At 60.8% G+C, this 54573-nt stretch carries 60 protein-coding genes and 1 pseudogene (1 of these 61 only partly in view); 40 read left to right on the top strand and 21 right to left on the bottom strand.

Going from position 1 to position 54573, the window contains the following annotated elements:
- The 4 genes in view from JJQ76_RS10690 to JJQ76_RS10675 are tightly spaced (at most 36 nt apart) and all read left to right on the top strand, a layout consistent with a single transcriptional unit that may run on beyond the window.
- Nucleotides 1-351, top strand: the final stretch of a protein-coding gene (locus JJQ76_RS10690) for an efflux RND transporter permease subunit (RefSeq protein WP_210396821.1). The gene continues 1962 nt to the left of window position 1, outside the view; 351 of the gene's 2313 nt are visible here — the last part of the coding sequence; the start codon falls outside the window, past its left edge; its stop codon occupies nucleotides 349-351.
- Entirely contained in the window at nucleotides 348-1142 is a 795-nt protein-coding gene (locus tag JJQ76_RS10685) for an outer membrane lipoprotein-sorting protein (RefSeq protein WP_210396820.1), read from the top strand. The genes JJQ76_RS10690 and JJQ76_RS10685 overlap by 4 nt, the downstream gene beginning before the upstream one ends.
- Nucleotide 1143: 1 nt before the next feature.
- Complete coding sequence (locus JJQ76_RS10680) at nucleotides 1144-2337, top strand: hypothetical protein (RefSeq protein ID WP_210396819.1); 1194 nt, start codon at nucleotides 1144-1146, stop codon at nucleotides 2335-2337.
- Nucleotides 2338-2373: 36 nt separating this feature from the next.
- The gene (locus tag JJQ76_RS10675) at nucleotides 2374-3540 is read left to right on the top strand and encodes an HD-GYP domain-containing protein (protein WP_210396818.1); all 1167 of its coding nucleotides are present in this window, start codon (nucleotides 2374-2376) and stop codon (nucleotides 3538-3540) included.
- Nucleotides 3541-3542: 2 nt separating this feature from the next.
- Here JJQ76_RS10675 and JJQ76_RS10670 read toward each other — a convergent pair whose 3' ends face one another.
- Entirely contained in the window at nucleotides 3543-4199 is a 657-nt protein-coding gene (locus JJQ76_RS10670; protein ID WP_210396817.1) for a DUF2959 family protein, read from the bottom strand.
- A gap of 141 nt (nucleotides 4200-4340) precedes the next feature.
- Here JJQ76_RS10670 and JJQ76_RS10665 point away from each other — a divergent pair, with 141 nt between their 5' ends.
- Nucleotides 4341-4571, top strand: a complete 231-nt coding sequence (locus JJQ76_RS10665) for a hypothetical protein (RefSeq protein ID WP_210396816.1) — start codon at nucleotides 4341-4343, stop codon at nucleotides 4569-4571.
- On the opposite strand, the gene JJQ76_RS10660 is transcribed toward JJQ76_RS10665, so the two are convergent.
- Together JJQ76_RS10660 and zapE are read right to left on the bottom strand one after the other, a co-directional pair.
- Nucleotides 4568-4936 carry a hypothetical protein gene (locus JJQ76_RS10660; protein ID WP_210396815.1) on the bottom strand — a complete coding sequence of 123 codons (369 nt, stop codon included), beginning with the start codon at nucleotides 4934-4936 and terminating at the stop codon, nucleotides 4568-4570. The two genes, JJQ76_RS10665 and JJQ76_RS10660, sit on opposite strands and share 4 nt — an antisense overlap.
- 84 nt (nucleotides 4937-5020) lie before the next feature.
- Entirely contained in the window at nucleotides 5021-6175 is a 1155-nt protein-coding gene (gene zapE / locus JJQ76_RS10655; RefSeq protein ID WP_246480593.1) for a cell division protein ZapE, read from the bottom strand.
- 242 nt (nucleotides 6176-6417) lie between these two features.
- Between zapE and JJQ76_RS10650 the strand changes: the two genes are divergently transcribed.
- Genes JJQ76_RS10650 through nhaR form a run of 10 tightly spaced genes read left to right on the top strand, consistent with a single transcriptional unit; the run spans nucleotide 6418 to nucleotide 15253 of the window.
- On the top strand, nucleotides 6418-6930 hold the full coding sequence (locus JJQ76_RS10650; protein ID WP_210396814.1) for a Na+/H+ antiporter subunit E: 513 nt from the start codon (nucleotides 6418-6420) through the stop codon (nucleotides 6928-6930).
- Nucleotides 6927-7196: a monovalent cation/H+ antiporter complex subunit F gene (locus JJQ76_RS10645; protein WP_210396813.1), complete on the top strand. Its 270-nt coding sequence runs from the start codon at nucleotides 6927-6929 to the stop codon at nucleotides 7194-7196. Before JJQ76_RS10650 ends, JJQ76_RS10645 begins: the two co-directional genes overlap by 4 nt.
- Nucleotides 7186-7479, top strand: coding sequence for a cation:proton antiporter (locus JJQ76_RS10640; RefSeq protein ID WP_343232523.1), 294 nt, complete (start codon nucleotides 7186-7188; stop codon nucleotides 7477-7479). Before JJQ76_RS10645 ends, JJQ76_RS10640 begins: the two co-directional genes overlap by 11 nt.
- Complete coding sequence (gene mbhE, locus JJQ76_RS10635; RefSeq protein WP_210396812.1) at nucleotides 7479-8438, top strand: hydrogen gas-evolving membrane-bound hydrogenase subunit E; 960 nt, start codon at nucleotides 7479-7481, stop codon at nucleotides 8436-8438. The genes JJQ76_RS10640 and mbhE overlap by 1 nt, the downstream gene beginning before the upstream one ends.
- A complete protein-coding gene (locus JJQ76_RS10630; RefSeq protein ID WP_210396811.1) occupies nucleotides 8420-8734 on the top strand; it encodes an NADH-quinone oxidoreductase subunit K in 315 nt (104 codons plus the stop codon). The genes mbhE and JJQ76_RS10630 overlap by 19 nt, the downstream gene beginning before the upstream one ends.
- Nucleotides 8731-10188 (top strand): complex I subunit 5 family protein, encoded by a 1458-nt coding sequence (locus JJQ76_RS10625; RefSeq protein WP_210396810.1) that lies wholly within the window; start codon nucleotides 8731-8733, stop codon nucleotides 10186-10188. The genes JJQ76_RS10630 and JJQ76_RS10625 overlap by 4 nt, the downstream gene beginning before the upstream one ends.
- Nucleotides 10185-11684 (top strand): complex I subunit 5 family protein, encoded by a 1500-nt coding sequence (locus JJQ76_RS10620; RefSeq protein WP_210396809.1) that lies wholly within the window; start codon nucleotides 10185-10187, stop codon nucleotides 11682-11684. Before JJQ76_RS10625 ends, JJQ76_RS10620 begins: the two co-directional genes overlap by 4 nt.
- Entirely contained in the window at nucleotides 11681-13306 is a 1626-nt protein-coding gene (locus tag JJQ76_RS10615; protein WP_210396808.1) for a proton-conducting transporter transmembrane domain-containing protein, read from the top strand. The genes JJQ76_RS10620 and JJQ76_RS10615 overlap by 4 nt, the downstream gene beginning before the upstream one ends.
- A gap of 17 nt (nucleotides 13307-13323) precedes the next feature.
- Complete coding sequence (locus JJQ76_RS10610; protein WP_210396807.1) at nucleotides 13324-14247, top strand: universal stress protein; 924 nt, start codon at nucleotides 13324-13326, stop codon at nucleotides 14245-14247.
- A 13-nt stretch (nucleotides 14248-14260) separates the two neighbouring features.
- The gene (gene nhaR, locus JJQ76_RS10605; protein ID WP_343232522.1) at nucleotides 14261-15253 is read left to right on the top strand and encodes a transcriptional activator NhaR; all 993 of its coding nucleotides are present in this window, start codon (nucleotides 14261-14263) and stop codon (nucleotides 15251-15253) included.
- 15 nt (nucleotides 15254-15268) lie between these two features.
- On the opposite strand, the gene JJQ76_RS10600 is transcribed toward nhaR, so the two are convergent.
- On the bottom strand, nucleotides 15269-15913 hold the full coding sequence (locus JJQ76_RS10600) for a CBS domain-containing protein (protein ID WP_210396806.1): 645 nt from the start codon (nucleotides 15911-15913) through the stop codon (nucleotides 15269-15271).
- Between the two features lie 175 nt (nucleotides 15914-16088).
- Between JJQ76_RS10600 and JJQ76_RS10595 the strand changes: the two genes are divergently transcribed.
- Together JJQ76_RS10595 and JJQ76_RS10590 are read left to right on the top strand one after the other, a co-directional pair.
- Nucleotides 16089-16469, top strand: a complete 381-nt coding sequence (locus tag JJQ76_RS10595) for a hypothetical protein (protein WP_210396805.1) — start codon at nucleotides 16089-16091, stop codon at nucleotides 16467-16469.
- Between the two features lie 194 nt (nucleotides 16470-16663).
- Complete coding sequence (locus tag JJQ76_RS10590; protein ID WP_210396804.1) at nucleotides 16664-17101, top strand: YHS domain-containing (seleno)protein; 438 nt, start codon at nucleotides 16664-16666, stop codon at nucleotides 17099-17101.
- A 24-nt stretch (nucleotides 17102-17125) separates the two neighbouring features.
- Here the strand turns inward: JJQ76_RS10590 and nirD are convergent, their stop codons facing one another.
- A complete protein-coding gene (gene nirD, locus JJQ76_RS10585) occupies nucleotides 17126-17455 on the bottom strand; it encodes a nitrite reductase small subunit NirD (RefSeq protein ID WP_210396803.1) in 330 nt (109 codons plus the stop codon).
- Between the two features lie 25 nt (nucleotides 17456-17480).
- Complete coding sequence (nirB, locus tag JJQ76_RS10580; protein WP_210396802.1) at nucleotides 17481-20066, bottom strand: nitrite reductase large subunit NirB; 2586 nt, start codon at nucleotides 20064-20066, stop codon at nucleotides 17481-17483.
- Between the two features lie 417 nt (nucleotides 20067-20483).
- Here nirB and JJQ76_RS10575 point away from each other — a divergent pair, with 417 nt between their 5' ends.
- Entirely contained in the window at nucleotides 20484-20867 is a 384-nt protein-coding gene (locus tag JJQ76_RS10575) for a DUF4870 family protein (RefSeq protein ID WP_246480573.1), read from the top strand.
- Between the two features lie 81 nt (nucleotides 20868-20948).
- On the top strand, nucleotides 20949-21743 hold the full coding sequence (locus JJQ76_RS10570) for an EI24 domain-containing protein (RefSeq protein WP_210396801.1): 795 nt from the start codon (nucleotides 20949-20951) through the stop codon (nucleotides 21741-21743).
- 21 nt (nucleotides 21744-21764) lie between these two features.
- Here the strand turns inward: JJQ76_RS10570 and JJQ76_RS10565 are convergent, their stop codons facing one another.
- A complete protein-coding gene (locus tag JJQ76_RS10565; RefSeq protein WP_210396800.1) occupies nucleotides 21765-22775 on the bottom strand; it encodes an AraC family transcriptional regulator in 1011 nt (336 codons plus the stop codon).
- 139 nt (nucleotides 22776-22914) lie between these two features.
- Between JJQ76_RS10565 and lpxC the strand changes: the two genes are divergently transcribed.
- Nucleotides 22915-23835 (top strand): UDP-3-O-acyl-N-acetylglucosamine deacetylase, encoded by a 921-nt coding sequence (gene lpxC, locus JJQ76_RS10560; protein WP_210396799.1) that lies wholly within the window; start codon nucleotides 22915-22917, stop codon nucleotides 23833-23835.
- Between the two features lie 11 nt (nucleotides 23836-23846).
- On the opposite strand, the gene JJQ76_RS10555 is transcribed toward lpxC, so the two are convergent.
- From JJQ76_RS10555 to JJQ76_RS10540, 4 genes are all read right to left on the bottom strand, one after another.
- On the bottom strand, nucleotides 23847-24275 hold the full coding sequence (locus JJQ76_RS10555) for a bacteriohemerythrin (protein WP_246480624.1): 429 nt from the start codon (nucleotides 24273-24275) through the stop codon (nucleotides 23847-23849).
- A 140-nt stretch (nucleotides 24276-24415) separates the two neighbouring features.
- Nucleotides 24416-24772, bottom strand: coding sequence for an STAS/SEC14 domain-containing protein (locus JJQ76_RS10550; RefSeq protein WP_210396797.1), 357 nt, complete (start codon nucleotides 24770-24772; stop codon nucleotides 24416-24418).
- 71 nt (nucleotides 24773-24843) lie between these two features.
- A complete protein-coding gene (locus JJQ76_RS10545; protein WP_210396796.1) occupies nucleotides 24844-26487 on the bottom strand; it encodes a methyl-accepting chemotaxis protein in 1644 nt (547 codons plus the stop codon).
- A 144-nt stretch (nucleotides 26488-26631) separates the two neighbouring features.
- The gene (locus JJQ76_RS10540) at nucleotides 26632-27927 is read right to left on the bottom strand and encodes a nitrate regulatory protein (RefSeq protein ID WP_210396795.1); all 1296 of its coding nucleotides are present in this window, start codon (nucleotides 27925-27927) and stop codon (nucleotides 26632-26634) included.
- A gap of 235 nt (nucleotides 27928-28162) precedes the next feature.
- Here JJQ76_RS10540 and cobA point away from each other — a divergent pair, with 235 nt between their 5' ends.
- Entirely contained in the window at nucleotides 28163-29029 is an 867-nt protein-coding gene (gene cobA / locus JJQ76_RS10535; RefSeq protein WP_210396794.1) for a uroporphyrinogen-III C-methyltransferase, read from the top strand.
- Nucleotides 29030-29035: 6 nt separating this feature from the next.
- On the opposite strand, the gene JJQ76_RS10530 is transcribed toward cobA, so the two are convergent.
- The 3 genes from JJQ76_RS10530 to JJQ76_RS10520 all read right to left on the bottom strand — a co-directional run bounded on the left by JJQ76_RS10530 (nucleotide 29036) and on the right by JJQ76_RS10520 (nucleotide 30665).
- Nucleotides 29036-29560 carry a GNAT family N-acetyltransferase gene (locus JJQ76_RS10530; protein ID WP_210396793.1) on the bottom strand — a complete coding sequence of 175 codons (525 nt, stop codon included), beginning with the start codon at nucleotides 29558-29560 and terminating at the stop codon, nucleotides 29036-29038.
- A 30-nt stretch (nucleotides 29561-29590) separates the two neighbouring features.
- Nucleotides 29591-29914: a DUF4156 domain-containing protein gene (locus JJQ76_RS10525; RefSeq protein WP_210396792.1), complete on the bottom strand. Its 324-nt coding sequence runs from the start codon at nucleotides 29912-29914 to the stop codon at nucleotides 29591-29593.
- A 226-nt stretch (nucleotides 29915-30140) separates the two neighbouring features.
- The gene (locus JJQ76_RS10520) at nucleotides 30141-30665 is read right to left on the bottom strand and encodes a lactoylglutathione lyase family protein (RefSeq protein WP_210396791.1); all 525 of its coding nucleotides are present in this window, start codon (nucleotides 30663-30665) and stop codon (nucleotides 30141-30143) included.
- 145 nt (nucleotides 30666-30810) lie between these two features.
- Here JJQ76_RS10520 and JJQ76_RS10515 point away from each other — a divergent pair, with 145 nt between their 5' ends.
- The 7 genes from JJQ76_RS10515 (at nucleotide 30811) to JJQ76_RS10485 (ending at nucleotide 39038) form a co-directional block, all read left to right on the top strand.
- Nucleotides 30811-31683 (top strand): LysR family transcriptional regulator, encoded by an 873-nt coding sequence (locus tag JJQ76_RS10515; RefSeq protein WP_210396790.1) that lies wholly within the window; start codon nucleotides 30811-30813, stop codon nucleotides 31681-31683.
- A 408-nt stretch (nucleotides 31684-32091) separates the two neighbouring features.
- Complete coding sequence (locus JJQ76_RS10510) at nucleotides 32092-32940, top strand: formate/nitrite transporter family protein (RefSeq protein ID WP_210396789.1); 849 nt, start codon at nucleotides 32092-32094, stop codon at nucleotides 32938-32940.
- 84 nt (nucleotides 32941-33024) lie between these two features.
- Nucleotides 33025-34848 carry a bifunctional protein-serine/threonine kinase/phosphatase gene (locus JJQ76_RS10505; protein ID WP_210396788.1) on the top strand — a complete coding sequence of 608 codons (1824 nt, stop codon included), beginning with the start codon at nucleotides 33025-33027 and terminating at the stop codon, nucleotides 34846-34848.
- Between the two features lie 42 nt (nucleotides 34849-34890).
- Nucleotides 34891-35340 carry a cyanase gene (gene cynS, locus JJQ76_RS10500; protein ID WP_210396787.1) on the top strand — a complete coding sequence of 150 codons (450 nt, stop codon included), beginning with the start codon at nucleotides 34891-34893 and terminating at the stop codon, nucleotides 35338-35340.
- A 271-nt stretch (nucleotides 35341-35611) separates the two neighbouring features.
- The gene (locus JJQ76_RS10495; RefSeq protein ID WP_210396786.1) at nucleotides 35612-36577 is read left to right on the top strand and encodes an IS5 family transposase; all 966 of its coding nucleotides are present in this window, start codon (nucleotides 35612-35614) and stop codon (nucleotides 36575-36577) included.
- Nucleotides 36578-37154: 577 nt separating this feature from the next.
- Entirely contained in the window at nucleotides 37155-37643 is a 489-nt protein-coding gene (locus JJQ76_RS10490; protein WP_210396785.1) for a GNAT family N-acetyltransferase, read from the top strand.
- Between the two features lie 879 nt (nucleotides 37644-38522).
- Nucleotides 38523-39038, top strand: a complete 516-nt coding sequence (locus JJQ76_RS10485; protein ID WP_210396784.1) for a hypothetical protein — start codon at nucleotides 38523-38525, stop codon at nucleotides 39036-39038.
- Between the two features lie 50 nt (nucleotides 39039-39088).
- On the opposite strand, the gene JJQ76_RS10480 is transcribed toward JJQ76_RS10485, so the two are convergent.
- Nucleotides 39089-39418: a CZB domain-containing protein gene (locus JJQ76_RS10480; protein WP_210396783.1), complete on the bottom strand. Its 330-nt coding sequence runs from the start codon at nucleotides 39416-39418 to the stop codon at nucleotides 39089-39091.
- 107 nt (nucleotides 39419-39525) lie between these two features.
- The gene (locus JJQ76_RS10475) at nucleotides 39526-39891 is read right to left on the bottom strand and encodes a CZB domain-containing protein (protein ID WP_210396782.1); all 366 of its coding nucleotides are present in this window, start codon (nucleotides 39889-39891) and stop codon (nucleotides 39526-39528) included.
- 266 nt (nucleotides 39892-40157) lie between these two features.
- Here JJQ76_RS10475 and JJQ76_RS10470 point away from each other — a divergent pair, with 266 nt between their 5' ends.
- Nucleotides 40158-40370, top strand: a complete 213-nt coding sequence (locus JJQ76_RS10470) for a YgaP family membrane protein (RefSeq protein ID WP_210396781.1) — start codon at nucleotides 40158-40160, stop codon at nucleotides 40368-40370.
- 62 nt (nucleotides 40371-40432) lie between these two features.
- Here JJQ76_RS10470 and JJQ76_RS18255 read toward each other — a convergent pair whose 3' ends face one another.
- Together JJQ76_RS18255 and JJQ76_RS10460 are read right to left on the bottom strand one after the other, a co-directional pair.
- Nucleotides 40433-41911: a GGDEF domain-containing protein gene (locus JJQ76_RS18255; RefSeq protein ID WP_210396780.1), complete on the bottom strand. Its 1479-nt coding sequence runs from the start codon at nucleotides 41909-41911 to the stop codon at nucleotides 40433-40435.
- Nucleotides 41912-42083: 172 nt separating this feature from the next.
- Nucleotides 42084-43013 carry a LysR family transcriptional regulator gene (locus tag JJQ76_RS10460; protein ID WP_210396779.1) on the bottom strand — a complete coding sequence of 310 codons (930 nt, stop codon included), beginning with the start codon at nucleotides 43011-43013 and terminating at the stop codon, nucleotides 42084-42086.
- A 151-nt stretch (nucleotides 43014-43164) separates the two neighbouring features.
- On the opposite strand from JJQ76_RS10460, the gene JJQ76_RS10455 reads away from it, so the two are divergent.
- Genes JJQ76_RS10455 through JJQ76_RS10440 form a run of 4 tightly spaced genes read left to right on the top strand, consistent with a single transcriptional unit; the run spans nucleotide 43165 to nucleotide 45956 of the window.
- Nucleotides 43165-43368, top strand: coding sequence for a hypothetical protein (locus tag JJQ76_RS10455; RefSeq protein WP_210396778.1), 204 nt, complete (start codon nucleotides 43165-43167; stop codon nucleotides 43366-43368).
- Between the two features lie 10 nt (nucleotides 43369-43378).
- A complete protein-coding gene (locus JJQ76_RS10450; RefSeq protein WP_210396777.1) occupies nucleotides 43379-44311 on the top strand; it encodes a sodium-dependent bicarbonate transport family permease in 933 nt (310 codons plus the stop codon).
- A gap of 26 nt (nucleotides 44312-44337) precedes the next feature.
- Nucleotides 44338-44832, top strand: a complete 495-nt coding sequence (gene purE, locus JJQ76_RS10445; protein WP_210396776.1) for a 5-(carboxyamino)imidazole ribonucleotide mutase — start codon at nucleotides 44338-44340, stop codon at nucleotides 44830-44832.
- On the top strand, nucleotides 44829-45956 hold the full coding sequence (locus JJQ76_RS10440) for a 5-(carboxyamino)imidazole ribonucleotide synthase (protein WP_210396775.1): 1128 nt from the start codon (nucleotides 44829-44831) through the stop codon (nucleotides 45954-45956). Before purE ends, JJQ76_RS10440 begins: the two co-directional genes overlap by 4 nt.
- A gap of 11 nt (nucleotides 45957-45967) precedes the next feature.
- On the opposite strand, the gene JJQ76_RS10435 is transcribed toward JJQ76_RS10440, so the two are convergent.
- The gene (locus tag JJQ76_RS10435) at nucleotides 45968-46930 is read right to left on the bottom strand and encodes a DUF3179 domain-containing protein (protein ID WP_210396774.1); all 963 of its coding nucleotides are present in this window, start codon (nucleotides 46928-46930) and stop codon (nucleotides 45968-45970) included.
- 103 nt (nucleotides 46931-47033) lie between these two features.
- On the opposite strand from JJQ76_RS10435, the gene JJQ76_RS10430 reads away from it, so the two are divergent.
- Both JJQ76_RS10430 and JJQ76_RS10425 read left to right on the top strand, forming a co-directional pair.
- Nucleotides 47034-48080, top strand: coding sequence for a DsbA family protein (locus JJQ76_RS10430; protein WP_210396773.1), 1047 nt, complete (start codon nucleotides 47034-47036; stop codon nucleotides 48078-48080).
- 232 nt (nucleotides 48081-48312) lie between these two features.
- On the top strand, nucleotides 48313-49056 hold the full coding sequence (locus tag JJQ76_RS10425) for a PEP-CTERM sorting domain-containing protein (RefSeq protein ID WP_210396772.1): 744 nt from the start codon (nucleotides 48313-48315) through the stop codon (nucleotides 49054-49056).
- A gap of 932 nt (nucleotides 49057-49988) precedes the next feature.
- Here the strand turns inward: JJQ76_RS10425 and JJQ76_RS10420 are convergent.
- Nucleotides 49989-51068 (bottom strand): alkene reductase, encoded by a 1080-nt coding sequence (locus tag JJQ76_RS10420; RefSeq protein WP_210396771.1) that lies wholly within the window; start codon nucleotides 51066-51068, stop codon nucleotides 49989-49991.
- Nucleotides 51069-51284: 216 nt separating this feature from the next.
- On the opposite strand from JJQ76_RS10420, the gene JJQ76_RS10415 reads away from it, so the two are divergent.
- Nucleotides 51285-51557 (top strand): winged helix-turn-helix transcriptional regulator, encoded by a 273-nt coding sequence (locus JJQ76_RS10415; RefSeq protein ID WP_246480571.1) that lies wholly within the window; start codon nucleotides 51285-51287, stop codon nucleotides 51555-51557.
- Between the two features lie 7 nt (nucleotides 51558-51564).
- Here the strand turns inward: JJQ76_RS10415 and JJQ76_RS10410 are convergent, their stop codons facing one another.
- Nucleotides 51565-52056 (bottom strand): winged helix-turn-helix transcriptional regulator, encoded by a 492-nt coding sequence (locus JJQ76_RS10410; RefSeq protein WP_210396769.1) that lies wholly within the window; start codon nucleotides 52054-52056, stop codon nucleotides 51565-51567.
- Between the two features lie 154 nt (nucleotides 52057-52210).
- Between JJQ76_RS10410 and JJQ76_RS10405 the strand changes: the two genes are divergently transcribed.
- From JJQ76_RS10405 to JJQ76_RS17970, 4 genes and pseudogenes are all read left to right on the top strand, one after another.
- Nucleotides 52211-53500, top strand: a complete 1290-nt coding sequence (locus tag JJQ76_RS10405; RefSeq protein ID WP_210396768.1) for a D-amino acid dehydrogenase — start codon at nucleotides 52211-52213, stop codon at nucleotides 53498-53500.
- The gene (locus JJQ76_RS10400; protein ID WP_210396767.1) at nucleotides 53497-53850 is read left to right on the top strand and encodes a RidA family protein; all 354 of its coding nucleotides are present in this window, start codon (nucleotides 53497-53499) and stop codon (nucleotides 53848-53850) included. Before JJQ76_RS10405 ends, JJQ76_RS10400 begins: the two co-directional genes overlap by 4 nt.
- 58 nt (nucleotides 53851-53908) lie before the next feature.
- Nucleotides 53909-54292, top strand: coding sequence for a RidA family protein (locus tag JJQ76_RS10395; protein ID WP_210396766.1), 384 nt, complete (start codon nucleotides 53909-53911; stop codon nucleotides 54290-54292).
- Between the two features lie 146 nt (nucleotides 54293-54438).
- A pseudogene (locus JJQ76_RS17970) lies at nucleotides 54439-54573 on the top strand (sodium:alanine symporter family protein); the annotation flags it as partial.

Here is a 54573-nt window from a genome sequence, read left to right as displayed (position 1 = left end):
GGTCTGTCGGTGGTGTCCGGCATGACCCTCGGTATCGTGGTCGATGATACCGTCCACTTCCTGTCAAAATATCTCGATGCCCGTCGCCAGCAGGGCCTGAACGCCGAGGATGCCATTCGTTATGCGTTCAACACGGTCGGACGGGCACTGTGGATTACCACCCTGGTACTGGGGATCGGCTTTATGGTGCTGGCGCAATCCAGCTTCCGCATCAATTCCGACATGGGGCTGCTCACCGCGGCGACCATCGTCATCGCGCTGGTGATGGATTTCCTAATGCTGCCGGCCCTGCTACTGTTTATGGATCGTCATCGCACAACCGCCGCTGCAAGGAACCCTCAGCCCCTATGAACAGACCGCTGCTGTCGCTCGCCGCCATCCTTTTGCTACTCCCCCTGCCGGCAGCTGCCGCCACGCTCCCGGACGACGGCGGACGTGGGCTGGAGATCGCCCGCGAGGCCGATCGCCGCGATCAGGGCTGGGGCGATTCGGAGTCGGTAATGCGGATGATTCTGCGTAACGCTCACGGTGACAGCAGCGAACGCAAGATCCGCACCCGCGCCCTTGAAGTACAGGGCGATGGCGACAAAAGCCTGACCATCTTCGATGAGCCTCGCGACGTGCAGGGCACCGCCTTTCTGACCTTTTCACATGCACTGGAACCGGATGACCAGTGGATCTTTTTACCTGCACTGAAGCGGGTTAAACGGATCTCGTCGCGCAACAAGTCCGGGCCCTTTATGGGCAGTGAATTTGCGTACGAGGACATGGCCTCCTTTGAAGTGGAGAAGTACAGCTATCGCTACCTGCGCGACGAGCCCTGCGGCGAGCTGACATGCTTTGTGGTCGAGAGCTATCCCCAGGATAAGAATTCCGGCTATACCCGGCTGCTGACCTGGATCGATCAGGCCGAGTACCGCACCCAACGCATCGACTATTTCGACCGCAAGGGCGCGCCGCTGAAAACCCTTACTCTGGCCGACTATCAGCAGTATCTGGATCGTTACTGGCGCCCCCACCGGCTGGAAATGGTCAATCATCAGAGCGGCAAAAGCACCAGTTTGCTGTTCGATCAGATCCGCTTCAACACCGGTCTCAGCGACGACGACTTCAACAAGAACAGCCTCAAACGGGTGAAATAGCATGCTGTACCGCGCTCTGCTCGCCGCTCTGCTGTCCGCTACCAGCCCACTGTCACATGCAGCATCGACCCAACTCAGTGGCTATGTCGAGTTCGAACTGCGCCACTTTTTTAATGATCCGCTGGACCCTGTTCAGGCCTCCACCCATCCCTCTGCCGCTGTGGAACCGGAGCTGTATAGCCGCTGGAACGACGGTGACGACAGCATCACCCTCACCCCCTTCGCCCGCGTCGACCATCGCGACAGCGAACGCACCCACGTTGACCTTCGCGAAGCCAACTGGCTGCATGTAGGTGATGGCTGGCAACTGCGCAGCGGTGTTGGCAAAGTGTTCTGGGGGGCCACCGAATCCCAGCATCTGGTGGATGTCATCAACCAGACCGACAATCTTGAAGGGGTCGATGGCGAAGACAAGCTGGGACAACCGATGGTCAACCTGGTCTGGTTGACCGGCAATGGCGAACTGTCGCTATTCTGGCTGCCCTACTTCCGGGAGCGCGAGTTTGCCGGACTCGATGGCCGCCCCCGCAGCCAACCAAGGGTCGATGCCGACCAGGCCGCCTATGAATCCGGCCAGCAAGAAAACCATCAGGATTTCGCCCTGCGCTGGACCGCCAGTTTCGACCTGGTTGATGTCGCCCTGTCACACTTTCACGGCACCAGTCGCGAACCACAATTTCGCCCTGGCACCGACAGTAGTGGCAATCCGGTACTGACGCCCTTTTACCCACTGATCGACCAGACCGGACTGGAGTTCACCGCCGCATTGGGTAACTGGCTGTGGAAGCTGGAAGCGATACGCCGGGAAGGCTTTGGCGACACCTATCACGCGGCCGTCGGCGGATTCGAATACACGCTGGTGGGGCTGTTCAGTTCCGATGTCGACCTGGGCCTGTTGCTCGAATACCACGTCGACGAGCGCGACCAGCAAGCCAGCTCACCGTTCCAGAACGACACCTTCGCCGGCGTACGCCTGACCTTTAACGACTTCCAGAGCAGCGAGTTCCTCGCCGGCATCATCTACGACAACGACAGTTACGCCCACCTCGGCTTCGTTGAAGCCAGCCGCCGGCTCGGTGATGCCTTTAAGCTCAGCCTTGAAGTCCGCCTGTTCGAGCAGCTGCCGCCCAACGATCCGCTCTACAGCCAGCGTCAGGACGACTTTGTGCAGCTGAATCTTGCCTACTATTTCTGATAGGATTCGGGCCTTTACTCTGACACCGAGCTTTCGATGACGTCCAGCTGTCGCATCGCCCCCGCCCTCGAACGGGATATCCTCGTGGGCCGGCCACTGCCCTTTTCGGTCTACGACCGTCATGACAACCTGTTGCTGCGCAAAGGGTTCGTCATTACCAGCGAACGTCAGCGTGACCGGGTACTGGAACAGGGCGCCTTTCGCCATCTCCACGACAGTCTGCTGCAGGAGGATGACAGCGAGCAGTTCGTCAACGCCAGTCGCTTTACCGTTTTTGAAACCATCGAAATTTTGCTGACCCGGCTGGAACGGGCCTATCAGGTACTGCGTTCGGAGCAGCGGAACCAGTTCCCCTACCTCTGCCTGGGAATCGCGGTGGACCTGCAACGCATCTGCAACGATAACCCGGACGCCGTGATGGCTGGTATGCAGATCAGTCACCAACTGCCCTACGGGCTGATCCACCCGCTTCACTGCGGGGTTATCTGCGAGCTGCTGGGCAAACGTCTGCAGCTGCCGCTGATGCGCCGGCTGTCCCTGGTCGCAGGTGCCATTACCCACGACGTCGGCATCGCTCACCTGCAGGAAACCCTGCATCGTCAGACCACGCCGCTGACAGATCATCAGTGGCAACGTATCCAACGCCATCCAGAGGAGAGCGCCAAGCTGCTGCGTCAGGCCGGCATTGATGACCCGGTGTGGCTGGATGTTGTCGTGCAGCACCACGAGCGCCTGGATGGCAGTGGCTACCCCGGTGGGATCGATGGCGCGCGGATCCGGCAGGAAGCACGCATTCTCTCCATCGCCGACGTCTACACCGCTATGACCCGGCCGCGTATCTACCGTGACGCGGTCGTCGCCAAAGACGCCCTGCGCGGGCTGTTCCAGGATCGCGGCGCGACGGTTGATCCGCAACTGGTCGAGCTTTTTATTCGCGAGATTGGGGTATTTCCGCCGGGCGCGTTCGTGCGACTGGCCAACGGTGATACAGCGGTGATTCAGAAGCGCGGTGAAGAAGCCGCCAAGCCGGTCTGTTTCAGCGTCATCAACGCCGCAGGGGACCCGCTGGCAAAACCGCGCTTAAGAGACACCGGCGAGCGCGCTTACGCGGTCAAGGAGATGCTCCCCCACCACGATCATCCGGCGATCCGCAGTCATCTGAACGAGCTGTGGCCACCGCTGGTAGCCATCAGCGACCACTGAGGTTATTCGAGCTCTTTGACGAACGCCTTGGCGTCGGCGATGGACTTGTCCATCTCGCTAATCAAGCGCTGGACGTCACCATCAAAGCGGCGTACTTCGCCCTTGAGCGCGCTGACCTTCTCGGCATTCAGGTTGTGCTTGAGGAACAGCACATGATCCTTGAACACCGCCAGCACCGGCTCAACCCGCGCTTCGGAGCGTTTCAGCGATTTCAGGTACTGCGCATAGCGGCGTTTGGTGTCTTTCAACTTGGCCGCGCTGGAGGCCCTGAGCGACTGACTGCTGTACTGTCCCAGCTCCTCCTGCCACTCGTCAAACAGCGCATCCGCCACTGACTCGATCGCCGCCACCCGCTCACTTAGCTCGTCGGCCTTGTCACGGCTGTCTTCGTAGGCATCGTTCAAAGCTTCGTAGCGGGCCTCAAGGTCGGAGCTCTCCAGATTCAGCAGCGCGTTGAAGGCCTCATAGGCCACCTGCACCTCTTCCTGAACCTCCTGCTGTGTTTCCGCCGCCGCCTCGACCCGGTCCACCAGAATGTCACGCTTGGCGTAGCCCACCTTCTCCATCGCCCCGTAATAGGCACTTTGACACCCCCCCAGCAGGGCCAGCATCAGGCCACCTGCAAACACCTTGCAGACAGAATTTGGCAACAGTCTCATGAACGGATCTCTCCCTGAACAGATAACCAATGGAATCGCGCTTAGCCTACTGCATCAGGCCAGCGGCGACAACGCGACCAGGCTTCACATCCGCCAGTGACTGGGCCAAAATAGCCCTCTCTTCAGACAGCGAACCTGACCATGAAGTCTTACCAGTTTTTTACCGCCGACGGCCGCGGTGGCACCATGCTCTGCGACGACGACACCCTTGAAGCCGCCGTTAGCGAGCTTAGCCACCGGTTCAAGAACGTGGTGAAAGTACAGATCGGCAAAGAGGTGTGGGAAGCGCCCGCTGTTGAGGCGCCAGCCACAGACGAAACATCAGCTTCGCAGCCGGAAACAGCACCGGCAACGATCAGAACCGGCCCCTAGCGACGCTGCTCGTGCAGCTGCTGGAGTTCCCGCTTGAGCTGTTCAACCCGCCTGATCTGCGCCAGCAGCGCCGCCGACAGGGCCGCCACCAGCCCCGCTCCCAGGGTCAGAAAGCCGAGCGCCGCGTTCAACGCCCGCTGCAGATTGGCCTCGGTTACTCCGTACTGGTGCGCGTAGGAAAACAGAATGGTGCGGATGCTGGCAACGCTATCAAGCTGCTCCGCCACCCGCTGCAGCTCCGCAGACGACTTGCCCACCGGCTGAATAGAGGCAGCCATCACCATTGAGGTAACCAGGGCGATCAACATTACCACCACGGCCGCCGCGCACAGAATCAGGGGAGCCGAACTTTTTTTTACCGCCAAACTGTTACCTCCGTGTCAACTGCACCCACCGTAGCGCCAGGCTCCCCCTCTGTATCGTCGCAGAAGGCGATAACTTGAACCGAATTACTCCCGGGTGCGGTCAGTATCGGCAAAGTGGCGGGTCTGCATCTCGATCAGCCGGCTGATGGTGCGCTGGAACTCAAACGCCACCCGGCCACCGGCATACAGTTGATCGACCGGCACCGCCGCCGACAACAGCAGCAAACGGCCGTTATCGTAGAGTTCATCCACCAGTGCGATCAATCGCCGGGCCGCGTCATCATGCCAGCCCTGCTGCACGCTGCGATCGATCCCGCCAATACTGTTATCCAGACTGTCTTCCGTACCCACCGCCACTTTACGCTGCTGCAGCCGCCCACCCAGCTGGGGAACCCCGCTGACCACCAGCAGTTCGTAGCGTTCGGCCAGCTCGATGTAGTCCAACTGGCTGCGCGGCCCCTCGCACAGGGCCGCGAATTCAAACCACAGCAGGTTCTCCGCTTGGGCACGGATATCAATACGCCGCCCCAGGATCTCTACCCGTCCCCGTCCGGTTAAGGGACCACGGGCACGCTGCGATACCAACGCACGCAACTGCTGCTCGGCGGCGGCATCGTCCGGGGTCAGATAAAAAGGCAACGAAGCCGCACTCAAACGGCGATAATCCTGCCCGCCATCCAGCGCCACGACCTCGGTTTGCGATTCAAGCAGAGCAATCGCCGGCAGAAAGCGCTGACGCTGCAACCCGTCACGATAGAGTTCAGCAGGGGCTACGTTAGAAGTCGCTATCAGCATCACGCCATGATCAAAGAGCGTCTGCAGCAGCCGCGCCAGAATCGTCGCATCACCGATATCGGCGACAAAAAACTCATCAAAGCAGAGCACCCTCGCCTCCGCCGCGATCTCCGCGCCCACCGTGCGAAGGGGATCGGAGCGGCCGGACAGCGCCAGCAACCGCCGATGAACGCGGCGCATGAAACGGTGAAAGTGCAAACGCAGCCCCAGCCCCGTCGGCAGCGACGCATAGAAGCTGTCCATCAGATAGCTCTTGCCCCGCCCCACCGGACCCCAGATATACAAGCCGCGGCAGGTAGCTCCGGACCGAGCAGGTTGCGCCAGCGCCTGGTAACGCTGCTCCAGCTTCGTAACCACCTCAGTCTGGGCGGGATCGGCGATAAAGTCCGGCCTTTGCAGTTCACGCCGATAGCAGGCAAGCGGCGACAAGCGGTGGTCAGACAACGACAGCTCCCCGGATAGCAGTGATGACTCTGCGAAGATTACCGCAGTTCCGCCGGGATTGCTGCAAACCATGTCCTACCCGTGGAGAGGGGAACCAGACATCACCTGGTTCGATCCTGATCGGCCGGCGTCACACACAGATCGTTTTTTACGAACTATAAATGCCAATAAATCGATTTTTATACTTACAAGTCAGCCCCTATAACTGTCTCTACCACCATTCAACAGTGACACGATGCGTGATGAGACAGGCCGATAACAACGTCAGACCCATCGCCAGCCATCTGGTTCTGGCGCTGCTACTGCTGACCGGCTGGCTGCTTCTGGTGAATCTCTCCCTGAGCAGCCTGATGGTGGGTATTCCCACGGTCCTGGCCGCCCTGTGGAGTATGACCCGGCTGAACCGCCCCGGGCCACAGAGCTGCAGTCTGGCCGGAGTGATGGTTCTGGCCTGGTACTTCCTGGGTGAATCGGTCCGTAGCGGCTGGGACCTGATCTGCCGCTGCACGACCCGGCGCGTCCGTGTCAGCCCCGGTTTTATCGTTTATCCCATCACTCTGCGCCGCCAGGCGGCACGCAACCTGTTCATCACCTGCGTCAATCTGCTCCCCGGCACCCTGTCGGTACGCACTCACAACGACGGTCTGACGCTCCATGTCATCGATACCTGCAGCGACAATCTGCGTGAGCTCAACCACCTGGAACAGCTGGTGGCCACCGCGCTGCCGGACGGAACCACGGAGAGCCGATCATGAGCGCCTCGATATCAACACTGCTGCTGGCGGCCCTGCTGGTTCTGGTAGGCGTGATCAGCGTGGCATTGATACGGCTGCTGCTCAGCCGGACCCTGGGTGACCAGTTCCTCTGTATTCAGCTGCTGGGCACCGGCGGCACCGGCATCCTGTTGCTGCTGGGCACGCTATTACAACAACCAGCGCTGACCGATGTGGCGCTGATACTCGCCCTTTTAGCAAGCGTGACCGTGATGGCCATTACCCAAAGGAGGTCCCGTGACAGCTAGTTTCTTCATCTGGCTGGCCGCGTTGCTGATCGGCCTGGGCACGGCGGTGTTCGCCCTGGGCACCCTGGCTATCTGGCGGTTACCCGACTGTTACTGCCGCCTGCATGCGCTCACCAAGATCGACAATCTAGGCCTGGGCCTGCTGGCACTGGGGCTGGCGCTGCTGCAACCTGACTGGATCGACGGCGTGAAGATAGTGACCATCTGGCTATTGCTGCTCTGCTCCAGCGCGACCACCGGTCCCCTGATTGCCCAACGAGCGATTGAGGAGCAAACCCGCTGATGAGCTGGATGCTGATCGACCTCACCCTTTGTATATCGCTGCTGATACTCGCGGTTGCGGCGCTATACGCGCGAGGCCTGCAGCAACGGGTGGTGTTTTTTATCGCCTTTGGCCTGCTGTGCGCAATCGCCTGGGCACGACTGAATGCACCCGATCTGGCACTGGCCGAAGCCGCAATCGGCGCCGGACTCACCGGCGCCCTGCTGTTGTCGGCTCTCAACGATGAGACAGATCCCCAGCCGCCGCTGACGCAGCCCCGCCTTGGCAGGCTGCTGACTACCGCAATCACGGCATTGTTGACCCTCGCGCTCTGTGCCGCCGTGGTAACGCTGTTTCCGCTGCACGAAGGGATCGCCATCCAGCAGCTACAGCAGCAGATGCCCCACGCCGGCGTCGTTCATCCGGTCACTGCGGTGCTGCTCAACTTTAGAGCCTGGGATACCTTACTCGAACTGGCGGTGCTGCTCTGTGCGGCGCTGACGGTTCTGAATCTCGCTCCGGCACGGCCGGTAACCGCTCATGACAGCCCGCTAACCGGCATGCTGACCCGCATATTGCTGCCCCTGCTGACGGTAACCGCGGGCTATCTGCTGTGGACCGGGGCTCATGCCCCGGGCGGGGCTTTTCAGGCGGGTGCCGTGCTTGCCGCCGCCACCGTGGTCCTGCGGTTGAACAACAACCCCGGCTTTACCCACCTCCGGGTCGGAGCGCTGCGGGCTCTGCTTGCGCTGGGGCTACTGCTGTTCCTCGGTGTCGGCCTGCTGCAAACCGTCCTGGGTGGCGCTTTCCTGCAATATCCACCATCCACGGCCGGCTTCCTGATTCTGCTGATCGAGGCCGGCGCGATGCTATCCATTGCCTGCATGTTGTCGCTGGTCTATCTGGGTGGCCACCTGCACCCTCACTGGCCTTGTCACGCCCCCTCCAACGGAGTCGATACATGGAAACGACACAGTTGATCTATGCCGTCACCGGCGCCCTGATTATCGGTCTGGGGTTAAGCGCAGCGCTCCGAGATGAGCCTCTGCTGGCGCGCATTATCGCGATCAACATTGCCGGCGTCGGGGTTTTTCTGCTGTTTGTGGCGATCGCTTATCGCGGCTTTGGGCAGACGGCGGATCCCATACCCCATGCGCTGGTATTGACCGGCATCGTGGTTGCCGTCGCCGCTTCCGGGCTCGCGATTGCCATCAACCGCCGCCTGCACCACGACTCTCCCTCCGGCGACGGGCCGGCGGAGGACAGCAGCGCATGAGTGATCTGCTGATCGCACTGGCCACATTGCCGCTGTGGGCTAGCCTGGGCTGCCTGTTGTGGCCGCGGCTTGCCGACCTGTTGTCACCGCTGGTCGCACTGGCGCTGGTCGGGTGCAGCCTGTTGCTGCTTGACGCCATTGCCGCTACGCCCGTTATCCTGCATCACCTCGGCGGGTGGGGCGGTGATCTGGGGATCAGTTTGCGGGCCGACGCGCTAAGCGCCTTGCTGCTTGCACTTGGTACCGTCGTCACCTTGGCGGCCACCCTGTTCGCCCGGCGCTATTTCACCGACGATCAGGTTCGCTACCGGTTCTGGCCGCTATGGTGGCTGCTCAATGGCGCCATAAACGCGCTGCTTTTGTCGGCAGACCTGTTCAACCTTTACGTCACCCTGGAGCTGTTGGGGCTATCCGCGGCGGCACTCTGCACCCTGGGCAAGGATAAACCGCAGGCGCTGCGGGCGGCATTGCGCTATCTGTTGCTGGGATTAATCGGCTCGTTGCTGTACCTGACCGGGGTGGCGCTCGTTTATGCCGAGTACGGCACCCTGGCGATCCCCTCGCTGGCGCAACAGATCCAGGCCTCTCCGGCGTCCCTGACTGCCCTGCTATTGCTTAGCAGCGGCCTGCTGATCAAATGTGCTCTGCTGCCGCTGCATATCTGGCTGCCGGCGGCTCACAGCAGCGCGCCGGCACCGGTCAGCGCCGTGCTGTCAGCGCTGGTGGTCAAGGTGACCTTCTATCTGCTGTTGCGGCTGTGGTTTGAGCTGTTCACGGCGGTCATCACACCCGCGTTCGCCACCCTGATCGGCACCATGGGTGCAACCGCCGTGATCTGGGGGTCCTGGCGGGCGCTGATGAGCACTCGCCTGAAACTGATGGCGGCGTACTCTACCGTGTCCCAGATGGGCTATCTGTTCCTGTTTGTGCCCATTCTGCTGGCTCTGCCCGACCACGACAGCCGCGCTCTGGCGTTTGGTGCGCTGGTTCTTTTCGCCCTCAACCATGGCATCGCCAAGGCGGCGCTGTTTCTGGCGATCGGCATTATTCAGCAGCGACTCGGGCATGATCAGGTCGACCGCATCAACGGCGTGGCGCGGCAGTTGCCCGTCACCCTGTTCGCGGTTGCCCTGGCAGGCAGCGCGCTGGTGGGGTTGCCGCCCAGCGGTGCCTTTCTGGCCAAGTGGACGCTGATCAGCGCCAGTCTGGTGACCGCCCAGTGGTGGTGGCTGCTGGTCGCCGTCATCGGCACCTTGCTGGCCGCTGCCTATCTTGTTCGCGTTCTCGGTGCCGCCTTCGCTCCGGCCGAGCCGCCACCGCCCACCGGCAAGCAGCTGCTATCTGGCGAATTACCGGCACTGCTGCTGGCCGCCATGGCCACCCTTGGCCTGGGGCTCGGCGCAGCGCCGATCTGGTCACTGCTGGCTCCAACCGGACTGGGGAACATCCTATGACACCGAGTGTCTTGCTGCCGCTGCTGATTCTCGCCAGCTCCCTGATTCCGGGACTGATCATCTTCACGCTGAAGGAGGAACGGCAGCGTCTGCGCAGCCTGCTCAACCTGAGCGGAGCCATCGTCAAAGTAGCACTGGTAGGTTGGCTGATCTGGGGCGTGTATCAGGAGCAGGTATTCGAAACCCGCTGGGCACTGGCACCGGGGCTGGATCTGGTACTGCATGCCGATGCGCTGTCGGTACTTTTTGTCAGCTTGTCGACCCTGCTGTGGCTGGTTACCACCATCTACGCCATCGGTTATCTGCAGCACTCCCCCGACCGCAGTCGCTTTTTCGGTTTTTTCAGCCTGTGTGTCACCGCCACGGTAGGGCTGGCGATGGCCGGCAACCTGTTCACCTTTGTGATCTTCTACGAGCTGCTGACACTCGCCACCTATCCGCTGGTCGCCCACAAAGGCACCCCCGAAGCGATACGCGGCGCCCGCCTCTATCTGGCCTACACCCTCGCCGGTGGGGTACTGCTACTGGTGGGCGCGGTGTGGCTGCGCACTCTCGCCGGCCCGCTGGACTTCTCGCAAGGAGGCATCCTGGGCGACATTCCCGGACTTGACCAGGACAGCCTGCGCTGGATATTCCTGCTGCTGATCGCCGGCCTCGGGGTCAAGGCGGCGCTGTTTCCGCTGCATGGCTGGCTGCCGCAGGCGATGGTCGCTCCGGCCCCCGTCAGCGCTTTGCTGCATGCGGTTGCGGTGGTCAAAGCGGGCGCGTTCGGTATCGTACGGGTGGTCTACGACGTCTATGGGGTCGAATTCGCTGCCGAACTGGAGGTACTCACACCGCTGGGAGTAATCGCCGCGTTCACCATTCTGTACGGCTCGGTCAAAGCGATGTCGCAGGATCAGCTGAAAAAACGGCTGGCCTATTCTACCGTCAGCCAGGTGTCCTACATCGCCTTGGGAACCGCGATCCTTGGTCCTCTCGCCACCATTGGTGGCGTGGTCCACCTGGTGCATCAGGGAATAATGAAGATTACCCTGTTCTTCGCGGCCGGCAATTACGCAGAAACCCTCGGCGTGCACCGGGTCAGCGAGATGAACGGCATCGGTCGGCGAATGCCGGCCACCACCCTGGCCTTCAGTGTCGCTGCGCTGGGCATGATCGGGCTGCCGCCGGTCGCCGGCTTTATCAGCAAGTGGTATCTGGGACTGGGGGCGCTGGAAGCCGGCCAGGGTGCCTGGATAATCCCGGTGCTGCTTGCCAGCAGTGTGCTCAACGCGGCCTACTTTATGCCGATCCTTTACCGTGCCTGGTTCCTGCCACCCAACGCCTGGCCCTGCGAGAACGACACCAGATATGCCGGGGAGACTCTGCCCAGCCTGCAATGGCCCCCGGTGGTTACCGCCTCGCTGGCGCTACTGGTTGGACTGTTCGCTGCGTCACCCTATAGCCCGCTGGAATGGGCTCAATTGATCGCCTCCCGGGAGTATCGTCAATGAACCTGCTGCTGTTAGCCAGCTGGCTGGTGCCGCTGCTGCTGGCCCCGGCCGTTATCGCCGGCAACCGCTGTCGCTGGCTGCTGATCGCTGCTCCGCTGCCGGCCCTGGCCGCCGCCTGGCTGCTACCCGCGGGCAGTCAGTTGTCGCTGCCCTGGCTGCTGCTCGGCACCGAGTTGGGCATGGACGGCGTGCAACGGTTATTCCTTACCTTCACCGCACTATTGTGGCTGGCCGCCAGCGCTCACTGTCTGGCCAGTGACGGTGAAGACCCGCACGGCGGCCGCCTGCGCCTGTTCATGACGCTGGCGATGTCAGGCAACATCGGCCTGATCCTGAGCACGGATATGATCAGCTTCTATCTCGGTTTCGCGCTGATGGGGCTGGCGAGTTTCGGACTGGTGGTCCACACCGCCACCCGGGCAGCGCGCCGGGCAGCACGGGTCTACCTGATCATGACGCTGGCGTCCGAGTTTTTGCTACTCATCGCGCTGCTGCTGATCTACCAGCGCACCGGCCTGTTAGCCCCCGCCCCGGAACAGCTATCCGGCGGCTCCAATCTGGAGATGGCGCTGCTGTTCGTCAGCTTTGCCATCAAGGCGGGTCTGTTCGGCTTTCATGTGTGGCTGCCACTGGCGCATCCCGCCGCCCCGGTCAGCGCCAGTGCCGTACTCAGCGGCGCGATGATCGCCACCGCACTGGTCGGCTGGTTTACCTTTCTGCCACTGGGGGGCGCAGCGCAGCCGTTCTGGGGCTGGGTGTTTGTCGTCAGCGGTGCGCTGGGGGCAACGCTCGCAGCGGCAATCGGGCTGCTGCAGCAAGACCCTAAAGTCATTCTGGCTTACTCCAGCATCAGCAAGATGAGCCTGTTCGCCGCCGCCATCGGCGTCGCATTGCACCAACCCGCCGCCGCGGCCGCGATCATGGTTGCAATCACGGTGTACGCCCTGGTCCATGGCTTGTGCAAAGGCGCGCTATTCATCGGAGTCGGCGTTATCAAGCAGTACCACAGCCGCGCCCTGTTCGGGCTGCTGGTAATCCCGGCCGCGATCCTCAGCGGCGCGCCCTTTGCTGGCGGTGCCGCGGCCAAAGATCTCCTGTCCGGAGCCCTAGACACCGGCGGTGCAGCGGCTACCACCGTGCTGCTGTTCTTCGGCGTCGCGGCGCTGGTAACGCCGATGCTGATGGTTCGCTTTCTCTGGGTTATGACTCACTACCGCGGAACTGCTCGCCTGAGCCAGAGGGTCACCCCCTGGCTACTGCTGATCCTGACCGCCGCGCTGCTCCCGATCGCGCTGGTAGACGCGTTGACGCCGGGTTCCGCGCTGCTTTGGGCCCTGGGTCTGGCGCTGGCGCTGCTGGTCAGCAGCGGTCGCGCGCCCTGGCTGCACCCGTTATCCGGCACCATCCCAGCGGGGGATTTGATTGAACTGTTCCCCCAGCGCTGGCCCACGATTGCCGCTCGCGTGCACAGCAGACAAGCCGCGGCGGCGGCGGAAAGATCCGTCCGCCCGCTGCCGATCAGAGCCTGGATACCCGCTATCTCGGCAGATCGGGCGGCCAGCCTTGCGCTGCCGCTGGTGCTGCTGGTGCTGCTCGTTTCGCTATGGCTGTTCCCGCGTTAACCCTGTTGGAGGACAACATGAAACCGTTACGTAACATTCTCTACTTTGCCGATGGCGATATGACCATGAATCCGGCGCTGGAGCGGGCGATCAGTCTGGCGTACCGGCATGAAGCGCGGCTCACCGTGATGGACGTAATCGGCAACCTGCCCTCTCCTGCCGCGGTAAAGATCCGCTTTGGCCTCGGTATCGATGAGATCATCAGACAGTATCAGGAGCAGGAGCTACGAAAATTACTCCAGCACGCGGCCCCCCTGAACCATCCCGTTCGCATCGATGTCCGCACCGGCTGGGGGTTTATCGAGGCGATCCGTGCCGTCATCAATGAGCCTCACGAGCTGCTGATCAAGCCGGCGCGTAACGGTGCCGACCAGCCGCTCAGCAGCAGCGACATGCATCTGCTGCGCAAATGCCCCTGCCCGGTGTGGATCGAGCGGGGTACTGAAGCTCGCAACTACCGCACCATTTTGGCCGCCGTCGATCCCTGCAGCGAGGAGGACGACTGCGCCGACACGGTGACCGATCTGGCGTACAACATTGCCAAAGCCGACGGTTCCCGGCTGGCTCTGGTTCATGCCTGGCAGTTCTACGGTGAATCGATGCTCCGGAGCGGCCGCTACGGACTCAGTGATGTTGAGCTTGAAAAGATGCGCGAACAGACTCGCCAGCAACACAGCAGCCAACTGCGCGCGCTGCTTGAACGCCACCAGTTGGGTTCAGATGAGGTCGAGCTCCACCTGCACAAGGGCGAGCCAACCGAGGTTATCCAGCGCGTAGCGGAGCAGCTAAAGGCCGACCTTATCGTGATCGGCACGCTGGCCAGAACCGGCATTCCCGGCCTGATCATCGGCAACACCGCCGAAGATATCTTGCAGCGCAGCGACTGCTCGGTGCTGGCGGTGAAGCCCGGCGGTTTCGTTTCGCCGGTCAAGTCGGCCTGAACGGCAACACAACGTGCGTACCACGACTATGCTACAGCGATATCGGGGCGGTTTCGGTAAACGAACCCCCACCCGTAGCCAGTTGTCGGGACAGGGACGGATGAACAACCTCAAGATCAACCTCAAGCATCTGCGTTACTTCTGGACGGTGGCCAGTTCCGGCTCCATCACTCAAGCGGCAGATATTCTCTGCCTGACCCCACAGACCATCAGCGGCCAGCTACGGGAACTGGAGCAACAGATCGGTACCAAACTGTTTCGCAAGGAGGGGCGTAATCTCGCCCTTACCGATACCGGCCAGACCGTGTTTGCCTATGCCGAAGAGATGTTTTCCATCGGGCTGGAGCTACAGGATCTGCTCGCCGGACGCCAGGGAACCACGCAAAGCTTGCGTGTTGGTGTAGCGATGGTGGTCCCCAAACTGCTCGCCTACCGGGTTCTGGAACCGGTACTCCAGCTCAAACCGCCGGTACAGCTGCAGTGCCATGAAGCCCCCCTGGTGGACCTGTTGTCCGAATTGTCGGTGCACAAACTGGATATGGTGATCGCCGACAGTCCGATCAATCCGACCCTCAACGTCAAGGCGTACAATCATCTGCTGGGGGAGTCGAGCATCAGCTTCTTTGCCGCCCCGGCACTGGCGGCAGATCTGAGCTCCGATTTTCCTCAAAGCCTGCACACTAGCCCCATGCTGATGCCCAGCAACGGCAGTAATCTGCGCCGCGAGCTGGATGGCTGGCTGGATCGTCAGGGGCTGCAACCAACACTGATTGCAGAATTCGATGACCGGGCGCTGATGAAAGCGTTCGGCGAACGCGGAGCCGGCGTGTTCAGCTCGCCCACCGCGGTAGAGCAGGATGTGCTCGACAAGTACGGCGTGGAAGTGATCGGGCGCACGGATCAGGTGATCGAACGGTTCTACGTGATCTCTGCCGAGCGCCGGATCAAACATCCGGCGGTCAGCGTCATTACCGAAACAGCCCGCAACAATTTGTTCAGCCCCTGACCCCGGGGGGCGTCCTCAGGTCCAGAAACTGAGCTTGGATTGCTCGGACAGTACCCGCAGAATATCGCCCCGGGTAACGATACCCACCAGCTTGTCACGGTCATCCACCACCGGCATCGCATGCTGCTGGTAATCCACCATCACCCGCGCGATCCGACGGATAGAGGCGACCGGCTCGGTAGTAATGATCTCTTCAGGCATCACCGTTTCGACGCTTTTGCGTGCCAACAACTCAATCGTCAGCTTCTGATCCAGTAGCAAAGATTCGATATCCCGGCGTGCCAGCAGCGACACCACCCCCTCACCCTCGCCAACCACCGGCATCTGCTCTACCTGATAGTCACGCATCCAGCGCCATGCATCCGCCAGCGAGTCCTGCGGCGACAGGGTGTAGACATAGCTCGACATCACCTGGTGCGCATGCACCACCGGCTCATTGACGCGCAGGTTCAGCATCCGGCGATACAGTGCTTCCGCTTTCTCATAGCGATTAGCCGCTGTCGCCGGCTGGGTAAACGCCAACACCGGACCGGTGGTATCGGGCTGGTCCCAGAACAGCTGGTGCCGCTTGAGCCGGTCCGGTGCCGGTTGCTTGTGCTGTCTCAGCTGCTCCATACTACCGCGCAGCTTCAGGCCTTGCCGATCATGAATCGCAAACATACCGCTTACCTCCCAATTTAACCTAGTGCCATACTAGGGTATTACCGGTGTGGGAGTTTTCGTTTTGTTGTGCGGACTGTTCGTAAATTACGAACTATTGAGTCCGCGACAAGCGGCTTAACATAGTATGATGCAGCCACCACCAACCACAGACTCTCTGCAGAGACGGAGCACCATGCAAGTTACTACGGACATGGAGTATCTGGCTGACTGTGACTGCCTGCTGATATGCCAGAGGGGCGAACTGTCGCCCGAAACGATCAAATCCGCGCGCCAACAAAGCCGACCTTTTTACACCCAACACGCCATCCACAAAGCGCTGGTTGACTACCGTCAGGCCGATCTAACCCGTTTGCGCCTGATCGAACTGGATACGCTCGCGCAGGAGTTTCGCAACGACCTGCCTGACTGCCACACCATGGCAATCGTGTTCACCGCATCCGCTGATATAACCAGCTACCAACACATCAAAAACGTCTGTGAAATTCACCGGGTAACCACGGAGATATTTGACGATTTTGACGCTGCAAGGCGCTGGATAGCCCGGCAAGCGTAACCGCCGACAAAGCCGTGCCAGCGCTGCACTGCCGCCCGGCAGGAGATAGCAGCCGCTCTTGCATCCGGCTGATGCAGGCGGACCCTGGCCCGGCCTCGTCCCAGCTCACACCGCCCTATTCCGGCATCTATGCCTGTAACAAAAACGCGCTGCATTCATCTATAGGCCCAACCTGACGGTTCGAGGAACTCCCCATGAAAGCGTTCGCGATTCTCCTTACCCTGCTGCTGATAGGCAGTGTCCAAGCGAGCCCGGTCAACACCCAGGGTGGCAGCAACAGCGCGATTGCCGGGTACGATCCCGTAGCTTACTTTGCCGATGCCAAAGCCGTTGAGGGGAGCAGGCAGTTCAGTTATCGCTGGCAGGGTGCCGACTGGTACTTCAGCAGCGCCGCCAACCGGCAGCGTTTTATCGCCAATCCGGAGGCGTTTGCGCCGCAATACGGCGGCTACTGCGCCTATGCGGTCGCCAACGGCTATACCGCCAAGGTGGACCCGGAAGCCTGGCGCATCGTCGAGGGTAAGCTGTACCTCAACTATTCCAAATCAGTGCAGAAGCGCTGGGAGGCGGATACCGCCGGTTATATTCGCCGGGGAGACAGCAACTGGCCGGATATCCGGGCAAGGCTTTAGGTTCCCCAAGCCACAACGGCCAACTCAGGCTGCCGCCACTTCGACCTGCCCCGCGGTGACCCGCACCGCATAGACAGGCACCCTGAGCTGCCCGTTCTCCAGGCAGGTGCCTGAACGCAGACAGTAGTGCTGCTTGTAGAGCGGCGAAGCGACGGTGATGGCCTCACCCAGCTGCGCCAGCAGACCACGTGAGAGCACGTTGGCTTTACCCACCGGATCAAAGTTGCCGATGGCAAACAGGCGGTCGGTACGCGCCTGACGAAAGATCGCCACCTGCTGTCCCTGCACCAGCGCACAGACGCCGGTATCCGGTGCAATGTCGTTCAGTTCACATACTGCGGTCCATTGAGTCATGGTCGTTACTCCTCCTGCGGGCCAGTTAGCTGGCCTTGGCGATCAGGTTGGCTTTCTCATCGTCGCGGGCCGGACGGATCTGGTCGCGCTCCTTCACAAAGGCGAGGTTGTCGTCGGTGTCGTCGGCGTTGATGAAGTGGCTGAAGCGCTTGAGCTTTTCCGGGCTCGCCAGGGTGGTGGCCCACTCGCACTGGTAGTTGCCCACGTTGAGGTCCATCTCCGCTTCCAGCTCATCACTGATGCCCAGACTGTCCTCGATGATCACCTGCTTGAGGTAATCCAGACCGCCTTCGAGGTTGTCCATCCACACCGAGGTGCGCTGCAGACGGTCGGCGGTGCGGATATAGAACATCAGCAGCCGGTCGATGTAGCGGATCAGAGTCTCGCGATCCAGATCGGTGGCGAACAGGTCGGCATGACGCGGCTTCATGCCACCGTTGCCGCAGATATAGAGGTTCCAACCGTTCTCGGTGGCGATCACCCCAAAGTCCTTGGACTGCGCCTCGGCGCACTCACGGGTACAGCCGGACACGGCAAACTTGAGTTTGTGCGGCGCGCGCAACCCCTTGTAGCGATTCTCGATATCGATGGCGAGGCCGACGGAATCATCCACGCCGAAGCGACACCAGGTGCTGCCGACGCAGGACTTCACCGTGCGCACCGACTTGCCGTAGGCGTGGCCGGTTTCAAAACCGGCGTCCACCAGCTTGCGCCAGATCTGGGGTAACTGGTGCAGCTGGGCGCCGAACAGATCCACCCGCTGGCCGCCGGTGATTTTGGTGTAAAGGTCAAACTCTTTGGCCACCTCACCCAGTACGATCAGCTTGTCGGGGGTGATTTCACCACCGGCGATGCGCGGCACGATGGAGTAGGTGCCATCTTTCTGCATATTGCCGAGGAAGATGTCGTTGGTGTCCTGCAGGCCGATATGCTCATCTTTGAGCACGTAGTCGTTCCAGCAGCTGGCCAGAATCGAGCCGATGGCGGGTTTGCAGATTTCACAGCCGTGCCCCTTGCCATGCTTCTCCAGCATCTCGGCGTAGGTTTTGATCTTGCCGACGCGAATCAGGTGGTAAAGCTCCTGACGGGTATGGGGGAAGTGTTCGCAGATATCCTTGCTCACCGCTACACCCAGCGCTTCCAGTTCATGGTTGACCAGATTGGTCAGCAGCGGCACACAGCCACCACAACCCGTACCGGCTTTGGTGTGCCCTTTCACGTCACCCACGCTGCAGCAGCCACCGGCTACCGCATCACGGATTACTCCCTTGGATACGTCATGACAGGAGCAGATCTGCGCGGTATCCGGTAGCGCTGCCACGCCCAGACCGGTCTGCGCATCATCACCACGATGGGGCAGGATCAGCCCTTCCGGGAACTCCGGCAGTTGAATCTGGTTGAGCATGTACTGCAGCAGCGTGCCGTAATCGGCCGCATCACCCACCAGCACCGCGCCCAGCAGCAGCTTGCCGTCTTCGCTCACCACCAGCTTTTTGTACACCTCATCCGGCTGGTTGAAGTAGGTGTAGACCCGCGCACCCGGCGTCACGCCATGGGCATCGCCGATGGAGGCCACATCCACACCCATCAGTTTGAGCTTGGTGCTCATGTCGGCGCCATCAAAAGTCAGACACTGCTCACCGCCGGCCAGGTGACTGGCGGCTACCTTGGCCATGGTGTAACCGGGCGCCACCAGACCGAATATGCGACCGTTCCAAAGCGCACACTCACCGATGGCATAGATCGATTTATCCGAGGTCTGGCATTCGTTGTTGATCACAATGCCGCCGCGCTCGCCTACGTCCAGACCGCTGCTGCGCGCCAGCTCATCCTGCGGACGAATACCAGCAGAGAAGATCACCAGATCGGTTTCCAGCGCCTCGCCATCGGCAAACTCCATTTTGTGCAGGCAGCTATCACCGGCCACGATGCGACTGGTGGCTTTGGACAGGTGCACACCCACGCCCAGATCGGTGATCTTATCCTTGAGCAGCGCGCCGCCGCCCTCATCCACCTGCACCGCCATCAGCCGGGGGGCGAACTCCACCACGTGGGCTTCCAGCCCCAGGTCCTTGATCGCCTTGGCGGCTTCCAGTCCCAGCAGACCGCCGCCCACCACCGTACCCACCTTGGCACCGTTATCCGCAGCGGCGGTGATCGCCTCCAGGTCTTCAATGGTGCGGTAGACAAAGCAGTTGTCGCGATCATTACCTTCAATGGGCGGCACGAAGGGGTAAGAGCCAGTGGCCAACACCAGCTTGTCGTAACCGATGGTTTTACCCGTGGCCGAGGTAACGGTTTTAGCGTCACGATCAATGCCCACCACCTTGTCACCCAGATACAGGGTCACGCCCTGTGCCTGATACTTTTCCAGCGTGGTCATCGCCAGCGGCTCGGCGCTGCGGGTCTGAAAATACTCGGTCAGGTGCATGCGGTCGTAGGCCACCCGTGACTCTTCGCTGAAGGTGATCAGCTCAAACCGGTGGGCGTTATCGCTGGCCAGCAGGCTGTCGATAAACTGGTGTCCCACCATGCCATTACCGACCACCACGATACGGGTGCGGCTGCTCGTTTCAGGGGCTGTGTTATCCACCGGATTCACTGGGCTCATAGCTTGTCCTCGCCTGCTTCAGGCCAAAAAAAACGGCGTCCACTGCGGATCTGCCTGAGCAGATCGCGGTGGACGCCGTTGTCCGTTTGGAAGCTACGCCGCCCCTGGCTGAAGGACCGACGCAACAAAGTTGTTAGCAGAGCATGAGCAAGCGCTGTGCCAGCACCTGGAATAACTATTTAACTCTCTGTTTTGATTTATTAAAAACTATTAAAAGTCACACTACCTAGCAGCGCGCTGTTGCACCAACACTGTGCAACAGCGATCAATTACGCACCGGCCAAATGCACTGTATTGTGCATCCACCCCCTGTTAGTACAGCAACGGCACACCGATGTTGTCATGATCAATTTTTGATGTATGATCACAACGCTAATGGACTGATTACATTCGTAATTACTTAAGGAAGAGACCTCTATGACTGATAGTGCAGCCGCTACTGCTGTGGCAGAAACCAACACCAACCCGGTAACTGTTGATACCGGATCTGCCAAGATCATCTATTTTCTATACTTTGCCGGGCTGATCTTCGGCATTACCGCACTCGCAGGTTTGATCATGGCTTATGTCAACAAGTCTGATGCCGATCCTGTTGCCGCCACCCATTACCGTTTTCAGATTCGTACTTTCTGGATCGGCCTATTGATGCTGTTCATCGGCGGCCTGACGTCGCTCATTCTGGTGGGTTACCTGATCATTCTGTTCTGGGTAGTTTGGGTGTGCGTTCGCTGCGCCAAAGGGCTGAAGGCACTGGGCAAGGGCGAACCGATCGCCAGCCCCGGTAGCTGGATGTTCGGTTAAACCACACCTCCGGACAGGGTGTCTGCCACCGGGCCCCTGTCCAAACCCTTATCCCCCCTTACCGCTCGCGCCGCGTCAACAATGAATACACGCTATCAGAACAGTCCGTTAGGGGCTGGGCTTAACGACTTTTTTACCGCACCGTTGCTGATAACCTCGCTGTTTCCGCTGTTCGCCGTCTGCATCGCCGTCATAACCCTGTTCACTTTCAGCTACGACAGTTTACAAAGCTTGATCAACAGCACTGCGGACGAGGGTCTTCGCAGCGTTCAAGCCTGGTTTGAGGGAGCCCTCGGCACTCACGGGATAATCTCGGCTATTTTTCATAGCCGTTACCTGGCATCGCTGTCCGTGTTCATCGTCTACACCGGGCTGGCTTTCGTCGCCTTTTACGCCTCCATAGCGGTTTCGTTGTGCCTGCTGGGCCTGATTACACCGCTCATCGTCCGCACGGTTATCAGACGCCACTACCCCGCGTTTGCCTCAGACAGTTTTGGGAATATCGCCACCAGCCTGCTCTACATGGCGGTGGTGGTTGCCTTCTGCACCCTGCTGCTGGTTATCTGTTTACCGCTTTACTTGATACCAGTGGTGGGATTCTTCCTGTTTCACTTCATTACCTACCTGCTGTTCAAAAAGCTGCTGCTCAGAGATATCGCCAGCAACATCACCAGCAAAGATAGTTATAAGAAAATCAAAGCGGTCAATCGCGGCTCCCTGCATGGCTACGCGCTGCTCTTCTACCTCATAGCCACCATCCCACTGGTGGGGCTCTTTGCCCAGGTGTTCTTTGTTGCGGCCCTGAGCCACTTTTTCATTCGCCAGGCCATTCGATTAAAACAGCTGGGCACCACCGACTACCTGCTACAAAGCTGACGGTGACCAAGCGACATTCAATTACCCTAACAGCCGCGCCTTGCGGTACGCCGACGGCGGACAGCCATACCAGCGCTTGAAGGCGCGGGTAAAGTTAGCAGGCTCGGAGAAACCCAACAGGTAAGCGATCTCGGTCAGACTCAGTTGGCGGTTGTCCACGTAGCCCTTGGCCAGACGCTGACGCACCTGCTGGACCAGTTGGTTAAAACTGACACCACGCTGCTGCAGCTGACGCTGTAACGAGCGCACACTGAGCGCCAGGTGGTCAGCCACACTCTGTTCGCTGACATCACCGCTGGGCAACAAGCCCATCAGCTCATGCTCCACCCGCGCGCCAATATCTGCCTTCGCCATTCGTGCCAGGTAGCCTTCGGCAACGCGCTCGTTGGCCTGCAACAGTTCGGCACTGGCCCCCATAACCGCTTTCTCGCAGTCGGCCCGTTGCAGCACCAGCAGCGTCTCCGCGGCACCGTAGTACACCGGGCAACCCAGATAGCGCTCGAACTCTACCGCCGCGGCCGGACGCGCCGCACGCACACTGATACTGTGGGGGCAGTAACCGGGCCCCATCAACTGCCGCAACATCGTCACCATGCTGGTCACTCCGGCCACCACCGCTACACTGGCGGGCAAATCCTCCGCGTCCGGCTCCAGTGACAGCGATAATCGACACAGGTCGCCCTCCACCGCCAGCTGCACCCGCAGCGCATCATTGACGATACGGCCATAGCGTTGTAACCGCTGCAGTGCCTCCATCACCGTGCCACAGGCCAGCAGCGCAAACCCCAGCGCATGGAAGTGCTTGGGAGCCCAGCGTCGCCCTACCGCCACACCGAAGCAGGGCTCGGCCGAGGCTTGCTGGGCCGCCAACCACAAGCGTCGCATCCCCTCCATGGGGTAGCGGCCATCGCCGTCACTCAGCAGCGCCGGATCCAGCCCCGCCTCACGGAATATCGCTCTGGCATCCAACCCCTCTGCGGTGAGGGTTTCCCACACCAGCACCGCTGCCGTACTGATCACTGTTCGGGCCATAGGCTCCCCATGCTTGAGGTAAAAAGACAACTGCTTGGCGTAACGGGATAAGTCTAAGCCAAGTTGATGGCGTTCGCGGCCAAGAGCGGAAACCGCGGCTTCCGTACTGTGGCGGTAACACAACGCAGAGGGCGATCCCATGTTTATCCATCAACCCCGCTTCACCCCGATCCATCCCATGCAACACACCCTGGCCAATAGCTTCAGCTGTATCGGCACCGGTTTGCACAGCGGCATCAAAGTAATGATGACCGTGATGCCAGCAGCGGAAAACAACGGTTATACCTTTCACCGCCGCGACCTGCCGGTCCAGCGAGCAGAGGTCGCGGCCCGCTACAACCGGGTTACCGACACCCGTCTGTCGACTACCATCAGCAACGAGTGGGGCACCCGCATCAGCACCGTGGAACACCTGCTGGCGGCGCTTTATGCCTCCGGAGTGGATAACGCCCATATCGTTCTGGACGGGCCGGAGGTACCGATCATGGATGGCAGCGCCCTGCCATTCACCAATCTGATCTCGCAGAGCGGCATTCGTACCCAGTTTGAACCCCGTCAGATCATGGTGATCAACCGCGCGATCAGCGTCAGCGACGGCGATAGCGTCGCCCGCCTGGGACCGGCTGCGGCACCGGAGATCGAGATGCAGATCGACTTCGATTCCGAGGCCATCGGTCGTCAGCAGCTGCGGCTACCGATCTCCGCCGACAGCTTTTCACGGGATCTGGCCGGCGCCCGCACCTTCGGCTTCAGGGAACAGCTGGATACCCTGACCAAACTGGGGCTGGCCAAGGGGGGCAATCTCCACAACGCCATTCTGATCGCAGGTGACCGGGTAATGAATCCCGACGGCCTGCGCTACAGCGACGAGTTCGTGCGTCATAAAGTTCTGGATGCGCTGGGCGATCTGGCCCTGGCAGGCTACCGCTTTATCGGCCGTTTCAGCGGCTACCGGACCGGGCATGCGCTGAATAACCAGCTCTTGCACGCGCTGATGCGCAGCGGGGACAGCTGGGAACTGTGGGATCGTACCGAAGGAAAACAGCAGCAGGTTCGCTGACCGGCACCAGCTCAGCCCTGCTCGGACGCGGCCCACAAGGGCCGCAACTGCAGATCTTCACTGAGGATATGGGTGAGAATCCAGTCCCTGAACACAACCATCATGGCGACCGACGGCGTAGCCGATACCATGTCCAGCTCTGCGGTCATTGTCTGCAACCCGGTGATCAATTCAGCGTGTTTGTGGCGGTGACTGTCCAGATCCCCGGCGCCGGCGGCGGCCATCAACCGCTCCTCGTCCTCGAAATGCTGCTGCGACAACGACAGCAATCCGGTGGCAGTTTGCACAAAATCTGTACCGGGGCGGCCGGCAATGAATAGCGCCACCAACTCATTGTAGAGCTCAAACATCTGCTGGTGCTGCTGGTCGATGATCGGTTCGCCAACACTATATTCGCCCGACCAGGCCAACGTCAGATCCTGTTCGGTGAGTTCAAACATCTGCACAACAGCGTCCCTTACATCCGGTTAAAGGCAGGCACTACAACAGCGCAGGACGATGGTTGCACAAAATCAAAACCTGCACAAACATCAATACAGATATCGAAGCAGGCCAGCCTTCAAGTGCAGATCAGCGCGGATTAACGGGATAGCAGCCAGCGCTCGGCGGCTTCAATGGTGGTGAAATCCTCGATATTGAAGCCCTCGATTACCCCCGCGCTGGCCATCACCACGTAAGGATTGAAGCGGGGATCATGGACCAGCGCGATCTTGCGAAAGTACAAACCGGAGTCCTCGATCGCGCGGTAGAACGCTTGGGCTTCCTCGCTGACAACAAAAGACTTCACCTCGCGCACGTCTACCAACATCCGCTTGTTGCCCACCCCCAACTGCTCGATAAAGGTCTTCAGCCGCATGCGATCATCGTGATCGACCTGCCCGCGGTGGGTGACATAGATAATCCGGTTGTCAGGGCAGTAACGAATCTCTGATGCCATAGTCCCTCCCTGGTTGGCGACAAGTCTCAACAAGGCGCAGTATCGGGCTCCCGCTGCCGGGAAGTAAACCCTTAAACCTTGAAGCGGTTGGTAATGGTTGAAAACTCCTCTGACAGCAGGGCAACTTCCTGACTCACCTGGGCCACGGTTTCGGCATTTTCCAGCGACTGCTCGGTGATGCCGGCAATGGCGGTAACATTCTGGTTGATCTCTTCCGCGACGACCGACTGCTCTTCCGCCGCGCTGGCGATATGCAGGTTCATATCACTGATGCGGCCGATGGCCTGCTCGATCTTGTCCAGTGCATCCCCCGCTGCCGACGCCTTGTCGACCCCCTGTTGCGCCTGTGACTGGCTGGAGGTCATCACCTCCACTGCACTCTGCGCACCACGCTGGAGCCGTTCGATCATTCGCTGGATCTCCTCGGTGGACTCCTGGGTACGTTGCGCCAGCGAGCGTACCTCGTCGGCCACCACCGCAAATCCGCGCCCCTGATCGCCGGCGCGCGCCGCCTCAATGGCTGCGTTAAGTGCCAGCAGGTTGGTCTGCTCGGCGATACCGCGAATCACGTCAAGAATGCCGCCGATTTCACGGGAATCACTGTTGACCGATTCGATCACCCCGGCAGCCCGTTCAATCTCGCTGGCCAGGGCGTTGATCGCACTCACCGTCTCATTGACCACCGTGTGGCCGTTGCGCGCCTGTTTATCCGCCTCAACTGCCGCGGATGCGGCTTCCTGCGCACTCTGGGCCACATCCTGTACCGTCGCGCTCATCTGGTTTATCGCCGTGGCTACCTGGGTAGTCTGGGCATGCTGGTCTTCGGCAATCTCCCGCGCGCGCCCACCAGCCCCCATCAGGTGTTGACTGGCGGAGTTGGTCTTCTCCGCCGAGGCCAGCAGCGTCGCCAGAATGCCGGCGATGCTCTCCTGCAGGGTACGGGCGCTATCGGCAAGGCCGCCTATTTCGTCATTGGCTGAATGCAGGATCTCCTGCGAGAAGTCCCCCTCTGCCAGGTGTTTGAGATCGCCGCTCAGCGCCTGCGCCGGACGAACAATGATGCGGTTGCTCATGTAGATAAACAGCAGGGCTCCACCGACAACACTGATGATCAGCAGTATCAGCGCATTGCGTAACAGCGCAGCGGTCGCCGCAGAGGCCTCGTCGACATCGACCTGCATGATCTTGTCCACCTCGGCAACCGCCTCGTCCAGCAGTTTGGTGGGCGCACGGTCAATGCCGGAAACCGCTTTATCGCCTGCACGGTGGTCATAACCGGCGGCTACAAAGGCCTGGTAACCCTTGCGATAGGCAGTACCCATCTGCTTATGCGCGTTAATAAAATCGTTGATCAGTTGCGCCAGCGGCGACTGGCGATAGTGCTCATCCAGGCGGGTTAACTCCGCAACCCGTTCGCTCATTCTGGTCACCGCCGCCTGTACGGTGGCCTCTCGCTCCTGAAAACGCCCCCAGTACTTTTCCCGCTGCTTGTCGTCAGCCCCGCGCAGCAGTACGTTCTTCCACTCCTGTACCTGAATCTTGAAGTCGCTCTGAGCACGCAGTATATCGCTCTGCAGGGCAGCCTCCTCGCTGATCAGGCTCTGGTATTCACCGAGCTGGAGTTTAAGACCGTAAAAACTCCCCAGAGTGACGGCCACCACGATGGCGAGTACCGCGATGAAGATGGCGGCCAGTTTGGCCCTGATGGTTTGCATGATGATCCCTCAAGTGTGCGTCCTGCCCGCAGTTTAGCAGGCAATGGTTAATCCTGAAGCCTGCAACAAATAAACTCCCGATCGTTCACGTTTGCATCAATACGCAGCCTGTTCGCTCTAACATTAGCGTTATTGAAAGCTTCCTCAGCGCACCCGCTCCGCCGCCGCAATCAGGGTTTCGGCCACCTCCGCCAGTCGGGTGTTCAACTCCATCGCCCGCTGCTGCATACGCCGGTACGCCTGCTCCTCGGTGAGATTGAAGTTCTGCATCAACAACCCTTTGGCGCGTTCGATCTGCTTGCGCTCGGTCAACGCACGGCGAGCGTCGCTGAGCTCCTCACCCATGCGCTTGATATGCTCCGCCTGACCGCGCACCAGATCGTAGACCGAACGCGCCAGATCCGGAGCCTCCGCCTGTTCGACTGGCGTCAGATCGGTGCCGTCAGCGCCATAAAGACCGGGGGCGTCCGGGTCAAACAGCATGGTCAGCGGTGAGCCGGTAGGGGTTTCGATGGTAGCCAACGCCTGCAGCCGGTCACGGTGGGCCTGCAGGTTGGCCTCGGCCTGCGCCAGCTGCTGTTGGCTGGCTCGGGCAAGTTCCTCGGCGAGCAGGATCTCCAGCTCCCGCATCTGGTCGATCCGGCGGGTCGCCAGTTCGTACCAGACCTCGCTCAGCTCAGGGGCGATCGGCTCCCCCCGGCACAGACCGCGGATCAATTCGCGCAAGCGCCCAAGGTCAGCCACATCGCCACTCTCTTCGAGCGTTTGCCAGCGCGTCACCAGCAGGCCCGGTGCGAACTCCACAACCAACTCGAAGCTGCGTTGTTGAGCGTCCTGCAGATGACTGAGACGATTGCAGGTGGCTTCATCGAAGCGCCCGGCAGCAAAACCGATAGCAGCCCAGGCGCGCTCCTGCCCCGCGTACTCCTTACCCTGCATCAGATTGAACAGCGCCACCAGCACCCGCGTCACCACCGGGTCGCTGGCGATGTCGGCGGCTTCAAACACCACCGACAGCAAACCAGCGATCAGTCGGCACAGCGCACGAGTGGAATCCAGTGCGCTGATCTCCTGCTGATCAACCTGTCGCCGCAGCTCTGCCAGGTTGTCCAGGCCCTGCAGCACAAATGCGATGCTATTGAGCAGGCGCATGCTCCCCGGCGGCTTTTTTGCACCCAAATAGTGCACGTTAAGCAGTTGTCGCAACGCTTTTTCGCTCTGGAGACAGTGGGTAATCTGCTCCGCACGCTGTTCGGCAAAGCGCGCACCCGCCGAAGCCAGAAAGATATTGCTGATTCCCCGTTCGCGCTGCAGCTGGTGAATCAGCCCGCTCACCTCCGTAACCACCTCGCAGCTCGCCGCGAGTTGCTCAAGTGTATGAATCTCAGCGTGTTTAGCCGCCAGCAGGAACTGCTCGGTGGCCTGGCTGTTTGACTGCATGGCATCTCCGCCAAGGGTAAAAGCAGGAAAATCGTTACGCTGAACTCAGCAAGTTCTGTTCCACTCACGCAGCGGAGCACCCGGCAACACGATCATAAGCGGCTGGCACCCAAATTGCTTTATCTCACTCAATCGCCACGGGGGAGCGCTACCATCGCCACGCCCCCACAGGTAACGACGCCTGCACCCCGCGCCACCGCGTGAGGGTGCGGGCGTTTTTTTTGAGGCCACCGCTATGAACACTGTCAGCCTGCTGCGCAGCGCCCGTATGATTTTTGGCTTTGGCGAAAGCCGCCGCTATTCCGCCTCCCGGCAACAACGGGACACTGCGTCCCGCCCGCGCGACGGCCGTGTCGATCTGGTGGGTGCCGGGCCCGGTGACCCGGAGCTGATGACCCTCAAGGGCTGGCGGCTATTGCAGCAAGCCGACGTGATCGTCTACGACGCGCTGGTCAGTCAGGCACTGCTGGATCAGCTTCCGGCCCACATACCGCTGCGTTACGTGGGCAAACGCAAGGGCCACCACGCGATGAGTCAGAACGCTATCTGCGAGCTGTTGGTGACGCTGGCGCAACAGGGCCAGCGAGTGGTGCGGCTGAAAGGAGGCGACCCGCTGGTGTTCGGTCGCCTCACCGAGGAGATGGCGGCGCTGCGCCAACAGCGGATCCCCTTCTCGCTGGTACCGGGTATTACCGCCGCAGCCGGCTGTGCCGCCAGCGTTGGCTTTCCGCTGACCGAGCGCCAAACCGCCCCACGGCTGCGCCTCATCACCGCCCACAGCTGTGACGACCGTCCCATCGACTGGGCCGACCTCGCCCGCCGCGACGAAACCCTGGTGTTCTACATGGGACTGTCGATGGCGACCACTATCAGCCAGGAACTAAAGCGTCACGGCCTGCCCGCCGACTGGCCGGCCCTGCTGGTGGAGAATGGCACCACGCCGCAACAGCGCTGCGTCCATACCTCGCTTGGTCGACTGGCCGAGGCCGCCAGAGAGAACCACCTCAGCGGGCCTACGCTGATCTACCTGGGCAGGGTGGTGGAGAATGCGCAACGGCCCACCACAGCGATGGCCGTGGTCAGTGCAGCGAGGGGGGAGTAGCGGTAGCTACCAGAGCGCCGGATTGTTAAGCGCATCGACGCAACGGATCACCACCGGCGCCGCCGGCGGTGTGGTTGCGGACAACAGCAGCGCCTGCCAGCCGAAGGGGTACTGCAGCGGATAGGGCGCCCGATAAGGTTCCGCCGCCTCGGCCGTAAAACCAAACCGGCCATAGTAGGCCGGATCACCGTACACCAGCACCAGCGACACGCCGGCCGCCTTGAGTTGCGCTAGCCCCGCGTTGACCAGTTGCGTTCCCAGACCACTGCGCTGCAGCGCCGGGGAGACCGCCAGCGGCGCCAGAATGTAGCCATCATCCGCTGAATCAAGACTGATCGGGCTGAACACCACGTGTCCGGCTAGCTGGCCGTTAGCTTCAGCCACCAGTGACAGCACCGGCGGCGTTTCCGGCTTACCCAGCATCGCCTCGACCAGCATAACGATGGACGCGCTCTCTTCGGCAGGGAAGGCAGCCCGATGAAGCGACAAGATAGCGTCCAGCTCGTCGGCACGGTTAGCGCGAATACTCATTCCGATCTTTCCACTGAAAGTGCGACGGTGTCAGGGGCAAGCATAGGCTTTGGCGATCACCGTCACCGAGGTGGTGAATTCGTAACGTTCAACGTACAACAAACGGTTGGCGCCTATGGCCGCCGCCTGGTTGCGCAGATCGTTGAAGGCGCCGTAGCCCAGATCGCGGTTGCTGGTAAACCAGTAGCGGAACCAGTTGCCCGCCGATCCCACCAGAGTAGTTTTCGGCTCACAGCCAACCAGCGGCTGCCGGTCGTAAACAACCTGCACCGCATTGTCGGGGTTTTCCAACGCGATGGAGGCACAGCCACCGAGCAGGGTCGCGGCAAAAAATCCCAGCAGTTGTTTCTGCATGATCACTCCCTGTGACCGCCTCAACCGCGAACCGTTTGAGGCGCTCTGTTCCGGTTCAGCCGCTACTCTAACTGGCATCGCGTTGACTTTACTACCCGGGGGCGGTGTTCGGCGCGCGCATGCAAGGCTGGAGAACGCTCCAACCGACATTTCCCGGGGCAGAGTTGATGATCATCGCCGTCAGGCGCCAGCCCCGCGGCCGGCGCCTCGCTGCCAGTCATCCGGCTCAGTTATAGGCACCACTGGCGTAGTGCAGCTCGTAGCTGTGGCTGTAGATCTCCAGAATGTTGCCGAACGGGTCTTCCATGTAGATCATGCGGTAGGGCTTTTCGCCCGGGTAGTAGTAGCGCGGCTTGGCCATCCGTTTCTTGCCACCGGCCGCGACGATCTTGTCGGCCAGACCTTCCACGTCCGGATCCTGCACACAGAAATGGAAGATGCCGGTTTTCCAGTACTCGAAGTTATCCTCCGGGTTTTGCTGGTTAGCGAACTGGAACAGCTCCACCCCGATCCGGTCGCCGGTCGACAGGTGAGCGATACGGAATGAACCCCAGCCGGGACCGAACACGTCGCTGCACATCTCGCCGATGGCGCTGTCATCCTCGACGATTTCGGTGGGCTCCATGATCAGGTACCAGCCCAGCACCTCGGTATAGAAGCGCACGGCGGCGTCCAGATCCGGCACCGAGATGCCGATGTGGGAAAAGGTGCGCGGATAGACCGGTGCGGTCGCGTTAGCGGTGATAGTCATTAGGCAGGCTCCCGTTGATGGTTAATCACGGGCGCAGTGTAGGGCGGCAGTTCCTGCTGGTGAAATTATCATTTATGATGCTTTTGATTATTTTTTGTTATGCGCTATTTTCCGCCAGAGAGCCTTTGTCACAGCGAGCCACCCCATGATCAACCCCCTGCTGCTGCGCACCTTTGTCCGGCTGGTGGAAACCGGCCACTTCACCCGTACCGCCGAAGCGCTGTACATGACCCAACCCGGCGTTACCCAGCACATCAAGAAGCTGGAAGCCCAGCTCGGCCAGCCGCTGCTCAACCGTCACGGCAAGCAGTTCGAACTGACCCCCGCGGGCGAATCCCTCTACCGCTACGCGCTGGAACAGCAGCGCGCCGAACAGGCACTGCGCGAACAGTTGGATGACGACAGCGCCGAACAGGGCGCGATTCGCATCGCCTGTTCCGGTGCCATGGCGCTACAGATCTACCCGCGCCTGCTCGACCTGCAACACCAGTATCCGCGCCTTAGCGTCAGCATTGAGGCCGCCCCCAATCAACGGATCGAACAACAGCTGCGCACCAACGAGATCGACCTTGGCCTGCTGACCCAACCGCTAAGCGACCCGTCGCTGAGCCAGCACCCCATTGGCCAAGACAGCCTCTGCCTGATCCTGCCCGCCGACCACGCCAGCGACTGGGACAGCCTCCTTAAACTGGGCTTTATCAACCACCCCGACGGTCACCACTACGCCATCCAGTTGCTGGAGGCCAACTACCCCGATCAGTTCACTGGTATGGCGGCGCTGCCGCAGGCGGGTTATATCAACCAGCTGGGGCAGATTCTGCTGCCGGTGGCGGAGGGGCTCGGCTTTACCGTGCTACCGCAGTCAGCGGTAAACGCCTTCAGCCAGCCCGAGCGGTTGGCCGTCGCGCCGCTGGCGCAACCGGTACAGGAACCGATCTATCTGACCCGCAAAAAGCACCGCCCGCTGCCGGCCCGTTACACTCGGGTAGAACAGCTGCTGCACGCGATCTGGCGATAGCGGCGCTGGGCCTGCCGCTATCCGCAACCACCGGCTTACGCCGCCCATCGCAGCCCCAAAAACGATCTTCCGCAGTGCACCAATGCCCCAGCGCGCACCAGTAATGCGCACAACTGCGGTGCTCCGCCACTGCTTTACCCCCCTGCCAACCACCCACTAACCCCTTGTTTTAAGTAAAATAGGATGATTTTTATCAAAGTTGGCATCAGCCCTGCATTGGGTTAACCAGCATTTGGGCCACGGCGGCCCGCGACAATTCGAGCAGTACTGGATAACGGCGTCCATCACTCACCTGAGTTCTCCACCGAGATAACAGGCAGAGTATGGACGCCGTTTTTTTGTGCCTTGAAAAACTCGCTGACCACCGCCCCGGAATGACACTTTCCAAATCCCAACGAGGTGAAAAGTATGGCTTACTTAATCCCGTCCGAATTCGTGACCAAGATGGTCGATGCCGGTGAAGAAAAGATCCACATGTCCACCAAGGACACCCTGATCCGCGCCTTTATGGCCGGTGCCATTCTCGGTCTGGCGGCGGTGTTCGCCATCACCGTGGCGATGAAGAGCGGCTCACCGATCCTCGGCGCCTGTCTGTTCCCGGTCGGCTTTATCATGCTCTACCTGATGAAGTTCGACCTGCTCACCGGGGTGTTCACCCTGGTACCACTGGCGCTGCTGGACAAGCGCCCCGGCTGCGACATGCAGCAGATGCTGCGCAACTGGGGGCTGGTGTTTGTCGGCAACTTCGCCGGTGCACTGACCACCGCCTTTATGGTGTCGTTCATCCTCACCTATGGCTACAACACTGACGGTGGCGCCATTGCCGCCAAGGTCAGCACCATCGGTGAGTCCCGTACCCTGGGTTACGAAGCGCACGGTGTGGCCGGCTGGTTCACCATCTTTATCCGCGGCATGCTGTGTAACTGGATGGTCTCCATGGGTGTGGTCGGCGCGATGATCTCCACCTCCGCCACCGGCAAGATGGCCGCCATGTGGATGCCGGTGATGCTGTTCTTCTTCATGGGCTTCGAGCACTCCATCGTCAACATGTTCCTGTTCCCCTTCTCCATGATCATGGGCGGTGACTTCACCTTCATGCAGTACATCATCTGGAACGAACTGCCCACCGCGCTGGGCAACCTGTTTGGTGGCGTGCTGTTAGTGGGACTGCCGCTCTACTTCACCCACGTTCGCACCTCCAAGACCCGCGAACTGGGAAAGCCCGCAAAAACCGCCGCTGAGTCAGCCCTCGCTTAAGTGGCCCCCGCTCCGGCCTGCTGCTCTTCCCGGGGCAGGCTGGAGCCCCTTTTTCTGATCCGCTAGCTCAACGAGTTCCCGATCATGACCCAGGCTTCCCTCGCCCTTTGTTCACCCCGCACCACGTCACTGGCCCTCAGCTGCGGCCACTACTCCGACGCCGGTCGCAAGGCGGAGAACCAGGACTGCCACGGCAGCCTGATCCCGAGCGAGCCACAACTGACCCTCAAGGGTGCCGCGTTCGCCATCGCCGATGGCATCAGCACCAGCAGCGTCAGCCAGATCGCCAGCGAAACCGCGGTCAAAAGTTTTCTCGACGACTATTTCTGCACCTCCGATGCCTGGAGCGTTCAACACGCCGGATCGCAGGTGCTGCGCGCCACCAACGCCTGGTTGTACGCGCAAACCCAGAACAGCCCGTTCCGCTATCACAAGGACAAGGGCTACGTCTGCACCCTCAGCGCGCTGGTGCTCAAGGGTGGCCGCGCCCATATCCTCCACGCGGGGGATTCCCGCATCTACCGGCTGCGGGGTGGCGCTTTGGAACAGCTCACCCGCGACCATCGGGTCTGGTTAAGTGAACAAAAAAGCTACCTCAGCCGCGCCCTCGGTGCCGACGAGCAGATAGCGGTGGACTACCAAAGCCTGCCGCTGCAAGCCGGCGACCGCTTTCTGCTCACCACCGACGGCGTCCATGAAGAGCTCAGCAGCGAACAGATCATTGAACTGCTGGACCGCCATAACGGCATGGAGGCCAGCGACCTCGACCTGCACGCCGAACTACTGGCCCGCGCCGCGCTGGAAGCGGGCAGCGACGACAACCTCACCGTGCAACTGGTGCGGGTGGACGCCCTGCCCAGCCGCGGTGCCGACCTCAGTCAGCAGGTGGACATGCTGCCGCTGCCTCCCAGCCTGCAGGCGCGCGACCGCTTCGACGGCTACCGCATCAGCCGCCAGTTGCACGCTACCAGCCGCAGCCATATCTATCTGGCGCTGGATGAACAGAGCGGCGAGCAAGTCATTCTCAAGACCCCTTCCATCGACCTCGGCGGCGACCCGGCCTATCTGGAACGGCTGCTGCGGGAGGAGTGGATCGCGCGGCGGGTCAACAGCGCCCACGTGATCAAGGCGGGCGCCAGCCAGCGCCCGCGCAACTACCTCTACACCGTATCGGAATATATCGACGGCCAGACCCTGCGCCAGTGGATGATCGACAACCCAGAGCCGGAGCTGGAAACCGTGCGCGGCATCGTCGAGCAGATCGCCCGCGGCCTGCAGGCGCTGCACCGGGCCGAGATCATCCACCAGGACCTGCGGCCGGACAATGTGATGATCGACGCGAGCGGCACGGTCAAGCTGATCGATCTCGGCTCCGCCCTGGTGGCCGGTATCGAAGAGGCCGCCCTGGAAGCGCCGGAACCCACCGTACTCGGCACCGCCCTCTACACCGCGCCGGAGCAGTTTCTGGGCGAACTGGGCAGCCGCGCTTCGGACCTCTACTCATTGGCGGTGCTCACCTACCACCTGCTGTCGGGGCAGTTCCCCTATGGCATGGAGGTGGCCAAGTGCCGTACCCAGGCCCAGCAGCACAAGCTGCGCTACCGCTCGCTGGCCTACGGCAGTGATGAGCTGACCGACGGTGACAGCGACAGTGCCAACAACGACAAGCTGCGCAGCCTGCCGCGCTGGGTGGACGAAACCCTGCGCCATGCCCTGCACCCCAACCCCTACAAGCGCACCCAGGAGCTGTCGGAATTTATCTATGACCTCCGCCACCCCAACCGCCGCTACCTGCGCCAGAGCCGCCCGCCGTTGATGCAGCGCCATCCGCTGCGCTTCTGGCAGGGGGTATCGGCAGTACTGGCGGTGACGGTGGTGGTGCTGCTGGCGCAGCTGACCGGCAGTTAAAAAGACACCACATTACGAATCAACGCAGAAGAGGAACGCACCATGATCAGTAACCGCGAACAAGTGACCGAGATGATCATCGCCGCCAAAGTGGCCAAGGGCCTCAAGTGGAGTGAAGTGGCCGAGGTGGTCGGCCAATCCAAGGAGTGGAGCACCGCCGCCTGTCTGGGGCAGATGGCCTTTGACAAGCCGCAAGCAGAAGCGGTCGGCGATCTGTTCGGCCTCTCCGACGAGGCGGTGGCCTGGCTGCAGATCGTGCCTTACAAGGGCTCCCTTCCCACCGCCGTACCCACCGATCCGCTGATCTACCGCTGGTACGAGCTGGTGAACGTGTACGGCACCACCCTGAAAGAGCTAATTCACGAGGAGTTTGGCGACGGCATTATGAGCGCCATCGATTTCTCCATGGACCTGCAGCGCGAGCCGGACCCCAAGGGGGATCGGGTGCATGTGGTGATGTCAGGGAAGTTTTTGCCGTATAAGACGTATTGAGGTGGGGATGGGGAGCCGCATCAGGCTTTGGGGCTGATGCGGGCTCTTTTAAGCGGGAATATTGGCGAATCTAACGCCGCGCTAACGGGCTGGCGCTCCGCAGCCGCGACAGTCCAAGACCAGCGAAGCTGGGCTGAGTGTTGAGCGCCTTGTTAGCACTAAAACGGCACCTCATCGTCAAAGCTTTGAGGTGGTTCGGGAGGCTTAGGGAACATGCGATTAAGTCCCTCAGCATGAGACAATCCGCATTCTGATGTGCTGAGGGCCACCCATGGACCACCAACTCTCCTTCGCTGACAGCGAGTTCAACAGCAAGCGCCGCCAGACCCGCAAAGAGAAGTTTCTCGGACGGATGGAAAAGCTGATTCCCTGGTCCCGCCTGATTGCAGTGATTGAGCCCCATTACCCCAAGGCTGGAAACGGTCGTCGCCCTTACCCGTTGGCGACCATGCTACGCATCCATTGCATGCAGCACTGGTATAACCTGAGTGATCCGGCCATGGAAGATGCACTTTACGAGATTGCATCGATGCGGTTGTTTGCCGGGTTGTCGCTCGACAAAGCGATTCCAGACCACACGACCATTATGAACTTCCGCCATCTGCTTGAACGGCAAGGTCTGTCACGCAAGATCTTTGAAGAAGTGTCTGCCTGGCTGAGCGAAGCGGGCGTGCTGGTGAAGGAAGGCACGTTAATGGACGCCACCATCATCGAAGCGCCCAGCTCAACCAAGAACAAGTCGGGTGACCGTGACCCTGAGATGCATCAGACCAAGAAAGGAAATCAGTGGCACTTCGGTATGAAGGCGCATATCGGCGTCGATGCAAAAACGGGCCTGACGCACAGTTTTACGACTACCGCCGCCAACGAACACGACCTCAACCAAGCGCATCACCTGCTTCATGGTAAAGAGGGGTATGTCTTTGCTGATGCCGGTTACCGCGGTGCGGAGAAACGTGCAGCGCTCAAGCATAAAGACCTCGACTGGCACATTGCCCAACCACCCGGAACGGTCAGAGGGCTGAAAAAGCACCCGCGCATCAACAAAGTCAAACTGAGCATGGAGTACATGAAGGCCAGCATTCGAGCCAAGGTCGAGCACCCGTTTCGGATCATCAAGTGCCAGTTTGGTTTTACCAAAGCGCGCTACCGCGGCTTGATGAAAAACGACAGCAAACTAGCCATGCTGTTCGCCTTGGCGAACGTCGTTCGCGTGGATCAGATGTTGCGGGCGTAGGGTCGATCCGCCTGTATGCCGGGAAATCGGCATGCAGGCGGTGATAAATGATCAAAAATAGAGTTATTACGCCGCAAATGCGGCTTGAGTAGCGGAGCAGTTCAGGAGGCGGGGCTTAATCGTAGGTTCCCTAGGGAATATCATATATGTGATTTCGTATAACAGCTCGTTTATGAGGACAAAGTCCCATGACAATTATTATCAGGAGTGCCATTGTTTCAGAAGCACTACAATTCACCAACTCGTAACATACTGAATGTGTTATCAATATTGCCGCCTACGGAGAAAGCACTTCCATTAAACAGGACAAAGCCCTGGCAACAGGGCCCGCTCAGGAGACATTGACAAACTTCAACGGATGAAAAGCGTACTGTCAGTGGCACCGCTCTTCTCCTCCCTGATGTGAGCTGGCAAATGGGGACAGCTTAACCGCGGTGACTAGCACCACAGACGCCCCCCTAATTCCCCGACTCTAAGTGAATTGGAACAAACATACCAGAGCGTGTCCGCATATCCGTTGTGGCTAAATAACCGTTACACTACCTCCACTTACCACTCACACCGACCGGGAACCACCATGCAGATCCGCCAAGCCACCGCCGCCGACTTTGACACCATCTGGCCGATCTTTGCGGAGATCGTCCGCGCCGGCGAGACCTACGCCTACCCGCGCGACTGCGACAAGGCCGAGGCCCAGCGGCTGTGGATGGAGCGGCCACGCCAGACCTACGTGGCGGAGCTGAACAGCCAGATCGTCGGCACCTACTACCTCAAGACCAATCAGGCCGGCCCCGGTGATCACGTGTGCAACTGCGGTTATATGGTCGCCAGCAGCGCCCGTGGTCAGGGGGTGGCCAGCGCGCTGTGCCAGCATTCGCTGCGAGAGGCGCGGCGGTTCGGCTACCGGGCGATGCAGTTCAACTTTGTTGCTGCCACCAACGAAGGCGCGGTGCGGTTATGGCAGAAGCTGGGGTTCGAGATTGTGGGGCGCTTACCGAAGGCGTTTAACCATCCGGTTAAGGGGTATGTGGATGCGTTGGTGATGTATCAGTGGCTGGGGGATTGATGTTTTGATGTTGTTGGCTGGGAGTTGGGAGTTTTTAGCTCGTTGATTTAGTGGCTGGTAAGCTGCTGTTGCGCCCACCCGGGCGCCTTCATTTTTTGACAGTCGCATCAAAAAACGAAGCAAAAAAATGCTCGCCCACAAAACCCGCCCTACGGGACCTGCGCGCTGCACTCCCTTGAGGGGCACAACAGAATGGCCATCCTTGGCCATGCTGTTGCGGCAGCGGCCATCCCGGCCTTGCCCCTCCGGGCTTAAACCCTCAAGGGAGTCCAGTGCTCGTCGGCTTTCGAGAGGGCCAGGGGTGCAAGCGGCACCTATTGTTTTATCAACTAACTATCAGGGATATGCGGTGTTGCGGCTGCGACTTAGCCCCTTTGGAGCCGACGAGCACGGCTCGGAGAATCCGATTAAGGCCCGCAGGGGCGAGCGCCGGATGCGCGAAGCGGCGGCAGCGTGGCCAGGGATGGCCACTCTGCCGATCCCCGGATTCTTCGCTCCGCGCGCAGTGAACCCGCAGGGCGGCGGAACCAGGGGGCATAAAGCACCGTTAGCGTTTTCTTGGTTCGTTCTTTGTCGCGTCTGACAAAGAATGAACCCGCCCGGGTGGGCGGAACAGAGGCTTTCAAGCAACGCCGCTAATCAGCTCAAAACGCCGAATCAGAAACACCTCCATAATGGGCGCAACCAAGACGCTCGCACCGCACATTAATCAGCTTAAAACTCAGAGCAGCCAAGCCAGCGATGGAATATTCCAACGCTCACGGCGTTGACTAAACACCACCGGCACCAATCCCACACCGCAACACCCGCGCCGCTGGCCCCTCACCCGTCGGCAGACACAAACACCCGCCGGCGCACCCTTCCAAGGGAGGAACTGTTATGCGACTACCTCTGCTTACTGTAACCCTGCTCGCCACCCTCACCGCCGTCAGCGCCCCAGTTCAGGCCTCCGGCGAGGCGGTGGTCCGTTTTCACTCCATGATCGGCGTCGATGGCCAATACCTCGGCGGCGCCAACGCCATTCGCGGTGTGCCCGGCGGTGGCCGCCCCTGGGTACTGGAGATGGCCAAAGGCACCCTGGATCAGAAAGGGCGTCTGGACGTACGGGTAAAAGGGCTGATCATCCCCGAATCCGACGGTGCCGGCTTCAACCCCGCGCCCTTCTTCCGCGCCGTGGTCAGCTGTCTGTCGGTGGATAGTGACGGTAACCCCACCACCGTCAACCGCATCTCCGGCAACGGCGCCGAGGTAATGATCGGCAACCCCGCCAACGGTGACGCTCACATCAAAGCCAAGGATATGCTGGCGGATCCCTGCGTGGCACCAATGGTGTTTATCACCTCCCCCGGCGGGGCCTGGTTCTCGGTCACCGGAATCGGTTCACTGGCACCCTGACAGGCAAACCGCCCGGGCCGTTGCGGCCCGGGCTACTGGCGTCAGCAAGGTCAGGCTTCCAGCGCCGCCTGCAGCGCGTCGATCCGCTCGATCAACAGGGTTGAGTGGTAACGGGTTTCCCGCTCCAGCAGGTCCAGCCCCGGGGTCTGGCTGATCAGGGTGTAGGCCTCATGCAGCTTGCGGTGCGGTTCATCCAGCGCGCGGAACTCGGCCAGCTCACCCAGCTCCGCCTCGCTGGCCTGCAACCACTGGCCAAACGCACACCGCAGCGGGTTATGTTCGACTTTGGGCAGCGGGCTGTTAATCACCTCGGCGACCCACTGCTGGTGCTGTTCTTTGGCCTGTTGCAGCGCTGCAATCGCCGTCTGGTAGGTTTTCATTGGTCGACCTCCTTCCCTGTGGTCGGGCTGATAAAAAAGCATCCTTGCGGTACTTAACGTACCGTTAACACGGCCAACACTATCAATAAAAAAGCAGTGACTGCGCCTTAGTCCGCCTCAACCCGGGCCCGGTTGAGTGCGTTCTCCAGCTGGTCGATGTTATCGATCAGCTCCCGTGAGTGGTCGACCACAGCCTGGCGCTCGGCATCGTTAGCGGGGTTTTTAAGTAGCCGCTTGTAGGCATCATGCAGTGCGGTGTGGGGCTGTTCCAGCGCGCGGAAGGCGTCAAAGCCTGCCAGCGTCTCTTGCGAGCCGAGCAGCCAGCGACCAAACTCGCAGCGGGTGGGATCTCCCTCAACCTGCGGGATCCGGTTCTCCTTCACCTCTGCCACCCAGCGGGTATGCTGCATCCGGGCGATCAGCAGCATGTCCAGCGCCCGGTTGCGCTCGTTTCTGGTCAATGTGGCTGCCATAGTGGAGTCTCCCTTGTGGATCCGGCGGCATCGGCGCAGCTCCATGGTTTTACCAACGTTAAATCCTTCCCAGCGTTCCAGGCCTTGATCCCGGTCAACAGTACAAACGGCAGCGCTACGTTAGAGTCCACTGATGAAACTCAATGACCTGCCCTTAATCGTAAAAATCGCCGGAGCCTGCTGCATCTGCCTTGGTTTGCTGTCGCTGGCTATTCTGGCGGTATCCTGATTATCTGATTGTTTTATTTCACTCGCTGGAGGCTCGTATGAAAAGGAACGTAGGTGTTGCCGATATGGTTGTTCGACTGGTGTTGGCGCTGGCGCTGCTCTATCTCGGTTTTGTCGATAACCCGATCATGTCTGAGGGTCTGCCCAAGACCATTATCGGTTTCTTTGCCTTTGTTCCGCTGATCACCGGCCTGCTGCGTTTCTGTCCGCTGTACGCCCTGATCGGTGTCACCACCTGCCCCAAGAGCTGAGCAAACCCTTGACCAGCCTGCTCGGGCGCCGGAGATGTTACCGCGCCTGAGCCCACCCCCTTTTACTCCATCAGATTAGCCACGCTGGTGCCATCCATCACACAGTTGCGTCCGGCCCGCTTGGCCAGGTAGAGCGCTTCGTCCGCGACCCCGATCATCACCTCACCGTTGCTGTCGTCACTCGCGGTCGCGAATACTGAGACGCCGACACTCACCGTGGGCGAGATGGTTTCGCCCTCCCACTCTACCGGGCTGTTCTGGACCGTTTCACGGATCCGTTCGGCAACCTCCTTGGCCGCCTGCAGTGTGGTCATCGGCAGGATTACCACAAACTCTTCACCGCCGTAGCGGGCGCAGATGTCGTAGTTTCTGAGGCTGCGCTGGATGATCTCAGCGGTAGTTTGAATCACCTTGTCGCCACACTGGTGGCCGTAGGTGTCGTTGACGTTCTTGAAGTGGTCCAGGTCCATCATCAGACAGCAGAGCGGCTGCTCTCCGCGTTTGGCCTTGTTGATTTCGATCTCCAGCGCGTGCATCAGGTAACGCCGGTTAAACAGCCCCGACAGCGGATCGCGGGAGATCAAGCCCTCGATATGCAGCCGCATCTCTTCAAAGCGCTGGCCCAGATCGCTGACTTCATCGCCGGTCTTCTTGTAGTTGAGCGGGGCCGAGTATTCGGACTCCTGCATATCCTTGGTGGCGTCGGTGAGGTCACGGATCGGGCGTGCGATCCGGTAGGCCACGATCAGTACGATCCAGATCGATGCCCAGAGAATGATCACCGTGGCGGCGATCACCCGGTTCTTGAGCTCGATGATCGATTCCAGATAGACGCTCTCTTCCAGCACATACCAGATATCAAGATCGACCGAGGCCAGGGTTTTGCGCATGGCGTAGAAACTGCCGAGCCGGGTCAGGCGGGCCTCATAGGCGGGATCCGACTGCAGCGCGGCTATCTGGCGGTAGTCGAAGCTCTCCTCATTCTCATGGGTCAGCAGATGATCGCCCCGGGCGATAAAGATGTCGGCGGTGTCGGCGTTGGCGGCGGCAACGACCTGATCGAATATCTGCTCGTAGGGAACACTGGCCAGCGCCCGCACCCGGCCATGGACGCTATGGTTGAACCAGGGTCCGAGGTAGATGATCGCGTCATCGCCGAAGATCACCCCCGCGTTGGGGCCTGATCCGCCGGCAAGCGCGTTTGACAGGGCGCCTGCGGAGCCTGCCCGTTCGACCCACTGATCCGCCGCATTCAGCAGCCCGAGGCTGGTAACCGATGACGATCGCAGCGCATCAACGGCTGCTTCGGTCGTGATCAGCTCAACCACGGCCTGATTGAAAGCGAGCTCTGAGCGGGTGATCGATTCCGCCGCACCCAGCCCGATCGCCTCCAACTTCAGCGACGCAATCTCCTCTTTGTGACTGTGGATGGAGTCCGCAAAGGTGAGATAGGTGATGTAGCCGAGCCCACTGAGCACCAGCACCATAACAGCGCTGAAACTGAGCACCAGTTTACCGCGAATTTTCAGCCGTACTGCCACGACACCATTCCTGTCCCAAAAAGTTGCTGCCGGCCATTGTTATCAATTCCGCGGCCATTGTGTGCAAAATCAGTCACTAATGTGACGCCAGTCAAAAAACCAACAGCCGGGGTATACCGGTGCTCCCGGGATATGCCAGCCAGACGGCCACTCCCGCGCAGAGGGACCGGGCTCAACCGGCCATATCCCCCAGCAGCTTGCCCCGCCCCTCCTGCTCGACATACTCCAGAAAGGTGCGCGCCACTACCGACATCTGTTTGCCGGGCAGGCGTGCCAGAAACCACTGGGTATTGATCGGCAGCCCGCTCACCGGCAGGGTCACCAGTCCGCTGCTGCCCCCAAAACCGAGAGTGTGCTGGGACAGGATCGAAACCCCCAGCCCGGACATCACCGAATGCTTGATCGCCTCGTTACTCTCGATGGTCATGCGCACGTTAAGGGTCACCCCCGCCTGCTGCAGATGACGCTCAATGGCGTGGCGGGTACCGGACCCCAGTTCCCGCCTCAAAAACGGCTGGCGGGCGAACTCGGCCAGATCCAGCTCGCCGGCACCGGCCAGCGGATGATGCAGCGGCGCGATCGCCACCAGCGGGTTGGGCACAAACTGGTGCAGCGCCAGTTCCTGATCCTGCGGCGGGTGGCTGAACACGTAAAAGTCATCCTCGCCGGCGCCGAGGCGGTCGATGATCTGCTGGCGGTTGCCCACCTTGAAGTCCACATCGATCATCGGATAGTGGCGGAGAAAGTCCCCCAGCAGGTGAGGAATGAAATACTTGGCGGTGGTCACCACCGCCAGCCTGAGGGTACCGGCTTTCATCCCCTGCAGGTCGGCCAGAGTCATGCCCAGGCGATCGATACAGGCCAGCACCTCACGCGCACTCTCCACCACCGCCAGCCCCGCCTCGGTGAACACCAGCGAGCGCCCCACGGTGTCATACAGCGGTGAGCCGACACCGTCGGCCAGCTTCTTCAGCTGCATCGACACCGTCGGCTGGGTCAGGTGCAACGCATGGGAAGCAGCGGTGATGGAGCCCTGCTGGTACACCGCCAGCACGATTTCCAGCTGCCTCAAGGTACCGATCCGGGCCGAGATACGCGACATAACGCCCTCCTGCACAAGGCAAATAGATATATGTCTATTAAAAATATAAAAACTATCGATTTTTATCTATTTTAATTTCAGTTCATCATCGGCGCCATTCCACTCCCGACCCCGTTTCACGGGATCTGAAGCAACCCACAAGGAGCCGACGATGAACAAGACTCTGGCCTTTGAACTCTGCTGCATCGCCCTGCTGCTCGCCCTTGGCATCCTGCTACTGGGCAACGGCCTGCCCGGCTGGGGGCTGATCGGCGTGGCGGCGCTGCTGGCGGTCGGCAGTGGCGGCCTGCGCCTGCTGAATGCACGCGGCGCGGCAGACGCACCGCGCCTGCAAACCGGCCTGAACGCGAGCTAAGGGGCGGGCGATGCAGATCGACGTGGTTGCCGCCTTTTTCCTGTTCGGCGCGCTGGCCCAGCTGGTCAAAGCACCGATCAGGATGCCCAAGGGGCTGTACCAGAGCCTGACTCTGTTCCTGCTGGTGGCGATCGGCCTCAAGGGCGGCATCGCGCTGGCCAGCCACGCCAGCCTGGCGCTGCTGTGGCAGTCGCTGGCGGTAATCGCCTTCGGTGCCCTGCTGCCGCTGGTGGCGTTCCCGCTGCTGCGCTGGTTCGGCGGCCTGTCGCGGGTGGATGCGGCATCCATGGCGGCCCACTACGGCTCGGTCAGTATCGCCACCTTCGCGGTAGCGCTGGCACTGCTGGAAGCGAGCAATATCTCTTACGAGCCCTATTTTGCCCTCTTTGTCGCACTGCTGGAGATCCCCGCCATTGCGGTGGGGCTGTGGCTGGCGCGCGCTGACAACGGCGGTCGCAACCGCGGCGAGGTGGTGCGGGAGATCTTTCTCAACCAGGGCGTGTTGCTGCTGGTGGGCTCGCTGCTGATCGGCTTCCTGGCCGGTTCCGGTGCCGACAAACTGCTGCCCTTCTTTGGCACCCTGTTCCATGGCGTACTGGCGCTGTTCCTGCTGGAGATGGGCCGGGTGGCCGCATCGCGAATCGGTTCGCTGCGCCAGTACGGCTCGTTCATCAGCTGCTTTGGCGTGCTGATGCCGCTGTTGGGCGCCACTCTGGGCGCACTGCTGGCCGCACTGCTGGGGCTGTCGACCGGGGGCATGATCCTGCTCGCCACTCTCGGCGGCAGCGCGTCCTATATCGCGGTGCCGGCAGCGATGTCGGTGGCGCTGCCCGGCGCCAACCAGAGCCTGTCGATCACCGCCTCATTGTCGGTCACTTTCCCCTTTAACGTGCTGGTGGGCATTCCGCTCTACAGCGCGCTGATCAGCCATTTGACCCCTTAACCTCTTTGCACGATGGAGCAACAACCATGAACCAGTCCTCCCTCCCGGTCCGCGTCAGCATCATTATGGGCTCCCAGTCCGACTGGACCACCATGCAGGCCGCTACCCGGGTTCTCGACGAGCTCGACGTCGGTTACGAAACCCGTGTGGTCTCGGCCCACCGCACGCCGGAGCGCTTGTACCGGTTTGCGTCCAGCGCCCACGTGCAGGGGATCGAGGTGATCATCGCCGGTGCCGGCGGTTCGGCCCACCTGGCCGGGATGGCCGCGGCGATGACTCATCTGCCGGTGATCGCGGTGCCCGTATCCAGCCGCCACTTCAACGGCATGGACAGTCTGATGTCGATGGTACAGATGCCGCGCGGCGTGGCGGTGGCCTGCCAGGCGGTGGGCGAAGCCGGCGCCTATAACGCCGGGCTGATGGCGGCGCAGATGCTGGCGCTGGCTGACAGCGGCCTGAGCCAGCGGCTGCAGGAGTGGCGCGCGCGCCAGACCGACAGCATCCCCCACGAGGTGGAATGATGCATATTGCGATTATCGGTTGCGGCCAGCTGGCCCGGATGATGGCGCTGGCCGGTTGGCCCATGGGGCTGCGTTTCAGTTTTCTGGCGGAAGCGGGCGAGAACAGCGACTGCGTCGCCGGGCTTGGTGCGGTGGTGGAGCGTTCGCCGGCAGTGACGGCGGAGGCGCTCTATGAGGCTCTGGGCCGCCCCGACGTCGTTACGGTGGAACGCGAGCAAGTGGATACGGAGCTGCTGCGCAGCCTGCGCCCGTGGTGTCCGGTGTACCCCGACCCTGACGCCATCGCTGTGTGCCAGCACCGCGGGCGCGAAAAAGCGTTCCTGCAATCGCGGGGGATCGCGCTGGCCCCGTTCCGGCGGGTTAACTCGGCCGACACGCTGTGCGCGGCGGTCGCTGAACTGGGCTATCCGGTGTTCGTCAAATCCTGCGAGCAGGGTTATGACGGCCAGAACCAGTGGCGGCTGACCAGCGACAACGATCGTGACGCGCTGATCGCGCAGCTGGAGTGCTGGCCGGAGCTGGTGGTAGAGGCGCAGGTAGCCTTTAGCCGCGAGCTGTCGATCATCGCGGTACGCTCCGCCAGCGGCACCGAAGCCTGCTACCCGCTGACCGAAAACCGCCATCAGGGGGGCATTCTGGTCAGCTCGCAAGCACCGGCACCGGCGCTAACCCCGGCGCTGGAACAACAGGCCCGTGAGCTGGCAGAACGGTTGTTGCAGCACTGGGACTACGTTGGCGTACTGGCGATCGAGTGCTTCGTGGTGGGTGACCAGTTGCTGGTTAACGAACTGGCGCCGCGGGTACACAACAGTGGCCACTGGACTCAGGTTGCCGGGGTCTGCTCGCAGTTCGAGAACCACCTGCGCGCCATCTGCGGCCGCGGGCTAGGGCCAACCCAACCGCTGGCCCATGCGGCGATGCTCAACCTGCTGGGTCAGCTACCGCCGGACCACCTAGCCGGCAGCGGCGAGATCCAGCTGCACCTGTACAACAAGCAGTTGAAACCACGCCGCAAGATCGGCCACCTGAACCTGCAGGATCCCGACCCGCAACGACTGCAGCAGCGGCTGGCAACGCTGGAAGCGGCGGTTTACCCGGCGCAGGCGGAGTCACCCTCGGCCTGAGCGGCTGAGTACTAGCGCGCGTCGTCGCTCCGCGGCGCGCGATAGACCTCGGTGTCCGGGTGAAAGGTATACCAGGCAAACCAGAAGGCGTTGATCGCCGCCAGCGGCTGGCCGCCGGCATCGAGCAGCTCGGCGCTGCGTGCTTCAGCGTCGTAGCGGATCCGCACTACCTCATCACCCAGCTGGTCGCTCAGCTCGCCGATGTTGCCGAGTTTGGCCAGTTCGGAAAAAGGGTAGGCTCTGGCGACCCCAGCCCGCTCCACCCCCAGTACCCGCTCCTTGGGGTGAAACTGCTGGCTCAGAAACGCTACCGGAAAATAGAGCGCCAGACTCTCGTCGTAGCCGCCGTAGGGGTTGCGCTCATAGTTGCGCCGATAGCCGGTGTCGGTAGACAGCACCCGGGTGGCGGGGTAGCGCCGTTGCCAATCGCTCCAACTGGTCAGCAGCGACGGCAACTGCACCAGCTCCGCGCCCTTGAGCGGACCGCTGATCGCTCCATGCAGCAGCTGCGACCAGAGCGATTCGGTCTCGCGATCGTAGAGCAGTACGTCACTGTTGTAGAGCAGCCCGGAAACCCCGAAGCTGAGCAGCCGCTGATCCTGCTCGGCGCGATACACCACCCCGGTACCGCAGAGGGGACAGTAGGTGACCACCAGATTGGTATCACCGAGGCGATCATTAACCACTTCATGCCAGTTGAGAATGGCGATCGGATAAGCGCGGGCATCACCGTTTATCGCTACCCCGATTACGCGGCTGTGCGGAGTTAGAAAGCGGGCCTCAGCGGCACCGACAAAACGCGGTGCATCGATGGCCGGGATGCCGTCACGGGGTGGACCGCCGGCGCGGATCTCGTCGGCCGGAATCGAGGCATCATCAAGGTCAAAGCCGTTCAGGGTTGCCGCGCCGGCGGCCGGCGGCAGCAGCAACAGTGCCACCAGCAACCCGCGTCCAAGCTGGATCAGTCCAAACATGGGGAACCCTCTGCGCTGTTTTCGCTCACAGGCTTAGACGAAATGCAGCCGCTGCTGTTACAGTGGCCGCCGGCAACAACTAACGTACGACGGAACCCGTACCATGAGCGACGAATCAGCGCTGAAGCGCAACCTTACCCCCCTCAACATCATCACCGCGCTGGTGCTGCTGGCAGGCACCGTGTTTATGGTGATGCAGCCCGGCAAACAGCCAGAGGCGCAACACAGCAACGCACTGTTTACCCTGGCAGGCAAGAGCTATAGCAGTACCGACCTGCCGGCGCGCTACCGCCAGCCCCTGTTCCAGAGCGAAATGGAAGCCTACAACAACCGCAAGGCGGTAGCACAGGCGGCAGCACTGGAGCTCTACATCGAACAGCAGGCGGCCAAGAATAACGAAACCAAGCAGCAGGTTGCCGAGCGGTTGTTCGCGGTACCGTCACCCACAGAGGAGCAGATGCGCGGTTTCTACGAATCCAATCGGGCCGCCATCAACGGCGCCTATGAAAACGTCCGCGACGACATTCGCAACTACATGACCCAGGCGGCCCAGCAGCGCGAACAGCAGGCGCTGCTGCAGAAACTGATTTCGCTGAAGGAGTTGACCCTGCATATCGAGCCGCCCAAGTCGGCCGCCGTCGAGATCGATACCGCAGGCTACCCCAGCAAGGGCCCGGCAAACGCCAAGGTCACTATTGTCGAGTTCGCTGACTACCAGTGCCCCCACTGCAAGGCGTCCCATGTCAGCCTCAAGCCGGTGCTGGAGCCGTATCTGGATCGGGTCAGGTTCGTGTACATGGACTTTCCCATCAACCGTTCCGGCATCTCCCGCACGGTCGCTGAAGGCGCGGTTTGCGCCGATGCCCAGGGCCGGTTCTGGGCCTACCAGGACGAAGCCTTTGCCCGGCAGGAGAGCCTGACCCACGAATCGGCACGCCAGATTGCCAGCGAACTGAAGCTCGATATGGCCGCGTTTGACCAGTGCGTGGCCGACGACGCCACCGCCGCCAAGGTCAAGCGTTCAGAGCAGCAGGCGATCGCTGCGGGTGTCACCGGCACCCCGACGTTCTTCGTTAACGGCGAGAAGCAGCACCTGCATGAAGCAGCGCAGGAGCTGCCGAAGATTATCGAGCAGGCGCTGACCCAGTAAGCCTGATCTGAGGGACAACAGCGGCGGACCTGGAGTCCGCCGTTTTTTTTTTGCCGGGCGCAACCGCCACCGAGCGCCGAACTGTCGGTATTTTTTACACCACACCCGTCTTTGGCGATGATATTTATCACCTACAAAACAACAGCTATTATAAAACAGTCGTTTACTTAAGCAGGAACGGATATTGCCTTGTAAAGACCATTGTTAGTGAACCGACGGACCCCTCAAGGCTATGAAAACCACCTACCAAGCGATCACTTTGTGCACCCTGCTTGCGGCCAGCTCCGCCGCCCAGGCTACCGTATTCTCGTATGACTTTGATGCCGGGTTGGGCAGCGACTTCACCGCGTTCGGGGCTACCGCCCACAACGGCGGCGGCTACGGCAGCAACCCCACCCCGCATATGGATCTGTCGCCCAATACCGTTGGTACCGGCAGCTTCTTCTTGAATCAGCAGGTTGATGCGTCGATTTTCAGCGCCAGCTTTGACTTTGTCGCCGGCGGTGGTTCCGGGGCCGACGGCCTGACCTTCGCCTGGGTCACCGCTCCCGGACTTGGCTCGGGCGGCAGCGGGCTCGGATTTTCCGGCTTCACCGGCTACGCTGTGGCGTTCGATACCTACCCGGTGGGTAACAATATCAATGTGCTTCAGAATGACTGGACCAACGTCATCTCCCCGTCGGCGGCTGCGTCTTTTGAAGACACCAACTGGCACCATGTGGATATCGACTTCAACCAAGGCACACTGTCGGTATTCCTCGACAGCGTGCTGATGCTGAACACGACCCTCGCCGGCTACAACGGCTTTGACGCACACTTCGGTTTTACCGGCGCCACCGGCGGACTGACCAACTACCACAAGATCGATAACTTTACCCTCAGCACACCGGCAGCCGCCGCGCAGGTACCGGAGCCCGGCACTATCGCGCTGGTGGGTCTGGCCTTGCTCGGCCTGGCCCGACGCTACCGCCGCTAAAACGATCAAAGGCCTTCAAATGAAGGCCTTTTTTTTGGTTCTGCGCCAGTGACGCAGGGGCTAAAATCGGCGCGGAGCGGACGTTTTTGCTAGTAGCGTTGGCCTCAGCTTTTTGAAGTTTTAGCTCGTTACCGCGTCGGCATTGACCCTCTATTGCGCCCACCCGGGCGCATTCATTTTCTTTGAACGCTCAAAGAAAACGAATCAAAAGAAAACCGCCCCCGCTTACTTGTCGGCTGCGCCGATTCCCTGCGCAAGGCACGAACAATCCGGGGATCGTCAGAATGGCCGTCCCTGGCCATACTGCCGCCGCTTCGCGCATCCAGCGCTCGCCCCTGCGGGCCTTAATCGGATTCTTCGCACCCTGCTCCGGCTGCGTAAAAGGGGGAGTTGGAGCTGCCGGCCAGCCCGGTAGCTATATCGAGTATCGGTTAAGGGACATCGGTAACAAGTCGGTCCACTTGCATACGTGACGCGAACCAGACTCACTGTTGCGGCTGGCACCCCGTGCCCGTTAGAAAGTCGACGAGCACTGGCGTCACTTGGGGGTTTCAGCCCGTAAGGGGCACAAATGGGCAGGATTGCCCATTTGCACAGCCACAGGCTGCCCGAAGGGTGAGCTACAGGGATGTAGCGAATGAACGCCGGGATGGCCGCCGCCGCAACAGTATGGCCAGGGAGGGCCATTCTGTTGTGCCCCTCAAGTGGCGTCAGCGCGCAGGTCCCGCAGGGCGACTTTCGTGGGCGAGTGCTTTTTGGTTACTTTTTATCACGACTGATAAAAAGTGACCCGCCCGGGTGGGCGGAACAGGGACTGTCAAAAAGCGCCGATAATGAGCTTTAAATCCATACCGGTCGGCCCGGAACTAAAGTCCGCTCAGCGCCGACAACCGCGATTCCTGGCCCCGCATCAGGCCTCCCCCACAGAACGATCAGCTCTGATCAGCACCTAAGGTCGGGTAATCGGTATAGCCTTCGGCCCCCTGGCTGTAGAACGTCGTCGGATCCGGCTCGTTCAGCGCTGCCCGCTGACGCAACCGCTCCGGCAGATCCGGGTTGGCCAGGAACGCGGTCCCAAACGCCACCGCATCGGCGTGCCCCGCTTCGATGACCCCGGCGGCTTCGTCGCCGTCATAGCCCATGTTAAGAATCAGCTTGCCTCGGTAGTGCTCACGCACCGGGGTCACCACATCACCACTCTGTTCGCCAAGAAAATCAGCCCGCATCAGGTGCAGGTAGGCCAGATTGAAATCGTTAAGGCGCTTGGCCAGCCAGGTCGCCAGCCCTACCGGATCACTGTCGTGCATGCTATTGAAGCTGTTGAGTGGTGACAGCCGCACCCCGACCCGGTCGCTGCCCCAGACCTGGGTCACCGCCTCGATCACCTCCAGCAGCAACCGCGCGCGGTTCTCCAGCGGCCCGCCATAGGGACCACCGCGGTGGTTGGCACCGTCACGCAGGAACTCATCCAGCAGGTAGCCGTTAGCGCCGTGCACCTCCACCCCGTCAAAGCCGGCGCGCTTGGCGTTTTCCGCCGCCCGGGAAAAGCCGGCTACTATCGCCGGTAGTTCGTCGTCGGCCAGCTCGCGCGGCACGGTGTATGCCTGTTTGCCCTCGGGGGTATGCACCTCGTCATTGGTGATAGCGATGGCACTGGGGCCCACCGCCTCGCGGCCATCGTTGAGCGCCGGATGACAAGCGCGGCCGCCGTGCCAGAGCTGCAGCACGATGCGGCCACCGGCAGCATGCACGGCGTCGGTCACCCGCCGCCAGCCGGCAACCTGCGCCTCGGAGTAGATACCGGGTTCGCGCCAAAACGCGGAGTGGCCCTCCATCACCATGGTCGCTTCGGCAATGATCAGCCCGGCAGCGGCACGCTGGGCGTAGTGTTGTGCCATCAGTTCGGTGGGCACGTGGTTTTGATCAGCGCGGCAGCGGGTCAGCGGTGCCATCAGCACGCGATTGGGAAGTTCCAACGCGCCTAGGCGCAGGGGAGAAAAGAGCGTACTCATCGAATCAGTATCCTCGGTTCAGGAATGGGATTGCGGGCAGCTGCTTGGCGAGCCCTGCAGTGTTGACCCTTGCTTTATGGACCCAAAGGAAACTAATATCAATCAGTATACTTTTTGTAACCTAGAATAATTTTGTTGCTCATGCCTGTTGATACAGTTGTAACTTCGCCGCAACCCGCTAAAACCTGCACCGAGCCTTGCCCCATTGAACGCGGCATGCGATTGATCGGTGGCAAGTGGAAGGGTTCGATTCTTTGGCACCTGAAGGATGGACCGCTGCGCTTCAACGAACTGGCGCGCCAGCTCGGCGGCGCCAGCAAGAAGATGGTGGATCAGCGGCTGAAAGAGATGGAAGCGCAGGGGCTGGTCATCCGTGAGGTGATCACCACCCGGCCGATTGCGGTGTCCTACTCGATCACTGACTTTGGCCGCAGCGCGCTCTGTATTCTGGAGCAGCTGCGAGACTGGACCGACCGACAGCAGATCTGAACGCGCATCAATCCTCGCGCTTGAACGCCGGCACCTGGATATTGGAGGTCTCTTTCACCTCCTCCATGACGATATAGCTGCGCGATTTGTCGACGTTGGGCAGCGCCAGCAGCAGTTCGCCCAGCAGTTCGCGGTAGGCGGACATTTCGCTGATCCTTGCTTTGATCAGGTAATCGAAATCGCCGGAGACCAGATGGCACTCCATTACGTTGGGCAGTTTCAGTACTTCGCGCTTGAAGTCTTCGAACACGGTACCGGAGCGGTAGGTCAGACTGATCTCCACGAACACCAATAAGCCGGCTTCCAGGTGGCGCGGCTCCAGGATGGCGGTGTACCCTTTAATCACGCCGTCTTTTTCCAGCCGGCGTACCCGCTCCAGGCAGGGGGTGGTGCTGAGCCCCACCTCGGCAGCCAGGTCAACGTAGGACATCCGTCCGTTCTGCTGCAGCTGCCTGAGAATATTTCTGTCTATTCGGTCAAGCTTTCGTTGTTTAGCCATTTGTCGTTATTTTTATCTGCTTATTGGAAAATAATCAGTTTTATAACCCGCCTTTGTCTTTTTTTCAAAAACATTTTCTTGCCGACCGTTTTTACAATAGTCGTTCCTGTCACAAGGCATAAATCATTGTTTGCCTTTTTGGAGCGAGTATCTAATGGAAATAATTATCCTCGGCAGCGGCGTGGTCGGCGTGACCAGCGCGTACTACCTGGCCCAACAGGGGCACGAAGTCACTGTTATCGACCGCCAGGCACAACCTGCGCTTGAGACCAGCTTTGCCAACGCTGGCCAGATCTCCCCCGGATACTCCGCCCCCTGGGCAGCCCCCGGCATACCGATGAAGGCGGCCAAGTGGCTGCTGCAACAACATGCGCCGCTCAAGATCCAGCCACTGATCAGCCCGACCATGTGGAAATGGATGGCGCAGATGCTGGCCAACTGCACCAGCACCAAATACAGCATCAACAAAGAGCGGATGATGCGTCTGGCGGAGTACAGCCGCGACTGTTTTGTCGACCTGCGCCAGGATACCGGCATCCGCTATGAAAACCGTAGCCAGGGCACCCTGCAGCTGTTCCGTACCGCCAAGCAGGTCAAAGACGCGGCCAAGGATATTGAAGTCCTGGAGCTCTGCGGCGTTCCTTATGAAGCCCTGGATACCGCTGGCTGTATCGCCGCCGAGCCGGCGCTGGCAAGGGTTCAGGAGAAGATCGTCGGCGGCCTGCGCCTGCCCAATGACGAAACCGGCGACTGCCTGCTGTTTACCCAGCAACTGGCCGAGCTGACCAAGACCATGGGTGTTACTTACAAAATGAACACCCACGTTCTGGGCATTCATACCGACGGCGACAGAATCACCGGCGTCAAGACCAGTGCCGGTACCAAGACCGCCGACGCTTACGTCGTCGCCATGGGTAGTTACAGCGCACCGCTGCTGGATAAAGTCGGCGTGCGCCTGCCGATCTTCCCGGTCAAGGGTTACTCCCTTACCGTACCGATCACCAACCCCGAGGCGGCCCCGGTTTCCACCGTAATGGACGAAACCTACAAGGTTGCCATGACCCGCTTTGACGATCGCATTCGCGTTGCCGGCACCGCCGAGCTGGCGGCATTCAGCGACGAGTTGCTGGACCAGCGCCGCGCCACCGTGACCATGGTGGTAAAAGATATCTTCCCCGATGGCGGCGACGTCGAGCAGGCGGACTTCTGGACCGGCCTGCGCCCGATGACCCCGGACGGCACGCCGGTGATCGGCGCTACCCGCTACCCCAACCTCTATACCAACTCCGGTCACGGCACTCTGGGCTGGACCATGTCCTGCGGTTCAGGCCAGTTGCTGGCAGACATCATCAGCGGTCGCAAGACCGGCATCGACCCCACCGGTCTCGACGCCAGCCGCTACCGTGGCCTGAAACCCACCAAACGAGCGACCCAAGCAGCATGATTCAACGTTTCGAAACCAAGCCACGCATGAGCCGTGCGGTGATCCACAACCACACGGTCTACCTCTGTGGCCAAGTAGCCAAGGATGCCAGCGCCGACATCAGCGAGCAGACCCGCACCACGCTGGAGAAGATCGACGATCTGCTGGAATCGGTCGGCAGCGACAAAACCAAACTGCTATCGGTGACTATCTACGTCAAGACCATGGCCGATTTTCAGGCCATGAACGCGGTGTGGGACGCCTGGGTACCGGAAGGCCTGGCACCGGCGCGCGCCTGCGTGGAAGCGGCGATGGCTCGCCCGGAACTGCTGGTGGAGATGTCGGTGATCGCGGCCGTGCCACAAGACTGATTCCAAGCACCCCTGTAACCACTGATGACTGGAACTCAAAGATGACTGGAACTCACAGATGACTGCAAAAACCATTATCTCTACCCCTGACGCCCCGGCCGCCATCGGCCCCTACTCCCAGGCCGTCAAGGCCGGCGACACCGTTTACCTGTCCGGCCAGATCCCGCTCGACCCGGCCACCATGGAGGTGGTGAGTGGCGGTTTCGAAGCGCAGGCCGAGCAGGTCTTCAGGAACCTGTCCGCCGTGGCTAGCGCGGCCGGTGGTTCCCTGGCCGACGCCGTCAAGATCAACATCTTTCTCACCGATCTGGCCAACTTTGCCGCGGTCAACGAGGTGATGATGCGCTACTTCGACGCCCCCTATCCGGCCCGCGCCGCCATCGGCGTCAAAGAGCTGCCCAAGGCGGTGGACGTGGAGGTAGAAGCAATTCTGGTGCTGTGAGTCTCCCCACTCACCACCGATAGCCGGGGCGCACCCTCTATGACAGGTACCCCCGGTGCCCGGGTCGCGGCGGACTTGCCCGTCGCGACTCACTCCGCCCCTCCTCGACGAGCGGGCGCTTATAACAACAATGATGAGGAAAAACGATGCAAGCACTTACCGATATCATCAGCAGTATCAACGGTATCGTCTGGGGACCGATGATGCTGGTCCTGATTCTCGGCGTTGGCCTGTTCCTGCAACTGGGCCTGAAACTGATGCCGATCCTGAAGCTGGGTACC

The organism is Motiliproteus sediminis (assembly GCF_017912535.1).
GTDB lineage: Bacteria > Pseudomonadota > Gammaproteobacteria > Pseudomonadales > Balneatricaceae > Motiliproteus > Motiliproteus sediminis.
The sequence above is the reverse complement of the archived record's forward strand: the minus strand, read 5'-3'. Positions and strand labels throughout refer to the sequence as shown.

Bases quoted from the DNA above. Each gene is read 5' to 3' on its own strand.
- JJQ76_RS10685 (WP_210396820.1), top strand. From the start codon at position 348: ATGAACAGACCGCTGCTGTCGCTCGCCGCCATCCTTTTGCTACTCCCC.
- JJQ76_RS10680 (WP_210396819.1), top strand. From the start codon at position 1,144: ATGCTGTACCGCGCTCTGCTCGCCGCTCTGCTGTCCGCTACCAGCCCA.
- JJQ76_RS10675 (WP_210396818.1), top strand. From the start codon at position 2,374: ATGACGTCCAGCTGTCGCATCGCCCCCGCCCTCGAACGGGATATCCTC.
- JJQ76_RS10670 (WP_210396817.1), bottom strand. From the start codon at position 4,199: ATGAGACTGTTGCCAAATTCTGTCTGCAAGGTGTTTGCAGGTGGCCTG.
- JJQ76_RS10665 (WP_210396816.1), top strand. From the start codon at position 4,341: ATGAAGTCTTACCAGTTTTTTACCGCCGACGGCCGCGGTGGCACCATG.
- JJQ76_RS10650 (WP_210396814.1), top strand. From the start codon at position 6,418: ATGAGACAGGCCGATAACAACGTCAGACCCATCGCCAGCCATCTGGTT.
- JJQ76_RS10645 (WP_210396813.1), top strand. From the start codon at position 6,927: ATGAGCGCCTCGATATCAACACTGCTGCTGGCGGCCCTGCTGGTTCTG.
- mbhE (WP_210396812.1), top strand. From the start codon at position 7,479: ATGAGCTGGATGCTGATCGACCTCACCCTTTGTATATCGCTGCTGATA.
- JJQ76_RS10630 (WP_210396811.1), top strand. From the start codon at position 8,420: ATGGAAACGACACAGTTGATCTATGCCGTCACCGGCGCCCTGATTATC.
- JJQ76_RS10625 (WP_210396810.1), top strand. From the start codon at position 8,731: ATGAGTGATCTGCTGATCGCACTGGCCACATTGCCGCTGTGGGCTAGC.
- JJQ76_RS10620 (WP_210396809.1), top strand. From the start codon at position 10,185: ATGACACCGAGTGTCTTGCTGCCGCTGCTGATTCTCGCCAGCTCCCTG.
- JJQ76_RS10615 (WP_210396808.1), top strand. From the start codon at position 11,681: ATGAACCTGCTGCTGTTAGCCAGCTGGCTGGTGCCGCTGCTGCTGGCC.
- JJQ76_RS10610 (WP_210396807.1), top strand. From the start codon at position 13,324: ATGAAACCGTTACGTAACATTCTCTACTTTGCCGATGGCGATATGACC.
- JJQ76_RS10600 (WP_210396806.1), bottom strand. From the start codon at position 15,913: ATGTTTGCGATTCATGATCGGCAAGGCCTGAAGCTGCGCGGTAGTATG.
- JJQ76_RS10595 (WP_210396805.1), top strand. From the start codon at position 16,089: ATGCAAGTTACTACGGACATGGAGTATCTGGCTGACTGTGACTGCCTG.
- JJQ76_RS10590 (WP_210396804.1), top strand. From the start codon at position 16,664: ATGAAAGCGTTCGCGATTCTCCTTACCCTGCTGCTGATAGGCAGTGTC.
- nirD (WP_210396803.1), bottom strand. From the start codon at position 17,455: ATGACTCAATGGACCGCAGTATGTGAACTGAACGACATTGCACCGGAT.
- nirB (WP_210396802.1), bottom strand. From the start codon at position 20,066: ATGAGCCCAGTGAATCCGGTGGATAACACAGCCCCTGAAACGAGCAGC.
- JJQ76_RS10575 (WP_246480573.1), top strand. From the start codon at position 20,484: ATGACTGATAGTGCAGCCGCTACTGCTGTGGCAGAAACCAACACCAAC.
- JJQ76_RS10570 (WP_210396801.1), top strand. From the start codon at position 20,949: ATGAATACACGCTATCAGAACAGTCCGTTAGGGGCTGGGCTTAACGAC.
- JJQ76_RS10565 (WP_210396800.1), bottom strand. From the start codon at position 22,775: ATGGCCCGAACAGTGATCAGTACGGCAGCGGTGCTGGTGTGGGAAACC.
- lpxC (WP_210396799.1), top strand. From the start codon at position 22,915: ATGTTTATCCATCAACCCCGCTTCACCCCGATCCATCCCATGCAACAC.
- JJQ76_RS10555 (WP_246480624.1), bottom strand. From the start codon at position 24,275: ATGTTTGAACTCACCGAACAGGATCTGACGTTGGCCTGGTCGGGCGAA.
- JJQ76_RS10550 (WP_210396797.1), bottom strand. From the start codon at position 24,772: ATGGCATCAGAGATTCGTTACTGCCCTGACAACCGGATTATCTATGTC.
- JJQ76_RS10545 (WP_210396796.1), bottom strand. From the start codon at position 26,487: ATGCAAACCATCAGGGCCAAACTGGCCGCCATCTTCATCGCGGTACTC.
- JJQ76_RS10540 (WP_210396795.1), bottom strand. From the start codon at position 27,927: ATGCAGTCAAACAGCCAGGCCACCGAGCAGTTCCTGCTGGCGGCTAAA.
- cobA (WP_210396794.1), top strand. From the start codon at position 28,163: ATGAACACTGTCAGCCTGCTGCGCAGCGCCCGTATGATTTTTGGCTTT.
- JJQ76_RS10530 (WP_210396793.1), bottom strand. From the start codon at position 29,560: ATGAGTATTCGCGCTAACCGTGCCGACGAGCTGGACGCTATCTTGTCG.
- JJQ76_RS10525 (WP_210396792.1), bottom strand. From the start codon at position 29,914: ATGCAGAAACAACTGCTGGGATTTTTTGCCGCGACCCTGCTCGGTGGC.
- JJQ76_RS10520 (WP_210396791.1), bottom strand. From the start codon at position 30,665: ATGACTATCACCGCTAACGCGACCGCACCGGTCTATCCGCGCACCTTT.
- JJQ76_RS10515 (WP_210396790.1), top strand. From the start codon at position 30,811: ATGATCAACCCCCTGCTGCTGCGCACCTTTGTCCGGCTGGTGGAAACC.
- JJQ76_RS10510 (WP_210396789.1), top strand. From the start codon at position 32,092: ATGGCTTACTTAATCCCGTCCGAATTCGTGACCAAGATGGTCGATGCC.
- JJQ76_RS10505 (WP_210396788.1), top strand. From the start codon at position 33,025: ATGACCCAGGCTTCCCTCGCCCTTTGTTCACCCCGCACCACGTCACTG.
- cynS (WP_210396787.1), top strand. From the start codon at position 34,891: ATGATCAGTAACCGCGAACAAGTGACCGAGATGATCATCGCCGCCAAA.
- JJQ76_RS10495 (WP_210396786.1), top strand. From the start codon at position 35,612: ATGGACCACCAACTCTCCTTCGCTGACAGCGAGTTCAACAGCAAGCGC.
- JJQ76_RS10490 (WP_210396785.1), top strand. From the start codon at position 37,155: ATGCAGATCCGCCAAGCCACCGCCGCCGACTTTGACACCATCTGGCCG.
- JJQ76_RS10485 (WP_210396784.1), top strand. From the start codon at position 38,523: ATGCGACTACCTCTGCTTACTGTAACCCTGCTCGCCACCCTCACCGCC.
- JJQ76_RS10480 (WP_210396783.1), bottom strand. From the start codon at position 39,418: ATGAAAACCTACCAGACGGCGATTGCAGCGCTGCAACAGGCCAAAGAA.
- JJQ76_RS10475 (WP_210396782.1), bottom strand. From the start codon at position 39,891: ATGGCAGCCACATTGACCAGAAACGAGCGCAACCGGGCGCTGGACATG.
- JJQ76_RS10470 (WP_210396781.1), top strand. From the start codon at position 40,158: ATGAAAAGGAACGTAGGTGTTGCCGATATGGTTGTTCGACTGGTGTTG.
- JJQ76_RS10460 (WP_210396779.1), bottom strand. From the start codon at position 43,013: ATGTCGCGTATCTCGGCCCGGATCGGTACCTTGAGGCAGCTGGAAATC.
- JJQ76_RS10455 (WP_210396778.1), top strand. From the start codon at position 43,165: ATGAACAAGACTCTGGCCTTTGAACTCTGCTGCATCGCCCTGCTGCTC.
- JJQ76_RS10450 (WP_210396777.1), top strand. From the start codon at position 43,379: ATGCAGATCGACGTGGTTGCCGCCTTTTTCCTGTTCGGCGCGCTGGCC.
- purE (WP_210396776.1), top strand. From the start codon at position 44,338: ATGAACCAGTCCTCCCTCCCGGTCCGCGTCAGCATCATTATGGGCTCC.
- JJQ76_RS10440 (WP_210396775.1), top strand. From the start codon at position 44,829: ATGATGCATATTGCGATTATCGGTTGCGGCCAGCTGGCCCGGATGATG.
- JJQ76_RS10435 (WP_210396774.1), bottom strand. From the start codon at position 46,930: ATGTTTGGACTGATCCAGCTTGGACGCGGGTTGCTGGTGGCACTGTTG.
- JJQ76_RS10430 (WP_210396773.1), top strand. From the start codon at position 47,034: ATGAGCGACGAATCAGCGCTGAAGCGCAACCTTACCCCCCTCAACATC.
- JJQ76_RS10425 (WP_210396772.1), top strand. From the start codon at position 48,313: ATGAAAACCACCTACCAAGCGATCACTTTGTGCACCCTGCTTGCGGCC.
- JJQ76_RS10420 (WP_210396771.1), bottom strand. From the start codon at position 51,068: ATGAGTACGCTCTTTTCTCCCCTGCGCCTAGGCGCGTTGGAACTTCCC.
- JJQ76_RS10415 (WP_246480571.1), top strand. From the start codon at position 51,285: ATGCGATTGATCGGTGGCAAGTGGAAGGGTTCGATTCTTTGGCACCTG.
- JJQ76_RS10410 (WP_210396769.1), bottom strand. From the start codon at position 52,056: ATGGCTAAACAACGAAAGCTTGACCGAATAGACAGAAATATTCTCAGG.
- JJQ76_RS10405 (WP_210396768.1), top strand. From the start codon at position 52,211: ATGGAAATAATTATCCTCGGCAGCGGCGTGGTCGGCGTGACCAGCGCG.
- JJQ76_RS10400 (WP_210396767.1), top strand. From the start codon at position 53,497: ATGATTCAACGTTTCGAAACCAAGCCACGCATGAGCCGTGCGGTGATC.
- JJQ76_RS10395 (WP_210396766.1), top strand. From the start codon at position 53,909: ATGACTGCAAAAACCATTATCTCTACCCCTGACGCCCCGGCCGCCATC.